Annotated in this window: 63 protein-coding genes, 2 pseudogenes and 1 riboswitch (2 of these 66 running past the window's edge); of the genes and pseudogenes, 16 read left to right on the top strand and 49 right to left on the bottom strand. The window is 46.2% G+C overall.

What is annotated here, in order from left to right; all coding sequences use genetic code 11:
• From NSU16_RS15895 to NSU16_RS15920, 6 genes are all read right to left on the bottom strand, one after another.
• Window positions 1-38, bottom strand: partial view of a YunC family protein gene (locus NSU16_RS15895; RefSeq protein ID WP_010331750.1) — the 5' end (the start) only. It extends 268 nt beyond the left edge of the window; the window shows 38 of its 306 coding nt (coding positions 1-38); the start codon lies at window positions 36-38; the stop codon falls past the left edge of the window.
• Between the two features lie 65 nt (window positions 39-103).
• A complete protein-coding gene (locus NSU16_RS15900; RefSeq protein ID WP_326332084.1) occupies window positions 104-1492 on the bottom strand; it encodes a bifunctional UDP-sugar hydrolase/5'-nucleotidase in 1389 nt (462 codons plus the stop codon).
• A 19-nt stretch (window positions 1493-1511) separates the two neighbouring features.
• On the bottom strand, window positions 1512-2333 hold the full coding sequence (locus tag NSU16_RS15905) for a sulfite exporter TauE/SafE family protein (RefSeq protein ID WP_168748668.1): 822 nt from the start codon (window positions 2331-2333) through the stop codon (window positions 1512-1514).
• Window positions 2334-2350: 17 nt separating this feature from the next.
• The gene (locus tag NSU16_RS15910; protein WP_010331753.1) at window positions 2351-3199 is read right to left on the bottom strand and encodes a DUF72 domain-containing protein; all 849 of its coding nucleotides are present in this window, start codon (window positions 3197-3199) and stop codon (window positions 2351-2353) included.
• A 37-nt stretch (window positions 3200-3236) separates the two neighbouring features.
• Entirely contained in the window at window positions 3237-3584 is a 348-nt protein-coding gene (locus NSU16_RS15915; protein WP_010331754.1) for a hypothetical protein, read from the bottom strand.
• Window positions 3585-3681: 97 nt separating this feature from the next.
• Window positions 3682-5025, bottom strand: coding sequence for an allantoinase (locus NSU16_RS15920; RefSeq protein WP_339191456.1), 1344 nt, complete (start codon window positions 5023-5025; stop codon window positions 3682-3684).
• Between the two features lie 179 nt (window positions 5026-5204).
• Between NSU16_RS15920 and NSU16_RS15925 the strand changes: the two genes are divergently transcribed.
• The 5 genes from NSU16_RS15925 (at window position 5205) to uraH (ending at window position 11438) form a co-directional block, all read left to right on the top strand.
• Window positions 5205-6800, top strand: coding sequence for a PucR family transcriptional regulator (locus tag NSU16_RS15925; protein WP_339191457.1), 1596 nt, complete (start codon window positions 5205-5207; stop codon window positions 6798-6800).
• Window positions 6801-6946: 146 nt separating this feature from the next.
• The gene (locus NSU16_RS15930; RefSeq protein WP_168748671.1) at window positions 6947-8296 is read left to right on the top strand and encodes a nucleobase:cation symporter-2 family protein; all 1350 of its coding nucleotides are present in this window, start codon (window positions 6947-6949) and stop codon (window positions 8294-8296) included.
• A gap of 6 nt (window positions 8297-8302) precedes the next feature.
• Window positions 8303-9595, top strand: coding sequence for a nucleobase:cation symporter-2 family protein (locus NSU16_RS15935; protein ID WP_339191459.1), 1293 nt, complete (start codon window positions 8303-8305; stop codon window positions 9593-9595).
• 14 nt (window positions 9596-9609) lie between these two features.
• On the top strand, window positions 9610-11094 hold the full coding sequence (pucL, locus tag NSU16_RS15940; RefSeq protein ID WP_339191461.1) for a factor-independent urate hydroxylase: 1485 nt from the start codon (window positions 9610-9612) through the stop codon (window positions 11092-11094).
• Complete coding sequence (uraH, locus tag NSU16_RS15945; RefSeq protein WP_339191463.1) at window positions 11094-11438, top strand: hydroxyisourate hydrolase; 345 nt, start codon at window positions 11094-11096, stop codon at window positions 11436-11438. The genes pucL and uraH overlap by 1 nt, the downstream gene beginning before the upstream one ends.
• 40 nt (window positions 11439-11478) lie before the next feature.
• Here the strand turns inward: uraH and NSU16_RS15950 are convergent, their stop codons facing one another.
• Window positions 11479-11604, bottom strand: coding sequence for a phage terminase small subunit-related protein (locus NSU16_RS15950; protein WP_244956470.1), 126 nt, complete (start codon window positions 11602-11604; stop codon window positions 11479-11481).
• A 165-nt stretch (window positions 11605-11769) separates the two neighbouring features.
• Here NSU16_RS15950 and NSU16_RS15955 point away from each other — a divergent pair, with 165 nt between their 5' ends.
• Complete coding sequence (locus NSU16_RS15955; RefSeq protein WP_072175780.1) at window positions 11770-11847, top strand: YjcZ family sporulation protein; 78 nt, start codon at window positions 11770-11772, stop codon at window positions 11845-11847.
• A 650-nt stretch (window positions 11848-12497) separates the two neighbouring features.
• On the opposite strand, the pseudogene NSU16_RS15960 reads toward NSU16_RS15955, so the two are convergent.
• The 8 genes and pseudogenes from NSU16_RS15960 to allC form a co-directional block, all read right to left on the bottom strand.
• A pseudogene (locus NSU16_RS15960) lies at window positions 12498-12647 on the bottom strand (hypothetical protein).
• 293 nt (window positions 12648-12940) lie between these two features.
• Entirely contained in the window at window positions 12941-13501 is a 561-nt protein-coding gene (pucE, locus tag NSU16_RS15965; protein ID WP_339191464.1) for a xanthine dehydrogenase subunit E, read from the bottom strand.
• Window positions 13492-15735: a xanthine dehydrogenase subunit D gene (gene pucD / locus NSU16_RS15970; protein ID WP_339191466.1), complete on the bottom strand. Its 2244-nt coding sequence runs from the start codon at window positions 15733-15735 to the stop codon at window positions 13492-13494. Before pucD ends, pucE begins: the two co-directional genes overlap by 10 nt.
• Entirely contained in the window at window positions 15736-16569 is an 834-nt protein-coding gene (pucC, locus tag NSU16_RS15975) for a xanthine dehydrogenase subunit C (RefSeq protein WP_339191468.1), read from the bottom strand.
• On the bottom strand, window positions 16508-17173 hold the full coding sequence (gene pucB / locus NSU16_RS15980; protein ID WP_339191470.1) for a xanthine dehydrogenase accessory protein PucB: 666 nt from the start codon (window positions 17171-17173) through the stop codon (window positions 16508-16510). The genes pucC and pucB overlap by 62 nt, the downstream gene beginning before the upstream one ends.
• Complete coding sequence (locus NSU16_RS15985) at window positions 17170-18171, bottom strand: XdhC family protein (RefSeq protein ID WP_339191471.1); 1002 nt, start codon at window positions 18169-18171, stop codon at window positions 17170-17172. The genes pucB and NSU16_RS15985 overlap by 4 nt, the downstream gene beginning before the upstream one ends.
• Window positions 18172-18382: 211 nt before the next feature.
• On the bottom strand, window positions 18383-19633 hold the full coding sequence (locus tag NSU16_RS15990) for an alanine--glyoxylate aminotransferase family protein (protein WP_339191473.1): 1251 nt from the start codon (window positions 19631-19633) through the stop codon (window positions 18383-18385).
• Window positions 19634-19649: 16 nt separating this feature from the next.
• Window positions 19650-20888 (bottom strand): allantoate deiminase, encoded by a 1239-nt coding sequence (allC, locus tag NSU16_RS15995; protein ID WP_286058015.1) that lies wholly within the window; start codon window positions 20886-20888, stop codon window positions 19650-19652.
• A 451-nt stretch (window positions 20889-21339) separates the two neighbouring features.
• Between allC and NSU16_RS16000 the strand changes: the two genes are divergently transcribed.
• Window positions 21340-22206, top strand: a complete 867-nt coding sequence (locus NSU16_RS16000) for an endonuclease (RefSeq protein WP_339191474.1) — start codon at window positions 21340-21342, stop codon at window positions 22204-22206.
• 31 nt (window positions 22207-22237) lie between these two features.
• Here NSU16_RS16000 and ugpC read toward each other — a convergent pair whose 3' ends face one another.
• Entirely contained in the window at window positions 22238-23341 is a 1104-nt protein-coding gene (gene ugpC / locus NSU16_RS16005) for a sn-glycerol-3-phosphate ABC transporter ATP-binding protein UgpC (protein ID WP_339191476.1), read from the bottom strand.
• A 182-nt stretch (window positions 23342-23523) separates the two neighbouring features.
• On the opposite strand from ugpC, the gene frlR reads away from it, so the two are divergent.
• Window positions 23524-24252, top strand: coding sequence for a transcriptional regulator FrlR (gene frlR / locus NSU16_RS16010; RefSeq protein WP_168748684.1), 729 nt, complete (start codon window positions 23524-23526; stop codon window positions 24250-24252).
• A gap of 24 nt (window positions 24253-24276) precedes the next feature.
• On the opposite strand, the gene NSU16_RS16015 is transcribed toward frlR, so the two are convergent.
• From NSU16_RS16015 to NSU16_RS16045, 7 genes are all read right to left on the bottom strand, one after another.
• Window positions 24277-25131, bottom strand: coding sequence for a fructoselysine 6-kinase (locus NSU16_RS16015; protein ID WP_339191478.1), 855 nt, complete (start codon window positions 25129-25131; stop codon window positions 24277-24279).
• Between the two features lie 13 nt (window positions 25132-25144).
• A complete protein-coding gene (locus NSU16_RS16020) occupies window positions 25145-26047 on the bottom strand; it encodes a carbohydrate ABC transporter permease (protein ID WP_339191479.1) in 903 nt (300 codons plus the stop codon).
• A gap of 3 nt (window positions 26048-26050) precedes the next feature.
• Window positions 26051-26929, bottom strand: coding sequence for a sugar ABC transporter permease (locus NSU16_RS16025; RefSeq protein WP_168748687.1), 879 nt, complete (start codon window positions 26927-26929; stop codon window positions 26051-26053).
• A gap of 57 nt (window positions 26930-26986) precedes the next feature.
• Window positions 26987-28255: an ABC transporter substrate-binding protein gene (locus NSU16_RS16030; protein WP_339191481.1), complete on the bottom strand. Its 1269-nt coding sequence runs from the start codon at window positions 28253-28255 to the stop codon at window positions 26987-26989.
• A gap of 80 nt (window positions 28256-28335) precedes the next feature.
• Complete coding sequence (frlB, locus tag NSU16_RS16035) at window positions 28336-29322, bottom strand: fructosamine deglycase FrlB (protein WP_339191483.1); 987 nt, start codon at window positions 29320-29322, stop codon at window positions 28336-28338.
• Window positions 29323-29536: 214 nt separating this feature from the next.
• Window positions 29537-29911, bottom strand: a complete 375-nt coding sequence (locus NSU16_RS16040) for a nucleotide excision repair endonuclease (RefSeq protein ID WP_010331777.1) — start codon at window positions 29909-29911, stop codon at window positions 29537-29539.
• 102 nt (window positions 29912-30013) lie between these two features.
• Entirely contained in the window at window positions 30014-31132 is a 1119-nt protein-coding gene (locus NSU16_RS16045; RefSeq protein WP_268504679.1) for an FAD-binding oxidoreductase, read from the bottom strand.
• 158 nt (window positions 31133-31290) lie between these two features.
• Between NSU16_RS16045 and NSU16_RS16050 the strand changes: the two genes are divergently transcribed.
• Entirely contained in the window at window positions 31291-31446 is a 156-nt protein-coding gene (locus NSU16_RS16050) for a spore protein (protein ID WP_339191486.1), read from the top strand.
• On the top strand, window positions 31446-31721 hold the full coding sequence (locus tag NSU16_RS16055) for a hypothetical protein (protein ID WP_339191488.1): 276 nt from the start codon (window positions 31446-31448) through the stop codon (window positions 31719-31721). Before NSU16_RS16050 ends, NSU16_RS16055 begins: the two co-directional genes overlap by 1 nt.
• Before the next feature lie 97 nt (window positions 31722-31818).
• On the opposite strand, the gene sufB is transcribed toward NSU16_RS16055, so the two are convergent.
• The 19 genes from sufB to NSU16_RS16150 all read right to left on the bottom strand — a co-directional run bounded on the left by sufB (window position 31819) and on the right by NSU16_RS16150 (window position 48619).
• Window positions 31819-33216 (bottom strand): Fe-S cluster assembly protein SufB, encoded by a 1398-nt coding sequence (sufB, locus tag NSU16_RS16060; protein ID WP_003228608.1) that lies wholly within the window; start codon window positions 33214-33216, stop codon window positions 31819-31821.
• A 20-nt stretch (window positions 33217-33236) separates the two neighbouring features.
• Window positions 33237-33680, bottom strand: coding sequence for a Fe-S cluster assembly sulfur transfer protein SufU (gene sufU, locus NSU16_RS16065; protein ID WP_003222809.1), 444 nt, complete (start codon window positions 33678-33680; stop codon window positions 33237-33239).
• The gene (gene sufS / locus NSU16_RS16070) at window positions 33670-34890 is read right to left on the bottom strand and encodes a cysteine desulfurase SufS (RefSeq protein ID WP_168748693.1); all 1221 of its coding nucleotides are present in this window, start codon (window positions 34888-34890) and stop codon (window positions 33670-33672) included. Before sufS ends, sufU begins: the two co-directional genes overlap by 11 nt.
• Entirely contained in the window at window positions 34890-36203 is a 1314-nt protein-coding gene (gene sufD, locus NSU16_RS16075) for a Fe-S cluster assembly protein SufD (RefSeq protein ID WP_010331787.1), read from the bottom strand. The genes sufS and sufD overlap by 1 nt, the downstream gene beginning before the upstream one ends.
• 17 nt (window positions 36204-36220) lie before the next feature.
• Window positions 36221-37006 (bottom strand): Fe-S cluster assembly ATPase SufC, encoded by a 786-nt coding sequence (sufC, locus tag NSU16_RS16080; RefSeq protein ID WP_168748694.1) that lies wholly within the window; start codon window positions 37004-37006, stop codon window positions 36221-36223.
• Window positions 37007-37183: 177 nt separating this feature from the next.
• Window positions 37184-37336, bottom strand: a complete 153-nt coding sequence (locus NSU16_RS16085; protein ID WP_010331789.1) for a hypothetical protein — start codon at window positions 37334-37336, stop codon at window positions 37184-37186.
• 192 nt (window positions 37337-37528) lie between these two features.
• Window positions 37529-37906 carry a carboxymuconolactone decarboxylase family protein gene (locus NSU16_RS16090; RefSeq protein ID WP_003222796.1) on the bottom strand — a complete coding sequence of 126 codons (378 nt, stop codon included), beginning with the start codon at window positions 37904-37906 and terminating at the stop codon, window positions 37529-37531.
• 84 nt (window positions 37907-37990) lie between these two features.
• Window positions 37991-38812: a methionine ABC transporter substrate-binding lipoprotein MetQ gene (gene metQ / locus NSU16_RS16095; protein ID WP_268471547.1), complete on the bottom strand. Its 822-nt coding sequence runs from the start codon at window positions 38810-38812 to the stop codon at window positions 37991-37993.
• Between the two features lie 13 nt (window positions 38813-38825).
• The gene (metP, locus tag NSU16_RS16100) at window positions 38826-39494 is read right to left on the bottom strand and encodes a methionine ABC transporter permease MetP (protein ID WP_010331792.1); all 669 of its coding nucleotides are present in this window, start codon (window positions 39492-39494) and stop codon (window positions 38826-38828) included.
• Window positions 39487-40512 carry a methionine ABC transporter ATP-binding protein MetN gene (gene metN, locus NSU16_RS16105; protein WP_168748695.1) on the bottom strand — a complete coding sequence of 342 codons (1026 nt, stop codon included), beginning with the start codon at window positions 40510-40512 and terminating at the stop codon, window positions 39487-39489. Before metN ends, metP begins: the two co-directional genes overlap by 8 nt.
• 105 nt (window positions 40513-40617) lie before the next feature.
• A riboswitch (SAM riboswitch) is annotated at window positions 40618-40724 on the bottom strand.
• Between the two features lie 114 nt (window positions 40725-40838).
• The gene (locus NSU16_RS16110) at window positions 40839-41183 is read right to left on the bottom strand and encodes an SCP2 sterol-binding domain-containing protein (protein WP_010331795.1); all 345 of its coding nucleotides are present in this window, start codon (window positions 41181-41183) and stop codon (window positions 40839-40841) included.
• A 108-nt stretch (window positions 41184-41291) separates the two neighbouring features.
• Complete coding sequence (locus NSU16_RS16115; protein WP_326332072.1) at window positions 41292-41612, bottom strand: thioredoxin family protein; 321 nt, start codon at window positions 41610-41612, stop codon at window positions 41292-41294.
• 11 nt (window positions 41613-41623) lie between these two features.
• A complete protein-coding gene (locus NSU16_RS16120; RefSeq protein WP_010331797.1) occupies window positions 41624-41977 on the bottom strand; it encodes a toprim domain-containing protein in 354 nt (117 codons plus the stop codon).
• A 77-nt stretch (window positions 41978-42054) separates the two neighbouring features.
• Window positions 42055-42291, bottom strand: coding sequence for a YusG family protein (locus NSU16_RS16125; protein WP_010331799.1), 237 nt, complete (start codon window positions 42289-42291; stop codon window positions 42055-42057).
• Window positions 42292-42346: 55 nt separating this feature from the next.
• Window positions 42347-42730 carry a glycine cleavage system protein GcvH gene (gcvH, locus tag NSU16_RS16130; protein WP_010331800.1) on the bottom strand — a complete coding sequence of 128 codons (384 nt, stop codon included), beginning with the start codon at window positions 42728-42730 and terminating at the stop codon, window positions 42347-42349.
• A gap of 66 nt (window positions 42731-42796) precedes the next feature.
• A complete protein-coding gene (locus tag NSU16_RS16135; protein ID WP_101864083.1) occupies window positions 42797-43153 on the bottom strand; it encodes an arsenate reductase family protein in 357 nt (118 codons plus the stop codon).
• 111 nt (window positions 43154-43264) lie between these two features.
• Window positions 43265-45049: an acyl-CoA dehydrogenase FadE gene (fadE, locus tag NSU16_RS16140; protein ID WP_010331802.1), complete on the bottom strand. Its 1785-nt coding sequence runs from the start codon at window positions 45047-45049 to the stop codon at window positions 43265-43267.
• A 14-nt stretch (window positions 45050-45063) separates the two neighbouring features.
• Window positions 45064-46239, bottom strand: coding sequence for an acetyl-CoA C-acetyltransferase (locus NSU16_RS16145; RefSeq protein ID WP_339191492.1), 1176 nt, complete (start codon window positions 46237-46239; stop codon window positions 45064-45066).
• 10 nt (window positions 46240-46249) lie between these two features.
• Window positions 46250-48619: a 3-hydroxyacyl-CoA dehydrogenase NAD-binding domain-containing protein gene (locus NSU16_RS16150; RefSeq protein WP_339191493.1), complete on the bottom strand. Its 2370-nt coding sequence runs from the start codon at window positions 48617-48619 to the stop codon at window positions 46250-46252.
• Between the two features lie 175 nt (window positions 48620-48794).
• Between NSU16_RS16150 and NSU16_RS16155 the strand changes: the two genes are divergently transcribed.
• Entirely contained in the window at window positions 48795-48938 is a 144-nt protein-coding gene (locus NSU16_RS16155) for a YuzL family protein (protein ID WP_010331806.1), read from the top strand.
• Window positions 48939-48966: 28 nt separating this feature from the next.
• Here NSU16_RS16155 and NSU16_RS16160 read toward each other — a convergent pair whose 3' ends face one another.
• A complete protein-coding gene (locus tag NSU16_RS16160) occupies window positions 48967-49875 on the bottom strand; it encodes a proline dehydrogenase (protein WP_339191495.1) in 909 nt (302 codons plus the stop codon).
• Between the two features lie 98 nt (window positions 49876-49973).
• Here NSU16_RS16160 and NSU16_RS16165 point away from each other — a divergent pair, with 98 nt between their 5' ends.
• The 4 genes from NSU16_RS16165 to mdtP all read left to right on the top strand — a co-directional run bounded on the left by NSU16_RS16165 (window position 49974) and on the right by mdtP (window position 52821).
• The gene (locus NSU16_RS16165) at window positions 49974-50219 is read left to right on the top strand and encodes a hypothetical protein (RefSeq protein WP_010331808.1); all 246 of its coding nucleotides are present in this window, start codon (window positions 49974-49976) and stop codon (window positions 50217-50219) included.
• Between the two features lie 12 nt (window positions 50220-50231).
• Window positions 50232-50564 carry a spore coat protein gene (locus NSU16_RS16170; protein ID WP_010331809.1) on the top strand — a complete coding sequence of 111 codons (333 nt, stop codon included), beginning with the start codon at window positions 50232-50234 and terminating at the stop codon, window positions 50562-50564.
• A 171-nt stretch (window positions 50565-50735) separates the two neighbouring features.
• Window positions 50736-51182, top strand: a complete 447-nt coding sequence (locus NSU16_RS16175; RefSeq protein WP_010331810.1) for a MarR family transcriptional regulator — start codon at window positions 50736-50738, stop codon at window positions 51180-51182.
• 16 nt (window positions 51183-51198) lie between these two features.
• Window positions 51199-52821, top strand: a complete 1623-nt coding sequence (gene mdtP / locus NSU16_RS16180; RefSeq protein WP_173400509.1) for a multidrug efflux MFS transporter MdtP — start codon at window positions 51199-51201, stop codon at window positions 52819-52821.
• Window positions 52822-52855: 34 nt separating this feature from the next.
• On the opposite strand, the gene NSU16_RS16185 is transcribed toward mdtP, so the two are convergent.
• Window positions 52856-53239, bottom strand: coding sequence for a tautomerase family protein (locus tag NSU16_RS16185; protein ID WP_268448361.1), 384 nt, complete (start codon window positions 53237-53239; stop codon window positions 52856-52858).
• Window positions 53240-53259: 20 nt separating this feature from the next.
• Window positions 53260-54000, bottom strand: coding sequence for an SDR family NAD(P)-dependent oxidoreductase (locus NSU16_RS16190; RefSeq protein WP_339191497.1), 741 nt, complete (start codon window positions 53998-54000; stop codon window positions 53260-53262).
• Window positions 54001-54142: 142 nt separating this feature from the next.
• Between NSU16_RS16190 and NSU16_RS16195 the strand changes: the two genes are divergently transcribed.
• Window positions 54143-55009, top strand: a complete 867-nt coding sequence (locus NSU16_RS16195; RefSeq protein ID WP_268504672.1) for a LysR family transcriptional regulator — start codon at window positions 54143-54145, stop codon at window positions 55007-55009.
• Between the two features lie 45 nt (window positions 55010-55054).
• On the opposite strand, the pseudogene NSU16_RS16200 reads toward NSU16_RS16195, so the two are convergent.
• The 4 genes and pseudogenes from NSU16_RS16200 to NSU16_RS16215 form a co-directional block, all read right to left on the bottom strand.
• Window positions 55055-55343, bottom strand: a pseudogene (locus NSU16_RS16200) (YusU family protein).
• A gap of 27 nt (window positions 55344-55370) precedes the next feature.
• Window positions 55371-56198 (bottom strand): ABC transporter ATP-binding protein, encoded by an 828-nt coding sequence (locus NSU16_RS16205; protein WP_081638363.1) that lies wholly within the window; start codon window positions 56196-56198, stop codon window positions 55371-55373.
• 215 nt (window positions 56199-56413) lie between these two features.
• A complete protein-coding gene (locus NSU16_RS16210) occupies window positions 56414-56851 on the bottom strand; it encodes a YusW family protein (RefSeq protein WP_268471555.1) in 438 nt (145 codons plus the stop codon).
• A 109-nt stretch (window positions 56852-56960) separates the two neighbouring features.
• Window positions 56961-57145, bottom strand: partial view of a M3 family oligoendopeptidase gene (locus tag NSU16_RS16215; protein WP_339191500.1) — the final stretch only. The gene runs 1600 nt beyond the window's last position; 185 of the gene's 1785 nt are visible here — the last part of the coding sequence; the start codon falls outside the window, past its right edge; it ends in the stop codon at window positions 56961-56963.

The following is a 57145-nucleotide window of genomic DNA, read 5'->3' on the forward strand; positions in this document are numbered from 1 at the left end:
GGCTGTCCTTCTATCATAATCGGTGTCAGATTTACCACGTCAACCAACTCCCTTCATTTATCACTTTATGATGAAGGGCACGGCTTGTTGTGGGCTGACTTCCTTATTGTGCAAGCTTCCAGGCAAGCAGATCCCGCAAAAATTCCGGCATAAAATATTCTTTTTCTGCGGCGTCGCGGATGATCGGAAACATCCTGCCGAGCGTAAACATGTCGAGAACCGCAACGGAGTATTGTTTATGTTTTTCAATCTCTTCCCCGTTCAGCGTGATCCGTGTGACATGCGTGATTCCGTCATCCAAGCGTTTCGTTTCGACATCGACACCCGCGTACACCATTTTCCCCATCACTTCTCCCCGGAAGCCCAATCCTTTAATTCGAAGCTGCTCCACCTGTTCTGAAGCAGCATGGAGAATCGTTTCTTTCAGTTCCTCTCCCGTCAGGCGGACAGTAACCGGGTTGATGGGGTGAGGACAGATGCGGTGCAGGTCAAGCTTCGTCACCGGACCGGCTTTAAGCGGTCCTAGGATGACGCCTGAATTCACCATGCTGATGTCGGCTCCGCACCATTCCTTTAACGCATATGCCAAAAGTAAAGGCAGCTCGGATTCTTCAAACCACTTGACTTCAGCATCTTGCGCAAGCTCCGCAACGGCAACGGACAGCTTTTCCTCGGCTTCACGTTCTTTTTCCTCAAGAAATGCTTTGGTTTCCGCCGATTCCCCTGTCCATTCCGCCACATTTTGAACAGACGCTGTTTTGCTGATGATTTTTCGCTTTTCGCTGTCAAACGTGATGTCTACACAGCCGACATAGTTTCCGTATTTCTCAGCGCTGGCAAGCAATACACCGTTGACCATCTGTCCATTTTCAAGCAGGTGGTGAGTATGAGACTCGAGGATTACGTCAATCTCCGGAACTGCTTCAGCAACCGCTTGATCGTCAAGAATTCCCAAATGCGACAGGAGAACGATGATATCAGCCTGCCCTTTCACTTCCTGTACGGTTTCTTTTATACTCTCGAGCGCATCAGTAACAGTCCATTCCAGCTTGTCATAGACGGGATAATACGGCACCGTTACGCCTAACAAAGCGATGGTCATGCCGTTTCTCAATGTTTTGATATGGTAAGGAACCGCCCAGGACGGGCGGTTTCCTTTTTTGTCATAAAGATTAGAGACGATAACGGGAAACTCGGCATGATCATATAAAGAAGCAAGCTCTTCATGAGGAAGCGTAATTCCCTCGTTATTGCCGATAGCCGCTCCATCAATTTGAAGACGGTTTAAGAGGTCTACATTCGCTTTTCCGAATGTTGCCTCAGTCACAAAATGAAAACGATCAATATGATCACCAATATCAAAAACGAGCGTCTCTTCGCTGTGCAGCTGATGTTCTTTTCTTTTATGCTCAATATAATCTGTTATTTTTGGCCAATTTTCAAAATGGCTGTGCAAATCATTTGTGTGATATAAGCGGAGCTTCTCTTTCATACCATTCTCTCCTAATCGTTCAGCTGAAAATGCCTTCATAAATGAGCTGGCAGCCGATCAAAATTAATACGATCCGCATGATCATGACGATCGTTTTCGTCTGCATTTTTCGGTTGATGGCGGCTCCAAGCTTTCCGCCGAACCAAGCGCCGGGCACAAGCGCGAGGGCATACAGCCAATTCACATGCCCGGACATAATATGTGATACAGATCCTGTCATAGAAGACAGGAAAATAATGAACATGGATGTTGCCACCGCAACCTTTGGCGGGAACAGGAATAACAGCATCATGGCCGGAACCATCAGCGAGCCGCCTCCTATTCCAAAGAGCCCGCCTAAAAAGCCGACAACAAAGGCGATGGCAATCCCGACAGACGCCTGATACGAGTAAGTATAGGGCTCTCCGGCATCATCCTGAAAAGTCCGTATTATTCCTCTGTGCTCTTTGTTTACCGGCCGCGCCTTCGCTTTCAGCATTAAGGATAATGAAATAAGAATCATAAATATGCCAAACCAAATGGAAAACGAGCTGGAATTAAAAAGTTTTGATACATAGGCCCCGATTATGCTGCCGGGACCTGAACCGATAAAGAAAATGAGCCCGCTTTTATAATCAACCGTTTTATATTTAATATAAGCCAAAGTTGAGGAAAGACCCGTAAAAATAATGACCAGAAGCGAAGTACCGATGGCGACCTGCGGCGTCACATCCTGAAAATACGGCGTCACCGCGCTTAAAAACATCATGGCCGGAACGATGACAATCCCGCCGCCGAGTCCAATCAAACTTCCTACCGTACCCGCAATAAATCCCAGTACGACCAAAATCACAAACGACATCAATCAAAACCTCTTTTCTAAAATAAACCGAGCTGTCTCGGAGAAAGTCCGGAGTACTCGATATCAAGCAGTTCAAGCATTTGCTTGCCGTTATCCGCGGCGTCTCCGCCGGAATTGTTGTTGAAGAGGACAAATACATCTTTACATTGCTGCTGCAATGCGTTCAGATGCTTTTTCCAGTCTTCCAGCTCCTGTTTGTTATAGCGGTATAAATATCTGACCTCACGCCAGTTCTTCCCGCCATCGGGCTTCATCCAGCCCTGCTTGTTGCGTCCGTGAAACCTGACGAGCGTTTTGTTTTCATCGGTCGCCCGCAAAACAGTCGGAACGCTTCCCTCGCCGATTTGCGGTTCGTCACAGACACTGTGAATCCAGCCTTCCGCTTTCATAAAGGAAAGCGTCTGCTCATAAAATGGCGGTGAAAACCAGGAGCGGTTTCTGAACTCAAGCGCGCAAGGAATATCACCCATTTGATTTTTGCACCATCTTAAATAAGCGACATTTTCTTTCTTGCAGTCAAACCACGGCGGAAATTGAAACAGCACCATGGCGAGCTTATTGCTATGTAAATATGGCGTTAAGGACAGCTTAAAAGCATCAAACATCTCCTCTTTCGAGTCAAACGGAATGTCGCCGCGCTGATGCCCCGTCATGCCCTGGTACGCTTTAATGATAAATTGGAAGGTTTCCGGTGTTTCCTTCACCCACTTTTCATTGTTGCGCGCCGGCTGAATCGCGTAAAAGCTCGCGTCTACTTCCACGATCGGAAAATGGGAGGAATAGGCCTGCAATTTTTTCTGGCTGGGCGTTTTCGGCGGATAAATGCTGTCATGATCCCCCCATCCCGTCAGTCCGATATAAATCACAATCATTCACCTCTCTTCCAGTTTATCACACGCGTTTTCAGGTTTCCTCGGAAATGCTGTTCATATTGCGGAAAAACGCTGAGCGCAGATGCTGATATTGTTCCTCATTGGTATCCAAAAACGCCTCCTCTCTTGAGGAAGGGATATTTTGGTACACAATAGGCTCCTGAAACTGTTCACTCGTAAAGTCATACACAGCCCCATTTATGCTGTTATAAAAGTGCCAGCTCTCACCGACCTTTGTTTTGAAAATATCGCCCCCGAATTGCTCCTGTACCACCAATGCCGTCACGCCGCATTGGCCGCATGCCGGGCATTCTTTCGTCCATTTAGAACTCGTATGCAGCGACCATGATTGGTTTAGTATGTGTTTGACGTGTTCCATCATCGCAGCCCCCTTTTTAAAAAGATACCACGATGCTTGATTTTTAAAAACCAAAGTCACTGACATAAAAAAACCCGCAGATTTCAATCTGCCGGGTTTACGAAGGAACGACCAGCGCTCCCTCAATTCCGCTGTCTGCTTTCTCCCCATCACTGTACACGCACCGTCCTCTGCTGTAGGTGGATGAGATGCGGCAGGGGAAGGTATGTCCTTCATAAATGCTCTGCTTATGCTTTGCAAACATCGTCTCTGTTGTGACTGTGTATGGCTCCATGCTGACGAGAACGACATCCGCGTCCCGTCCCTCTTCAAGCCTCCCTTTTTGCTGAAGGCCGAATCGCTTCGCGGGTGCCCCCGCTGTCCATTCAGCAATGGTTTCAAATGGAATGTCCCGCTCAAGGGCCAATTCGAGCATGGCCAATAAAGTAAACTGCCCGCCGCTGATTCCGCCCCATGACAAAAACATATTATCCTCCCTCTTCAGAGAAGGACGGCAGGGGGAGTGGTCCGAGGACACCATGTCAATATCCCCCGCGATCAGCGTATCAATTAACGCCTCTTTTGATGGCTGCGATCTGAGCGGAGGGGCGCATTTTGCGACAGAGCCCTTTTCCCGTAAATCGTCATGGCTGAACAAAACATAATGCGGGCATGTTTCGACCGAAACATCAAGCCCTTCCCGTTTCGCCTCTCTGATCAGCCGGACCGCTTTCGCCGTGCTGATATGGACAAAATGAACTGAACAGCCTGTCACCTTCGCATACTGAATCGTGCGATACACTGCTTCAGCTTCGGCTTCTTCCGGGCGGGAGGCCGCGTATGCATCTGCATTCACTTTCCCTTTATTCGCCCATTCCATCTGCAAAAAGCTTGTGATCGCATCGCTTTCTGCGTGAAGAGCAAGGATTTTTCCTGCGGCCGCGATTTCTTTCATGCCTTTAAGCAAGGTCCGTTCATCAACAGAGCGAAACTCCTCTGTGCCTGATTTTGATAAAAATGCTTTAAATCCTATCGCACCCGCTTCAGCCATTGGATGTATGTCATCAATATGACCGGGCACAAGGCCGCCCCATAACGCAAAATCCACCGCCGATTTTCGCCTGCCGATTTCAGCTTTTGCGAGAAGGTTTTCAGCCGTCACCGTGGATGGAATGCAGTTCAGCGGCATATCAAAATAAGTGGTGCAGCCGCCTGCAGCCATCATCCGCGAGCCCGTTTCAAACCCTTCCCAATCCTCTCTTCCGGGTTCGTTGAAATGAACATGACAATCGACCGCACCCGGAAAAACATATTGCCCGCCAGCCTCCACAACCGGTGCCCCCTCTGCTTCTATTGCAGAACCGATCTTGGCAATGATCCCGTTTTTCATTGCAATATCAGCTTCTTTAACACCGTCCGGCGTGACTGCCTTCGCTCCTTTTATCACCAAATCGTAAGCCATACTGATCCCTCCCCTGTATGATGATGAATTTTTATGTCAGTTTATGTAACACATTCAGTCTATTTTCAACATTTTACTGTTACTATGATCGTATTACATCAGCAAAACAGCTAGAATTAATAATGAAATTTATTCATCTTAACCAATGATTATTTTTTGCAAGAAAAGGAGAATGAGCTATGAATATTTTTGATGTGATGAAAATACCGGCTTACGAAAATGCAGTTTTAATTGCGGGAAAAGCGGGGGGAGAAAGAGAGGTTCAGCATGTCAACATGATGGATGCTCCTGATATCGCGGATTTTTTGCATAAAGACGAGCTTCTCGTCACCACCGCATATCACCTGAAGGACAATCCTCACCAGTTATCAGAGCTGATTCGGCAAATGGCGAAACGCGGCTGTGCCGGTCTCGGCATTAAAACAAAACGCTACCTGGAGGATATTCCGAAAGAAATCATCGACCTGGCCGATTCACACGCGTTTCCGATCATCGAGCTCCCTGAGCATATACGCCTCGGAGACATTGTCAATGCCACGTTGAGCCATATTCTTGACATGCGTTCAAACGAGCTTCAGCAAGCCATTTACGCACATAAAAAGTTCACAAACCACATTATGAGCGGCAAGGGGCTGCAATCTCTGCTCAAAAAGGTATCAGACCTCCTTCATCTTCCCGTGCTGCTCCTTGACCAGCATGCCAAAATGCTTTCTGCCTCTCATCAGATGTCAGTTGAAACCGAAAAGCTCAAGAGCACGCTGCACACCGTGTCCGGACCGTTTTTCACTTGTTTCTCTTCGATCTCGAATCAGAAAACATATTCTGTCCTTCCTATCTATAATCACGAAAAAAGCTGCGGCTACCTGCTGATACCGGAAATGATCCAAGCCGCTGATAAAGGATTGATACTCACCATTGAACAGGCTGCGAACGTGATTTCCTTTGAGCTGCTGAAGGAAAACGCGCTGAAGCAATACAGCCGGCGGGCGCGGAATGAATTTTTCAGTAATTTTATCGAGCGGTCGTTCTCTTCAGACGACGAAATCAAAAACCGGGCAAAAGAATTTAAGCTCAGCTGGGATCAAAAATATATGTGTATCGCCGGAAAGCTCGACCGGAATGACAGGTCGATCAGCTTTACTGAAAATCAGCTGGCCTCTGACAGTGTATTTGAATTTCTCGAAGGCGAATTGTCTGCCTTCCCATTTCCGCCTCACCTCTTTATTAAAGGAAATGTCGGCATTCTGCTGATCGAAGCGACAGACAGCTGGAGTGAAATGCACGCCTCGGTGATCAGCTTTTTAGAACAGTTTCAGGCACAGGTTAAAAACCAATTTAAACGGACATTGTCCTTTGGCATCAGCAACATTTGCCAAAAGCTGATCGATGTTCCGGATGCTTTCATAGAAGCGTCTGACGCTCTCCAATCAGGACATTTATCAAGAAGCACGGAGTTTATCCAAGTGTACCACGCGAAAGATGTACCTGAGCTTCTCCGCCTGCTCCCGGTTGAGGATTTGAAGAAATTTTACAATTCCACTCTTCAAAGCCTGGCTGAAAAGCAGCAGGAGGATCAAAGCCTGCTTCACACACTGTCTGTCTATCTAGAGACGCACTGCCAGATTTCCGAGACGGCAAAACGCTTGTACGTGCATCGCAATACGGTCATCTACCGCCTCGAAAAGTGTGAAGAATTACTGGGCAAAAGCTTAAAAGATCCCGAAACGACCATGCGGTTGCGGCTTGCCTTGCGGATGCAGCGGCTGATCAGCTAGCATTTGTCACATTATGTTACAAAAGAAATGGCTTTTCGTTACTTTCAGCAATAACGCTCCTATTTTTCAGCTACTGTACCCAATGACATCTGGCAAACGGCACGCTATCATGTTACTAAAGTTCACATGTAAAAGGAGGAGCTATAGTGAAACAAAAACCGTTTGCGGTGTTCACTCTTGGCCTGCAGCATGTGCTGGCCATGTACGCAGGTGCAATTTTGGTGCCTCTGCTTGTCGGCAGAGCGCTGAATGTAACGTCGGAACAGCTGTCCTACCTATTGGCGATTGACCTGTTAACATGCGGAGCCGCGACGCTTTTGCAGACCTGGCGAGGAGCGTACATCGGCATCGGCCTTCCCGTCATGCTCGGCAGCTCGTTTGTGGCCGTCACCCCGATGATTGCAATTGGTGCAAATTACGGCATTTCAGCGATTTACGGTTCAATCATTGCAGCCGGTGTCTTGATCTTCTTGTGTGCCCGTTTCTTCGGCAAGCTGACCGTGTTATTCCCTCCTGTCGTAACAGGAACTGTTGTGACCTTGATTGGTCTTTCTCTTGTTCCGACAGGTGTAAAAAATATGGCTGGTGGAGAAAAAGTAAACGGCAGCGCCAATCCCGAATACGGTTCGCTCGAAAACCTTCTTCTTTCTGTCGGCGTCCTTATCCTGATCTTAGTCCTCAACCGCTTTCTCAAAGGGTTTGCCCGAACGCTTTCCGTTCTGATCGGGATTGCTGCGGGCACTGCGGCGGCTGCCGTCATGGGCAAGGTCAGCTTTTCATCTGTATCTGAAGCCCCATTCTTCCAAATCCCGAAGCCGTTTTACTTCGGCGCTCCATCTTTTGAAATCGGTCCAATCATCACGATGCTGATCGTCGGAATTGTCATTATTGTTGAATCAACCGGCGTTTTTTACGCCATCGGAAAGATATGCGGCCGGCCTCTAACTGAAAAAGACCTGGTCAAAGGCTACCGGGCAGAGGGAATCGCCATTATGATAGGCGGGCTGTTCAACGCCTTTCCCTATAATACATTTGCACAAAACGCCGGATTATTGCAGCTGACAAAGGTGAAAACGAGAAATGTCGTCGTCACCGCGGGCTGTATCCTTCTATTCCTTGGTCTGATTCCTAAGTTTGCCGCTCTTGCTTCCTCCGTTCCCGCGGCTGTACTCGGCGGCGCGACTGTTGTCATGTTCGGCATGGTTATCGCCTCCGGAGTAAAAATGCTCAGTACAGTGGATCTGAAAAACCAATATCATCTGCTGACCATCGCCTGCTCAATCGCACTCGGTATCGGCGCCAGCACAGTACCGGCGATTTTCACAGAGTTTCCCGCTCCGATCCGCATTCTGGTCAGTGACGGCATGATCACAGGAAGCCTGACTGCAATCTTTTTAAACCTATTCTTCAGTTTGCGCGCCAAACAGGAAAAAATCGTTCAGAAGGAAGAACTGCCCGTATTAGAAAACAAACTTGTTTTAGAAAAAGAGGTGTAAATAGAGATGAAGGAACAGCAAAATTCCTTTCAGCTTTTGATGCTTGGGCTTCAGCATATGCTGGCGATGTATGCGGGAGCCATTCTCGTCCCTCTGATCGTCGGAGCTGCGATCGGGCTGAATGCGGGCCAGCTGACATATTTAATTGCCATTGATTTGTTTATGTGCGGGGCAGCCACTCTTTTACAGCTCTGGAAAAACCGCTATTTCGGCATCGGCCTCCCCGTTGTCCTCGGCTGTACGTTTACTGCAGTCGGCCCGATGATTTCCATTGGCAGCATATACGGTGTTTCAGCGATTTACGGTGCGATTATCGCAGCCGGGCTGATAGTCGTTTTAGCCGCGGGATTCTTTGGAAAGCTTGTCCGTTTTTTCCCGCCGGTCGTAACCGGCTCAGTCGTTATGATTATCGGCATCAGCCTGATTCCGACGGCGATGAATAACCTGGCCGGCGGTGAAGGCAGCAAAGACTTCGGCTCACTAGGCAACGTGCTGCTTGGCTTTGCCGTTACAGCCTTTATTTTAGTGCTGTTTTATTTCTTTAAAGGGTTCATCCGCTCCATTGCGATTTTACTCGGCCTTGCAGCTGGAACGGCAGCCGCTTTCTTTATGGGAAAAGTCGATCTTTCTGAGGTTGCGGAGGCGTCCTGGGTTCATGTTCCTTCTATATTTTATTTCGGCACACCAACCTTTGAGCTGCCTGCCATTCTCACCATGCTATTGGTTGCGATTGTCAGCCTTGTTGAATCAACGGGTGTTTACTTTGCTCTTTCCGATATGACAAACCGGAAACTAACAGAGAAAGATCTTGGGAAAGGCTACCGTGCGGAAGGACTTGCAATTGTGCTGGGCGGCTTGTTTAACGCGTTTCCGTATACGGCTTTCTCGCAAAACGTCGGCATCGTTCAGCTTTCAAAAATTAAAAGCATCCATGTCATTGCCATCACTGGATTTATGCTGATGGCAATCGGGCTGATGCCAAAAGCCGCGGCATTGACGACCGTGATCCCGAATGCAGTTCTCGGCGGCGCGATGATCGTTATGTTTGGCATGGTCATTTCTTACGGTATTAAAATGCTTTCTGGCGTCGATTTTGAAACACAGGGCAATCTGCTGATCATTGCTTCTTCTGTCAGCTTAGGGCTTGGCGCCACCACGGTGCCCGCCTTGTTTTCCTCTCTCCCGGGAGCAGCTTCCGTGTTGACCGGAAGCGGCATTGTCATTGGCAGCTTAACCGCGATTACATTGAACACTTTTTTTCAATGCAAACAGCCCCATGGCGCGGAAATCAATACGTAAAGGGGAGATGGCTTATGTTCACAATTGACGACCTGAATCAAATGGATAGACAAACACTGACTGACACACTCGGATCTATTTTTGAGCACTCTGCTTGGATTGCGGAGGAAGCCGCGGCACTGCGCCCCTTCTCCTCTCTTTCTGATTTGCATCAAAAAATGTCCCGCTTTGTAAAAGCTGCCGACCGCAAGACACAGCTTGAGCTCATCTGCAAACACCCTCGTCTCGGCACCAAGAAAACAATGAGCGCTTCCTCAGTAAAAGAGCAGCAAAACGCAGGGCTCAGTAAGCTTGAACAGCAGGAATACGAGGAGTTTCTCAAACTAAATGAAGACTACTCTCAAAACTTCGGTTTTCCTTTTATTTTAGCGGTAAAGGAAAAAACGAAACAGGAGATCCGCGAAGCTCTGCTGACAAGACTGAAGAACAAACCGGAAACAGAATTCCAGCAGGCTCTTGAGGAAATATACCGCATCGCCCGCTTTCGTTTAGAGGACATCATAACAGAAAAAGGAGAGATTCAAATGAAAAGAACCATGTCTTACGGCAAAGGAAATGTGTTTGCATACCGAACGTTTTTAAAACCGCTCACAGGCATAAAGAAAATCCCTGAGTCTTCTTTTACAGGGAGAACCAATACAGTTGTTGGCATTGATGTGACATGCGAAATTGGCGGAGATGCCTTTTTGCCGTCATTTACAGACGGAGATAATACGCTTATCGTGGCTACGGATTCGATGAAAAACTTTATTCAGCGCCACCTCGCTTCCTATGAGGGAACAACCACCGAGGGCTTCTTGCATTATGTGGCTCACAGATTTTTAGACACCTATTCTCATATGGATACGATCACTCTGACAGGTGAAGACATTCCGTTTGAAGCGATGCCTGCATACGAGGATGAAGAGCTCGGTATAAGCCAGCTTGTCTTCAGAAGATCGCGCAATGAACGCGCCCGGTCGGTGCTCAAAGCAGAACGAACTGGGGATACGATAACGATGAAGGAGCAATACAGCGAAATCACGGATCTCCAGCTTGTCAAAGTGAGCGGAAACTCCTTCGTCGGCTTTATCAGAGACGAATATACGACTCTTCCTGAAGATGGCAATCGTCCGCTCTTTGTCTACTTAAACATCAGCTGGCGTTATGAACATGCGGAAGATGCATACGCCGCCGATCCCGCCCGTTACGTGGCGGCTGAACAAATCCGTGACTTAGCGAGCACTGTATTTCACGAGCTCGAAACTCCTTCCATTCAAAACTTAATCTATCATATCGGATGCCGAATATTAATGAGGTTCCCTCAGCTCACGAATGTCAGCTTCCAATCTCAAAATCACACATGGGATACAGTCGTCGAAGAGATTCCGGGCACAAAAGGAAAAGTCTACACAGAACCGCGCCCGCCATTCGGTTTCCAGCGTTTCACCGTGACGAGAGAAGACGCCGAGAAAGAAAAACAGAATGCCGGGGAAGCATTAGGGAGCCTGAATGCCTGATGGGGAAGCTGACAACACATATCTTGGATTTAACCTGCGGCAAACCCGCGGTAAACGTAAAAATCGAATTGAAGCGGCTGTGCGAAGACAAAAGTCTTATCCTTATCAAAGGGGCTTTTACGAATAAAGACGGCCGAGTCGATGCTCCGCTCCTTTCGGGAGAAGAGCTGAAGTCGGGGGAGTATGTAATGGAGTTCCATGCAGGGGAATACTTTGCGGAAAACACGGCTGAGCCGTTTTTAACGATTGTAACAGTTCGTTTCCATCTTTCTGATCCGGAAGCTGATTATCATATCCCCCTTTTGCTGTCGCCGTTTGGTTATCAGGTGTATAGAGGGAGTTAAGAAGGAGGAAGCCCGCTGGTGAGGCGGGCTCCGCATATGTTTAGGGGTTTACTGGATCACTGCATAAATAAAAGACCTTCTCTATTGTCTTTAACTTCTTGCTTCCGCCGCTCTCTTCCCACAAACGAAAAGCTTCGTCTCTGCGTGGATCCCGTGGTCTTGGCATTACATCTCACCCGCCCCGGACCTCGTATTTGAGTTTGTTATTAATTTTTCGTTCTCTATTTCTACTTAGACTAAAAAATCATTTAAAATCAATTAAACTAGCATCACTATCAAGTTATCTCCATCAGCATATCATGTACTATCCTCTTTTAAGGGAGGTGAAGTTATGAGGTCATTCCCTTTGATCGTGGTGCTATTCATCCTATTAATCATCGTTGGTACTTCTTTCTTCGGTGGCTATTAAGAACTCACCTTACCCCATATCCGTAAGACGCCATAAGAAACCTTTATGGCGTTTGTTTTGCTATAGCGACAAGGTTTTGAGCAGGGAAATATAACACTTGCTACAGATCCTTATCTTGCTGAAGCTCTATGAGCTTTTTTAAATCTTCTACAGTATTCACCTAAATATGGCCACTTTGAAAATCCTTGACCCACTGGGCGATACCTGCTTGAATGATTTTCCGATATTTCTCTTTTGATTGACTGATGTTCTCTGACAACTCGGCACTATGCAGGAGAAGGAGATTTTCTTTTTCATCATAGAAAGGGAACTTATGTCTCTATTTTCTATTACCATACTCTCTGTCCTCCATTACAATATGAGATGAGAGCGTGATGTTTTCCCACAACGCGGCCGTTCCCCAAAAAGAATCATTTGATTTTTTCAATCGATTTAACAGGTACTTCCGGTGGATTAAGTATTAAGTCAATCCGTTGAACAGTGACAAAGACGACAGAAAAAATCAAGGAACAAAGAAAGGCTAGTAAAAGTATTTTCCACCAATTGAAGTTATTCATCATCTCTCCCTCTTTTCTAGATTGATAATATTATCTATTTCCAGTTTTAAACACAACTAGGTAAAAAGCACAAGGAGAAAAGGGAACATTTTGTTAAAATCCTTGAAGCGTATAGGTCAAAAAGATAAACACTACAATTATTGTTACGACAACAACTGCTTCTTTAAAATCATTTTTGTCTTCTTTTTAATTTCTTCATCTATACTTTTGTTGAACTTCTTTCTTCTTATCATTCGTATTCATGATTAACCCCCTCTGAATCCATTTTTAATTAGATTCATTATTCCATCCCCCTTTTAATTCATTGCAATTTTAACGAGCAACAATTAAGTACAACAGTGTAAAAAACCTTGGCTATTATCCGAGCTAAGGCTCACTCACTTTGTAGATCTTTGACGTCTCAGGAAAAAACAGCCCTTAGATTATTCCAAGGACTGTTGCAATGGCATTGATAGCATGCTTCTTTAACATATAAAATTGATCCGATATTATGCCAAGCTCCATATAGATAGCAGTATTCGTTCTATGCTTAGCTTTCAGCTCATTATATCCGGTGCTTTGCTGTAGCTGCGGGAAAAGTCCAATGACTCCCTTTTCCCGCAGCTCAACTCTTTTCTAATCCTGCAAGCCGACCGCATAATCCCTCCATAACCGGTACACCGGCACAAATTGCCCGCCAGCCCTTCTTCAATATCTTCGTCAGTAGGTTGCGGGGTTTCCTGAAACAGAGCTTTAAGTGCAATCGTCATCCCGGGTGTGCAATATCCGCATTGGAAGCCTCCTTCCTCCAGGAAAGCGGTTTGGCAGATATCCAGTTCTTCTTTTTGAAGCCCCTCAATGGTTGTGATCGAATGGCCGGCCGCTTGATAGGCCATGGTCATACACGCATTGGCGAGCGTGCCGTCTAGCAGGACAGAACATGCTCCGCAACGGCCGATTCCGCAGGAAATCTTTGTTCCGGTCAGCTGGAATTCCGTCCGCAGAAGGTCACTCAAGCGAGCTGTAGGAACCGCATCAACCTCCTGGGCTATTCCATTCACAGTCATTCGGAACCGCTGCTTTCTTTCTGAGAAAGATCCTGCTTCTTTTACGTCCATTGTTTTATCCCCTTTCTGTCTATCGCATCAAGCAGCTCTTCACGCGAAATCGGCAGCTTGTTCACCCAGCACCCGACTGCATCATGTACGGCCTTTACAATCGCCGGGGTGATGGCGATCGTCCCTATTTCTCCGACACCGCGCGGGCCATATGGGTCACCATCCATCAGCTCTTCTATCGCGGTCAGTTTCATTGCCGGAACATCTTTGATTCCCGGAATGACATACTGATCCAAATTCTCCGCTACGTAACGGCCGTCCGTCATTTTTGCTTCCTCCATCAGCGTATAGCCGAGCGCCATAGCAGCGCCGCCTTCGATTTGTCCCAAATAACCCTGTGGACTGACAACCGGACCTGCCGCAATGGCGTGCTCACAATCTATCACTCTGACATCGCCTGTTAATAGATCAACCTCCACCTCAACGGCAGCTGCACCGAAAGAATACAAGAAATGACTGCCTAATGCTACGACGGGATCAGGCGTTGTCGGAAAATCGAATGCTGTTTCCTCTATCAAAGGGCCTTTTTCAGCCAGCTCTCTATACGTCACCACAAGTTCCTTTGTGTATAGATCACGTAAGCCCGCGGAGCCGAGCGTAAGGTTTTCCGCTGAACAACCGCTCCATTCTGCGGCCCGTTTTTTCAGCTGAGCTAGAAACGGTTTCTTCAAACGCTGGATCGCGTGCCACACCATGCTCGTGCCGCGGGATGCTGTGGAGGAGCCTGACTTTGGCACTTTTGCGGTATCTCCGATGATAATGGAAATATCCTCAGCCGCGCAGCCCAGCTCTTCGGTGACAATATGTTCAATCGCGGCGAGTATGCCTTGGCCGCACTCTTCAAATCCAAATAAAGCCGTGATGTTGCCATCACTTGAAAGGGAAAGACGCCCTCCTGCGGCATCCATCCGGCCATAGCCAAGCCCGCCGCCATGCATGGTGATCGCAGCTCCAACACCCCTTCGTTTATAACGAGACGTCTGATGTTTTCTTTTGAGAATAGGAGATGCAGAAATGGCGTTCAATACCTGCGCCGCTCCGTCAGTGGGCGCAATCCGGTGCTCAAGCGGCCCCGGGTCATGCGGTTTTCTGATATTTTTTCTTCGCAGCTCCAGCGGGTCGATGCGGAGCATATTGCTGAGGCGATCAAGATGGGTTTCAAGCGCAAATGTGATTTGATTGCCGCCAAAGCCCCGGAATTCTCCCGCCACCCCATTGTTCGTAAACACAGAGATCCCTTCAGTGCGGATATTAGGGATGCGGTACGGACCCGCGGCATGCTCAGCAGAAAAATCCAGGACTGCCGGTCCCAGCGTGGCGTAAGCGCCTGTATCGGCAATGATTTTCACATCATGAGCCAGAAGCTTTCCTGTTTGATCAGCCCCTGTTTTGATCGTGATTTTCATCGGGTGGCGTTTGATTCCTGAGCGTACAGATTCCTGCCTCGTCTGATGAATTTTGACCGGGTGTCCGCTTTTACGGGCCAAAAGCGCGGCATACGGCTGAATATTCAGCTCATCCTTTCCGCCAAATGAGCCGCCCATCGGACTCGACACAACCCGAATCTTCTCTTCAGGAATACCAAAAATGCGGGCAAGCTGAAAACGGTCCTTGTAGCCGTGCTGAGTGCCAGCGTACATTGTAAAACCCCCGTCACGTTCCGGAACAGCTACGCCCCCCTCCGTTTCCATATACGTATGCATCTGCCGCGGCAGTTCGTAGGTTTCTTCAAGAATTGTGTGACACGATTGGAACCCCGCTTCCACATCGCCGTGCGAGAAAAACACACGATGAAGGATGTTCCCGCCCGGGTGCAGCATATGCGCATCTGGTCGGAGCGCTTTTTCCGGAGAATCAATGACCGTCAGCTTCCTGTACATCACGTGAATCAGCTCCAGCGCAGCTTCAGCAATGTCTTCCGTTTTTGCTGCGACGGCCGCCACTGCATCTCCGACATAACGTACTCTATCCTCGCATAGAACCGGCTGGTCAGGAATGACAATCCCAAAACGGTTTAAACCTGGAACGTCCTTATGGGTGACAACCGCTCGCACACCTTCCAGTTCTTCAGCTTTTTTTGTGCAAATCGACACGATTTCCGCATGAGGATAAGCGCTTCTCAGGATTTTGCCATACAGCATCCCCGGAAAGGTGAGATCAGTCATATACTTCAATTCACCCGTGACCTTTCCCCTTCCATCCGGCCTTATTCTTGACGGTTTGCTTATGCCCATTTATTCCCCTCCCTCAATCAAAAGCTCGGACATGATGACGTTGGCAGCCGCCTTTTTTCTGTATGCCGCTGACACGAAAGCATCGGCTGAAAACGGCAGCTCCTTGATAAGTGTTTCGTACAGTTCATGTGCCTCCCATTCAGGCTCCATCCATTTCCCTTCGCTCTCTATTAATCTTTTCGGCCTGATATCGGCATGGCCCGCTGCGAGGCGAATGTCACCGTCTTTCAGTAAACGTCCTGCCGTCACAGCAACCGCTCCGGTAAATGCCTGCCTCCTTCCCAGCTTGCGGAAAAACACACGATCTCCCTCTGGACGCGGGATGATCACACGGGTCACGATTCCATGTGGATACGCTTCACTGGAGATCCATTCAGCAAGCGGCAGCCTGACAAGCTCCTTCTGATAAACGATGAGCTCCGCATCAAGCACGAGCAGGAGCGGAATCAAATCCCCTATTTTACTCGCTATGTTACCGCCAATTGTGGCCCGGCTTCGGATCCCCGGCGCTGCAACAGCAGAAACTGCATCACATAAGCAAGCCAGCTCCTGCTTGATGAGGCTGTTTTTTCTGCATTCATTCAGCGTGGTGAGCGCCCCGATCGACACGTGGGTGTCATCAGCGGTAATGCCTTTCATTTCTTCGATGGCTTCAAGACTAATGAGATGCGTTTTTGGAAGAATTCCTTTGTCCCATTGGAGCTGGAGCAGCGTGCTGCCCGATGCTGCACACACATTTGGCGCAAACTGCTCCAATAGAGAAAATGCCTCATCAAGCGCTGCCGGCCTCCATAATTGAATGTTCATCCGCGCTTGTGTCACTTGTCCGTTCATGAATTCGCCTCCTAACAGTGTCATATTCCTCCGGTGTATCAATATCTTCCAGTTCCTCGCAATCTTTCACTACCACTACCGTTCCAATGCCAAGCTGTCCGTTTTTGAGCAGCCTGCGGGCACCCTCATCTCCCTTTAACTCCTTTACATATGGAAAACAGGCGGATGAGAAATAAATAGGCGGACTGAGCGTACGCAAAGACGCTGACACGGCAAACAATTCGTGAGCCCTTGATATCAGGGCATTTACATGGTCGACGGAAAGCTGCGGCTGGTCACCCAACAAAATGACGACTCCGTCTGCCCCCATGCTTTCCGCTTTTCTCACCCCGCTGCTGACAGAATGCCCTTGGCCCTTTTCCGCTTCTTTACAGACATGCAGGCTCCAGCGATCCAGAAAAGGCGGTAAATAATATTGCTCCCCGATCCACTCAAGTGAAGCATGTTCTGTTCTCTCGACAATTAGCACATGGTCAAGACGGGATAATAGAGCTGCTTTTAATGAAGCCGATCCGATCGTTTCTCCTTTTAGCGGCAATGCCAGCTTGTTTGTGCCCATTCTCTCGCTTTTTCCGGCCGCAAGAAATACACCAATAATGGTCATATAACCGCCAGCCGTTTTCGTGTTTGAAGGATTTCCGCAATGATGCTGACGGCAATTTCCTCTGGGCCTTCCGCGCCGATTTTCAACCCGACCGGACTGTAAAAATGAGCGGGCGGCTGTTTTCCATTCAGCAGCCGTTTCGTGCGGTTTTCAGAACCTAGAAGCCCGATATAATGAAGGTCTCGAGATAATAAGGATTTAACGATGACTTGATCGTGCTGAAAATGGTGAGTCGCCACAACAGCGAAATCCTGAGGCGAAAATTCAAATTCACTCAGCATCTGCTCCGGAAAGACAGTGATCAGCTGATCTGCTTTTGGAAAATGAGAGGCTGTGCAATACGCGGGCCGCCAATCTGTCACAATGACAGAAAATCCGGTCTCAGCCGCCAAATTGGCGAGCGGTCTCATATCTGGGCCCGCCCCAAACAAAATGAGACGCGGCTTCGGCTCAATACGCTGAATAAAAAGGTTTGATGATCGATCAAAATGCGGCAAATGAAACGTTGAAGCAGTGCGTTGAATGTCTTGAAGCGGCGCATCCGGCCAGTGCCCAAAATGCCCGGTCTCTGACAAAAACAGATAACGCCCTGACTGTGAGGATTCAATCTGTGTAACAGCTGTTACGGCTTTTCCTGCATAAAGGCAGTCTCTTACTCTTTCATAGTGCCGCTTTTTTTCCTGAGAGATTCGTTCCGCATAGATATGAATAACGCCATTGCAGCCGACTCCCATGCCCCATGAAAGATCGTCTTCAGCACGCATGTCATAGGATATAAGCGCTGTAGTCAGCTGATCGCCCAGCTCACCGATTCTTTGGGATAAATCCTCTTCCAGACACCCGCCGCTGAGCAAGCCAATTCTTTCTCCGTTTTTCTTAAAGAGCATAGTGGCGCCCGCTTTTCGATATGCAGAGCCTTCAACTTGAACAATGGTCGCCAGCACAGCCTCATCCTGATCTTCCAGAAGCGCATCTAAAATCATGTGAAAATACTCCAATGCCGCATCCTCCTCTCAATAAATGCCGTAAGAAATAAAACGTCATTTAATAGGGCCGTGTATAAAGAATAGATGAAAAAAGATAAAATGACTCATGCCCCGTCAGAAAATGCAACACAGAGAAAACGGATTTGTAAAAAGAGTCAAACAGAGAAAATCAGATTGGAGAAAGAGCGAAAAAAAAGCGTGCGGAATTCCGCACGCTTTTTCTTTAAATCGCCGTCTGGCTTTTAGCATTTTCATATACATCAAGCGCGGCCTGAAGTGCTTTTCCCGCTTCAATCACAGCGCCGTGTCTGAGAAGCACAGCTTCTAATCCGGCAAGCACAAACAGTACGTTTTCCCGTCTGCAGCTGTAGCCCATCGTACCAATTCTCCAAATCTTCCCGGCTAAAGGGCCGAATGAGCTGGCGATTTCGATTCCGAACTGTGCCAAAAGCATATGGCGGACTGACTCTCCATCTACGCCGTCCGGGATTTGCACACAGGTGACAACAGGCATTTTGCAGCTCTCATCCCCAAACAGCTTTAGCCCCATCGCCTTAATCCCGGCTATTAACGCGGCCTCATGGTGCTGATGCCGCTCGAAACGAGCTTTGAGGCCTTCATCTAGCACCAGTCTCACGCCCTCACGCAAGGCATAAAGCATCGTTGTCGCTTCTGTATGATGATTGAGCCGCCGTTCGCTCCAATAATCCTCGAGCTGGCTCAAATCAAAATAATTGCTTATGATCGGGCCATTTCCGGAAAGCTGCGCCTTGTCTGCCTGGGTCGCAATTCCGCGTTCCACCTTTTTGCGCGCCGCAATAATATCTGCCACCCGTTCATTATATGTAATCGGTGCCATCCCAGACGGAACAGACAGACACTTTTGCGTACCGCCGATAGCTGCGTCAATGTTCCATTCATCCACTTTCACCTCGCAGCCCCCAATTGTCGCTACCGCATCGACAATAAACAGTACATCCCGAGCACGGCACGCTTCTCCAATCGCTTTCAGCGGATGGATTCGGCCAGTTGATGTTTCCCCGTGCACCATCGCCACAATTTTCGGCTTCACCTTTTTCATTTCCCGTATAATTTCGTCAGGGTCAAAAACCATTCCCCACTCACACTCAATCGTATGAACATTCGCCCCGTACCGCTCAGCGATTTCAGTCAGCAAAAAGCCGAAGCGGCCGTATATCGGAATTAGCACGTCATCTCCCGGTTCAATGACACTCGCTAACACCGCTTCGATTCCCGCCCGTGATGTGCCATCAATCGGATACGCCCAGCGGTTTTTCGTTTGAAACAATTCTCGGAGCATCTCCATCGTTTCATTCATGATATCGGTAAACGCCGGGTCAAATTGGCCGACAACCGGCGTGCTCATCACTCTTAATACACGCGGATCGACCTCTACAGGCCCCGGTGTCATAATCGTTCTTAACGGTGTACATAATTCTTTTCTGCCTGACACAGCTATTCCTCCTTCATCAGTAAGCCAGTTTATATAATAAATGAGTCAATGTGCGGACGCCGATCTCAAGCTGACGTGCAGAAGTAAATTCCTCCGGGGAATGGCTGATGCCGCCTCTGCTCGGCACAAACAGCATACAAGCGGGACAGCTCCTTCCGATCATTTGCGCATCATGCCCTGCCCCGCTCACCATTTCTTCACAGCTGATACCGTTTTCTGCCGCTGTCTCAAGAGCCTTGGCAGAAAGCGTTTCGTCCATCGGCACAGGCTCTATTCGCATATATTCATCAATCATGGCGTGAATCCCTTTTTCGTCACAAATACCGTTGATAACAGCTGTCATTTCTTCATGAAAATGCTCCAGCACACGCTGATGCTGATGTCGAATATCGATTGAAAACTGCACCCGTCCAGGTATGACATTAGCCACATTGGGCTCCACCGTCATTTTTCCGCATGTCAGGCGAAGCTCATCCGGCTGTTCTTCAGCACGAAGCAGCAGTTCATGAATCATTCGGCTGCTGGCTGCGAGCGGGTCCTTGCGCCATTTCATGGAGGTGGTCCCTGCGTGGTTGCATTCTCCCTCAAGCGTAATCAAATATCTTCTCTGCCCGACTATACTTGTCACCACACCGAGATCTCGTCCTGACATTTCAAGCGTCTGTCCTTGTTCAATGTGAATTTCTATAAAAGCGTTGATATCTGTCCTGTGCGCTGACGGATACACGCCTCTGCCAAAACCGTTGTCATGCATCGCCTCTTGTAATGAAACACCTGATCCGTCCCTCGGTACTTCCGCATGCTTCAATGACAAAGCACCCATCATATTCCCTGATCCCCAGTATGTCATCGGAAAACGGCTGCCCTCTTCCTCACATAAAGACACAGCCTCAAGCGTTTTTTTCGGCGCTCCGTATGTTTCTTTGAGCTGCTTTAAAGCAAGCATTGCCGCAAGCACGCCATATGCGCCGTCATACTTTCCCCCATTGATCACAGTATCGATATGTGAGCCGGCTAAAATCACATCATCCGGAGACTGGGTGCCCTGAAGCCTTCCAAAGACATTGCCGACATCGTCAAATCTGGCGTCAAGCCCAAAAGCCGACATCTCCGCTTTCACGGCGAGCTGCGCGTCCATCCACTCTTTGGTGTACAAAAGTCTCGTTACCCCGCCATCAGCAGACACGCCGAATTGGGCAAGCCAATCAATGTAATCAGCAATGCCGCTTTTTACTGAAAGCCTCTGCTTTTCCATGTGCTTCCTCCTCTGGCCGTTATGGTGACTTCATTATAGAGGGAGGAAGACATGAGTTCATCAGCACATAAACCAAAAAAATGTTTGTTTTTTAGTCATCATAACCAGTCTGCCATTCCATTTTAGAAAAAGCAGCCAGTAAGGAAGAAAGTCAATTAGCAGCAATGAATTAAAAAAACAGCAAGAGGAAAAAAGGGGATGAACTAGCGAGATTCACGGGAAGAAAATATTTCAGTGAAGCAAGCAATGTGCAGACCGCAGTGTTTTTACAAGTGAATGAAGCAGCACTCGATCAAGCAAAAACGCAGACTAAAGATCCTGAAACAATAGAGTTCCGCCTCCTCCAAAGGTACTAATTTACAATTTTAATGAAAAATATACAAAATGACACTTCTAACCTTTCATTCAATTTTAGATAATAGACATGATCTGATCTAAAGGAGGGCAAGTGATGACAACAAAAGCAAGGTTTCTGCCGCTCGTCTGTGTATTACTGATTTCCGGATGGTTTGCGCCCTCTGCTTCAGCAAGCGCGCAAACCGGATTGAACCTGAATGACCGTGCAGCTACTTCTCCCGCAGCCTCTGGGGGCATTCTCTCATTGGTCTCTCCCGTTGCACCATACGCCGACACAGACACCTATTATGAAGGTGCTGAAGGAAAAAGCGGAGAGGCGTTAAAAAGCGCGCTGCACCGCATCATCAGCGGACATACGATGCTGTCTTACAGCGAGGTATGGAACGCGCTGAAAGAAACGGATGTAGATCCGGCAAATCCGAATAACGTCATCCTGCTCTATACGAATGAATCGCGTTCGAAAAACCTAAACGGCGGCAATGTCGGGGACTGGAACCGCGAGCATGTCTGGGCGAAATCCCATGGCGATTTTGGTACAAGCAAGGGGCCCGGCACTGACATTCATCACTTGCGTCCAGCAGACGTCCAAGTAAACAGCGCCAGAGGCAACTTGGACTTTGACAACGGCGGCAACGAGTATGCGAAAGCGCCTGGAAATTACTATGATGGAGATTCATGGGAACCCCGCGATGATGTGAAAGGCGATGTCGCCCGCATGCTGTTTTACATGGCTGTCCGCTATGAAGGAGATGACGGCTACCCTGACCTTGAGCTCAATGATAAAACAGGAAACGGCTCTGCTCCTTATCATGGAAAACAATCCGCCTTGCTTGAATGGAATAGGCAGGATCCTGTTGATGCCCGCGAAAGAAAAAGAAATGAAATCATTTATGAAAAATATCAGCACAACCGAAATCCATTTATCGATCACCCTGAATGGGCAGACGACATTTGGCCGTAAGAAAAGGTGCTCCCCGAAGGGAGCACCTTTTCTAATACACAGCCTGTTCCGTTTCAGCATCGAAAAAGACGGCGTGATCCATTTTCACCGCCAGCTGAATCGAATCGCCCGCGGCGATTCGATTGCTGCCGTCCAGCCTTACCGTAAGTCGCTCGTTCCCGGTTCTGGCATGCACAATCAGCTCAGATCCCAAATTTTCATTCACTTCCACCGTCGCTTTCAACACGGAATCAAACAGCCGGTCATTTCCAGTCATTTGTGCGATGTGCTCCGGCCGTACACCGAGTGTCATCGGTTGTCCGGCATAGCCTTTTGCCTTCAGCCGTTTTGCCTTTTCTTCAGGAATATGAAGCCGGATCGAAGGATTTGTAAAAAACAGCTCGCCATGCTGCTCTTCAATCATGCCTTTGAAAAAGTTCATTCCGGGAGAGCCAATAAACCCGGCCACAAACAGGTTTGCCGGATAATGATAGATATCATGAGGCTTGGCCACTTGCTGAATTTCACCTTCATTCATGACGACAATCCGATCGCCCATCGTCATCGCTTCAGTCTGATCATGGGTGACATAGATAATGGTTGCTTCTAGCCGCTGGTGAAGCTTGCTGATTTCTGTCCGCATCGTCACTCTCAGCTTCGCATCCAGATTAGAAAGCGGCTCGTCCATTAAAAAGACCTTCGGTTCCCGCACGATAGACCTGCCGAGAGCCACCCTTTGCCGCTGGCCGCCGGAAAGTGCCTTCGGTTTTCTCTTCAGCAAATGCTCAATCTCCAAAATGTTTGCAGCTGCATGCACCCGCTCGGCAATTTCTTGTTTCGGCATTTTTCTGAGCTTTAATCCAAACGCCATGTTATCGAAAACTGTCATATGCGGATACAGCGCGTAGTTTTGGAACACCATCGCGATATCACGCTCCTTCGGCGGAAGGTCATTGACCCGTTCCCCATCGATAAAGAGGCTTCCTTCAGAAATGCTTTCCAGCCCAGCCACCATCCGCAGGGTTGTCGATTTGCCGCAGCCTGACGGCCCCACCAGCACCAAAAGCTCTTTATCTTTTACATCTAAATCAAAGTCCTTCACCGTTAATTGTGAATGATATGATTTTTTGACATGTTCAAATGTTAATGAAGCCATCAGAAAACGCCCCCTATCTTTTTTCTCCGTTATTTCGTCACTGGAAACAACTCGGTCTTTCTGTTATTTTTAGAGTAATCAATTCCCATATTTGCTATATTTCTAAAATAAAAAACGCAAATTTGTATTATAACGTCATAATACATTATAATATAAATAATAGCTTAAAAGGAGGCTACCCCTTGTTAAACAACGGAAGTTCAACACCTTTATACATTCAGCTAAAACAAATCATAACAGATGACATTAAAAAGGGCTTGTATTCCCCGGCTGCCAAGCTGCCCACAGAAAACGAGCTTTGCAGCAAGTATAATGTCAGCCGCATTACCGTCAGAAAAGCCATTCTCGATCTCGTCGAAGAAGGCTATCTGATCCGGCAGCAGGGAAAAGGAACGTTCGTTAAAAGCCCTAAATTGAAGAGAGAGCTGATTGCAGTAAACGGCTACTCTGAATTTATGGAATCAACCGGAAAAAAGCCGAAGCACCAGGTTCTGTCCCATGAAATCATTCCAGCATCGAAACCGATTGCCGAAAAGCTTCAAATTAATACCGAGAGCCCTGTCGTTGAATTAAAACGGATTTTATATAATGATGATCAGCCGCTCACCTTTGAAATCACGCATTATCCGCTGGAGCTGTTTCCTGCCATCAATACGTTTATTGCGGACGGCGTATCTATGCATGATATTTTGAAGCAGCAATACCAAGTTGTTCCCACTCACAATACGAAACTATTAAACGTTGTATATGCCCAGCAGGAGGAAAGCAAATACTTGGATTGCGATATTGGAGATGCACTGTTTGAAATCGATAAAACCGCATTTACCTCAAACGATCAGCCGATCTACTGCTCACTGTTTTTAATGCACACAAACCGTGTCACATTTACAATCAACAGTCCCTACACATAACAGGCATAAAAAACGAGACACTGCTTATAGTATTCTCGTTTTTTCACTGCTTCCCCCTTCCTCCAGGCGGTAGGGATAGCCGTAGCCGAATGCCCCGTACACTCCGCATGTTTTCGCAGCTGTTTCCGCTCCTTGGCGCAAAGCGTCCGCCATATCCTGCTTTTCACAGAAGGCAGTCAAAAATCCCGCGATAAATGAATCTCCCGCTCCGAGTGTATCAATTATATCAGCTTCCACAATCGGCTGATGATAGATTCGGTCTCCCGCAGACAGGATCGCCCCTTGCCCGCCCCGGGTCATACAAACGATTTTTACTCCGTACTCATGTGCCTTTTCGGCAAGCTGTCCGCACTCCGTCTCACTCAGATCGCTTCCTGAAAAGAACGCGTACGTCACATAAGGACAGACCTTTTTCAAATACTCATCCTCTCGATTTGTTGAAAAATCAAAAGAGACCGGAATCAGACCGCACAGCTGCGGCAAATCGTTCTCAAGCCTGCTGTACACACTGGTATGCAGCAGATCATGCCCGCTGATAAAAGATAAGTCCTTTTCCTGAAACACAAGACGGAGACGCGACTGGATGCCCCCCTTATTCGATCGGACAAAGATCCGGTCCCCCTGTTCATCAAGGGTAACGATTGCCATTCCGTTTTCCCCATGCGCCTGGCGAATAAAATCCGCGTTAACCTTCTCCAATTTCAGCACATTCAGCAGATGAGCCGCGGCTTCGTCATTGCCGACAATTCCGATATAAGAAGCCTCATGTCCAAGCCGTTTTGCAAGCACTGCGACATTTAAAGCGTTACCTCCCGGGTAGAATGTTTCTTGATCCTGATAGTAATCTACAACATTGTCTCCAACAGCAATTAATTTCATTGTGCTTCCTCCTTTATCCTTTTACGCTTCCGCTTGCAATCCCGCGGACAAAATATTTCTGCATAAATAAAAATAGAATAATAATCGGCGCAGCAGAAATCGTTAATCCCGCCAGCAAGACGCCCCAATCCGTCTGCAGTGCATCTCGGAACTGCATCAGCCCCGCCGGAATGGTCCGCAAATTCTCGTCATCTATGAAAATAATCGCAAACATAAACTCATTCCACGTATGGTAAGCCGTCAAAATGCCCGACGTCACTAAAATAGGCACACTCATTGGTAAGAAAATTCTGAAAAATACTCCAAAACTCGTACACCCATCTAAATAAGCCGCCTCTTCCAATTCTTTAGAAATAGAAAGAAAATAAGAGCGGATCAAAATGATGGTAAACGGAATCCGATAAGCCGCATAAGGCAATATCAAAGCCCAATACGTATTGTAAAGCCCCAGCGATTGAATAATGGAATAAAGCGGCACAAGACTGACCTGAGGTGTCAGCATCAAACCGCCAAGACAAAGCACCAAAAAGAACCCTTTTCCTTTAAACTCGAACCTCGAAAGCCCGTACGCTCCCCATGCGCTGATAAAGACAGTGATTACACATGTCAGCGCCGTCACGATCACACTGTTCATAAAATAAGAAGAAATTCCCTGATTCCAGGCGGACACAAAATTCTCCGGATGCCACGAAGACGGCAGCGACCAGCTGTTCTCAAAAATATCATCCGAGCTTTTAAAGGCGCTCATGACCATCCATAAAAGCGGATAAGCAATCGCGATAAGATAGAGAAACAGAAAAACCCACACAGACGTTTCTCCGATATACCATTTTCGCCTCGGCCTTCTTTTCACCTCGATGTGCCGGTCAGGCACAGGCTCTAATCTGAATGAATCTGTCTTCTTTTGAGGCAGCATCTGTTAGTCCTCCTTTCCGGTTTTAAAGAACTTCATTTGCATGAGCGACAAAGCAAGCGTAATGATTAACACAACAGTGGCAATCGCTGAAGCATAGCCCATCATATCCTTTGTAAAGGCGCTTTTATATAAGAACGTGCTTAATACCTCAGAAGCGTTCCCCGGTCCGCCGCCTGTCAAAATGTATGGTTCATTAAATACCGTAAAGGCGCCGGTCAGCGTCATGACCACCGCAACAAAAGACATCTCTTTCGTCTGGGGAATGGTAATGTGAAAAAACTGCTGAATTTTTCCCGCGCCGTCAAGACGCGCCGCTTCATACAGTTCATCCGGTATTTTTTGAATCGACACAATGTACAGCATTGCGATATAACCGACAGACTGCCACTGAGATACAAAGATGACAGAAAGCATAGCCGTGCTGTCATCCCCGAGCCATGCCCTTGTCAGCTGATCAAGACCAACCGCCTGAAGCAGCTGATTCAAAAGCCCCGTCTCAGGGTTGTAAATAAAATCAAACAAAAGCGCGATAACCGTCATCGAGATGACAACCGGCAAAAAGAAAACGGTACGAAAAAAAGGCGACCATTTTCTGACCAGCTTATCCTCAAGCACCGCCGCCAAAATTAAACCGCCAAACACCTGGCATACAATTGAGATCACTGCGTAGAGCACGTTATTCGTGAGGGCTTGATAAAAGACAGGATCACGAAATAATTCAACATAGTTCTTCAATCCGATAAACGTTTTTTCCGGAGAAAAAGAGCTCCATTGAAACAGACTGAGAAAGACATTCTCAAAAATCGGGATATAAACGAAAAGTAAAAAAACAAGAGCCGGCAGCAAAAACAAATAGGGGATTATTCTATTTTGATTGACCAAGGATAACTCATCTCCTTTATAAAAAGAAAAGGTGCGTCGCTTCACCTTTTCTTTGATTTATTCAGCTGATGCCCGCACTTGCTTGGCTGCTTTTTGGACGGCTTTCATGACCTGCTTCGGTGTCATGTCGCCGCCAAGCATTTGCTGGACGCTTGTTAAGTACACATCTGCGATTTCAACATCAACATCCATGTCGAACCACGGAACCATTGATTTGGCATCTACGATATGCTGAACGGCTTCACGCTGTATGGCTGTAGAATTTTCTTCGGTTGCCGTCCCTTGCACCGCACTGTATTTGCCGACGTCTTTGACGAGCTTTTCACCCATTTTTTTCGACGTCAGAAATTGCAAAAATTCCACTGCTTCCTTTGGATGTTTTGTTTTCGAGGAAATCATAAATCCTTCAGGCGCCCCCGTTAACGCTTCCGAAGATCCTTTTTGCCCGCTGATTTTAGGGAATGAGAACATCCCTAGATTCACTGGCTCAACCAGTTTGATTTCAGCAGTTTCCGCATATATCATCGCCGACTTTCCGCTCTTAAATTGCTGTCTCACATATTCATGGTCGACGGAGTTTACATGTTTATTGAAGTAAGGCATCAGTTCCTGCAGCTTTTCAAGTGCTTTCACATAGCCTTCATCGGTAAATTCACCCGTTTTGGCGTTATAGTCCTTTTCTCTTGTTTTTTCATCGACCAACCGCTGATTCAGCGTGCCGATATAATGTGAGATTGTCCAAGTCGCTTTTGTTCCGAAACTGATCGGTGTATAGCCATTTTCTTTCAGCTTCTTCGAGACATCGATGAGTTCATCCCAAGTCGCCGGGGGCTCTAGATTGAGCTTTTTAAATATGTCTTTATTATAGAAAAATGATTTAGCGTCCATTTGCCACGGCACGCCATATTGTTTGTTTTCATACGTAAATGGTGTAACTTGCGATTGAACGAGCTGTGATGACCAATCTGTATCATCTTTGTAGTAGGACGAGAGATCAAGTGCTTTCTTTCCTCTGATAAATTTAAAAGCAAACTCGTCACTCCATGAGAAGTAAATATCAGGAGGGCTGCTGGTTCCCAGCATAACTTTAATTTTATCTTTATAGGAGTCATTCAAAACCGCTTCAGTTTGAATGTCGATATCCGGATGCTCTTTCTCAAATTCCTTTACAACCTCTTCAAAATACCTTTTTTCCGGCTCCTTCGGCCATCTGTGGAAAAATTTCAATGTCACCTTTCCATCGGCTGAACTGCCCTGGCTCGAACAGCCCGCAATGGTGAGTATACTGACAGCTGCAATGATCAAAAATAAAAACATTTTCTTCAAAGGGTTGGCCTCCTCTGGACATTAGACTATAATGTTATATAACATTATAGTCTAATGCATAATGGTTCCTCTTTTTCAGATCAATACTCAACTTTCCACATGTATCTTCTATGAGATAAAGGATGATTTCTCGCTTCTGCCAAAGCGTCCGCATAGCTTCTCAGCACACGGTTAAGAACGAGCGGAGCAAGATAGCCTTTTACTGAATCGTCAATTGCAGTGAAGTCGTAAGATGCGGCATCGAGCACAGTCAGCTTTTTGCCATATTTTTTCGAGAAGGTAAGCGCCCGCTCTTCAAGAGGCCTTGTTTCATCTAAACCGAGCAGGATGATAAACGGCACGGATTCATCAATAATTTCGAACGGTCCGTGAAAATATTCTCCGGCATGAATGGCGTGGGAATGAATCCATTGCATTTCCATGAGAATGCAGATGCTGTAGGAGTAAGCGACACCGTAGTTTGCACCGCTTGCCATTGTATAAATGATGCTTTCTTTTTCATGTGTTTTTGCAAATTGCTGTGCGTTGTCAGCTTCCTGCTTAAGGGCTTCATCATACACAGCCTGCAATTGATCTAAACCTGCAATTGCTTTTTCAAATGTCGTATTGTTTTCTAATACCTGCAAAGTGCCGAAAACGATTTGATATAGAACACCATAGTTCGTATTGATCGCCTGCGCCTCATCACCCCAGTCATACTGGGCGACATATTGCGCTTCCTGTGCTAAAGGAGACTCCGGCTTATACGTCATTGCAATCGTAAGCGCGCCTTTGCTTCTCGCAAATGCAGCGGCTTTTACCGTTTCCGGGGTATTTCCCGAGTGCGAGCACAAAATGACAAGAGACTTTTCACCAAGCTGCACAGGGTTTCGCTGAATAAATTCATTAGAGCTGTAAAGGTCAGAGCTGATTGATTTTGACTCCCTGTCAAACACATATTTACTCGGATACATAATGGCCGAAGACCCTCCGCATGCGACAAAGAATACATGGTCGATGGTTTTTCCTTTCAAATCCTGCAAGAAAGCTTGAACCTCACGATTAACTTTTGCTGTGACCTGACTCAAATCCTTCACTCCTCGTTTTTATTATATAACGTTATATAACATTATATATTGTTATATTAAAGTCCAGAGATAAGAATGTCAATATTATTTTCTGAAATTTCTCATTAATTCACTCGAATAATAGACAAATATCTATCTGCGGAAAAATGCCCAAATGAAAAGCCAGAACTTAATATAAGCTCTGGCCTCGCTGTTCAATCCGCAGACTGACTTCTTATTTAAAAAATACCTTGTCTATATTATACTTCGAGTGCTGTGTATTGATGATATAGGTTTCATAAATTTCTCTTTCCATTGGATCTTCAACTACACATACTTCAATTTTATAAACTTCGTCCCTGTGATTTTTAATCGGTGAGACAGTGTCTTCAAAATGTTTCTTAATTCTCTGTCTTAACTTTCTGGCTTTACCGACAAATAGCAGTTCGTCATGAATGTTATAAAACATGAAGATGCCGCCTTTATCCCTTGGTATCTGGTGAAAGTCAATGAACCCGTAAATCGCCTTTATTTTCGGCTCGTTATCATTAGCTGACTGCTGTCGTTCAGTGATGGTGACATTCGGTGCGGGTATATCAATTTTTATCAAAATCAGTTCACGTCCTCTTTTTCATTAAAGATAAATGCTAACACAGACAGGAAAGAAAAGCTAGAACAGCTTTACTATATTTGTTTGTCATGCCTTTCATTATTATGCAAGCGCACAGGCAAGATCATAAGGGCTAAGGTCTATTTCTGTCTGCTTTCCGAGAACGAGCTTTGCGAGCTCTGAACCGAGAAACGGTCCCATCGTTAGTCCCGACGCGCCTAAACCGTTAGCGGCGTAAAGTCCTTGAACATTCGGCACGGCACCCACCACTGGCAGAAACCCCGGTGTAAACGGTCTGAAGCCCACTCTTGTTTCAATGACTGTGCTGTCAGCAAGCCCAGGGGCTGCGGCAAGTGCTTTGCTCAAGACTTCATGCTGTCCCCCTGCTGTCACACGCAGGTCTTTAAGATCGGCCTCATTTTCATGGGTGGCGCCTGCTACAATTCTGCCGTCATCAAAGGACAAAATATACTGGTCATTCGGCGGCATCACCACCGGCCATGATCCAGTATCTGCACTAGGAATTTCAAAATGCATAATTTGCGCCTTCTGAAAGGATACTTGAAAATGAATGCCCAGAGGCTTCATCAACTCATTGGCCCATGCCCCTCCAGTCACGATCACACTATCAGCCTCAAACTGCTGTTTGTCTGTTTGGACACCGGTGACTCTTCCGCTTTCAAAACACAAGGACGCATTTCCTTTTTCAATGACCGCACCATGTTTCTCTGCAGCATTCAAAAGCGACCGGCAAAGCGCCCTCCCGTTCACACGGGCGGCACCGCTGATATGAACCGATTCATAGCCATCAGCTAAAATGGGAAACAGCTTTTTCGTTTCACTCGCGGACAAACGGGTGATGTCACCGATCTCCGGCGCATGCTCGCGCCGCTTATACGCCCGCTCCTCCATCTTATCGAGCTTCGCCGCATCAGTGTGAATGCTGATCGCACCGACACGCTTGTATCCGGTGTCTGTTTCACCGTCCTCTTCCAGTTGCTTGATTAAATCATTATAGTATCGCGCTCCGCCTTTAGCGAGCTGATACCAATCCTGATTGCGTCGCTGCGAAAGCCAAGGGCAGACGATCCCTGCCGCCGCGTCTGTCGCTTGTCCCGGCTCATTCCGGTCAATCACCGTAACCCGGGCTCCTGATTTTGCGAGATGATAAGCCGTCGATGCACCTAGTATGCCTGCGCCGACGATGATGTAAGACTTCATATGGAAACACCTTTTCTTTTATAATATCTATTCATTTTACCAAATAGAGTGCTTTCCTTCGACCTTTAGCCCCAATATGGAAAAACCGCGAAGTTCGTCCAATCTCTTCACTCTCCTATCGAATATCCTGTCACTATCAACAGAGAAAGGATGATACCATGAGCGAAAATCGTCATGAAAATGAAGAAAACACAGACCGCAATACAGCAGTTGCAAAAGTCCAAAACAGCGGCAATTCAAATGTTGTGGTCAACGTGAATACTGATCAGGACCAGGCACAGGCACAGGCGCAGTCACAAGACGGGGAAGAGTAATGAACGAAAATATTATTCCTATCAACAGACATGCTGCGGAAATGCCCAAAAATGGCTCTGTTATTGAAAACAGCGGCAATTCGGAAGTCCATATTGATATTCACATTGACACAATGCCGATTGCCTTTGCCGCTTTATGCTCTGCATTAGCCGCAAAGCAGATGACAAAAGATGAATTCGACACAGCCTATGCTCAATTATTAGAGATGAACAGCAATTATACCAACAGAACATCTGTGGTGAAAGTTGTTAACCCCGAGACAACAGAAAACTGAGAAAGAACAATACCGTGCGTGCCCTCTCGGCCCACGGTTTTCTTCTGCATATAAAAAGGACGCGTCTGAAAACCAGTCGCGCCCTTTTTTATTAACATTAACCGATAGAACCTTCCATTTCGAACTTAATCAAACGGTTCATTTCAACTGCGTATTCCATTGGAAGCTCTTTTGTGAATGGCTCGATGAAGCCCATTACGATCATTTCAGTCGCTTCTTCTTCGGAAATGCCGCGGCTCATCAAGTAGAAGAGCTGCTCTTCAGATACTTTAGACACTTTCGCTTCGTGCTCTAATGAAATGTTATCATTTAAGATTTCATTGTAAGGAATTGTGTCTGAAGTAGATTTGTTATCCATAATGAGCGTATCGCACTCGATGTTGGAACGGGCGCCTTCCGCTTTGCGTCCGAAGTGGACGATTCCGCGGTACGTTACTTTTCCGCCTTGTTTTGAAATCGATTTTGATACGATTGTGGATGATGTGTTTGGTGCAAGGTGAATCATTTTCGCACCCGCATCCTGATGCTGGCCTTTACCTGCAAGAGCGATAGAAAGCGTCATACCGCGCGCGCCTTCGCCTTTTAAGATACAAGCAGGATATTTCATTGTCAGTTTAGAACCGATGTTGCCGTCGATCCATTCCATCGTTGCGTTTTCTTCACATACTGTACGCTTCGTTACTAGGTTGTAAACGTTGTTCGCCCAGTTTTGGATCGTTGTATAACGGCAGTAGCCGCCTTTTTTCACGATAATCTCAACAACCGCACTGTGAAGTGAGTTTGTTGTGTAAACAGGCGCAGTACATCCCTCAACGTAATGCACGCTTGCTTCTTCGTCAACGATGATCAGCGTACGTTCGAACTGACCCATGTTTTCAGAGTTGATACGGAAGTAAGCTTGAAGCGGTGTTTCAACCTTTACGCCTTTTGGCACGTAGATGAAAGATCCGCCGGACCAAACAGCTGAGTTCAGCGCCGCAAACTTGTTATCAGTCGGCGGAATCACTTTTGCCCAGTGCTCACGGAAAATGTCTTCATTTTCTTTCAGCGCGCTGTCTGTGTCTTTAAAGACGATGCCTTGCGCTTCAAGATCTTCCTTCATGTTGTGGTATACAACCTCAGATTCGTACTGAGCAGAAACACCCGCAAGGTATTTTTGTTCAGCTTCAGGAATCCCGAGCTTGTCGAATGTTTGCTTAATTTCTTCAGGAACTTCATCCCAAGAACGCTCTGAACGCTCAGACGGTTTTACGTAGTACGTAATTTCGTCAAAGTTCAGTGAGTTTAGATCTCCGCCCCATTGTGGCATTGGCATGTTGTAGAAATGTTCAAGTGATTTCAAGCGGAAATCAAGCATCCATTGAGGCTCTTCTTTCATGCGAGAAATTTCTTCTACGATTTCTTTTGTCAATCCGCGCTCTGAACGGAAAATGGAAACGTCCTTGTCGTGAAAACCATATTTGTATTCACCAATATCAGGCATTTTTTTAGCCATCCATTTTCACTCCAATCCTTTTAATTGCCGCCCTCTTCTTTAGCGACTCCTTTTTCAAGTGCCTTCCATGACAGGGTTGCACATTTAATACGGGCCGGGAATTTTGAAACGCCTTGAAGGGCTTCAATATCACCCAAATCTATAGAATCATCGTATTCTTTCCCTTGCATCATATCTGAGAAAATCTTAGACATGGAAAGGGCTGTTTCAATATCTTTCCCTTTAATCGCCTGAGTCATCATCGAAGCGGATGCCATTGAAATGGAACAGCCTTCCCCTTCAAATTTCGCATCTTCCACGATGTCTCCGTCAAGCTTCATTGTCAGTCTGATACGGTCGCCGCATGTCGGATTGTTCATATCCACGACGATGCTGTCATTCAAAACCCCTTTGTTGCGCGGGTTTTTGTAATGATCCATAATCACTTGTCTGTACAATGTATCTAAGTTTGCATTAAAAGACATTTGTAAAATACTCCTTTGTCTTTTGAAGAGCTTCCACAAGCTTATCAATCTCTTCCTCTGTATTATACAGATAAAAGCTTGCTCTCGCAGTAGCAGTTACATCCAGCCATTTCATCAGCGGCTGGGCGCAATGGTGACCGGCTCTGACAGCGATCCCTTCCGCATCAAGTACGGTTGCCACATCGTGCGGATGAACATCATCAAGATTAAATGTGATCAGCCCGGCACGCTCTTCCGGTCCGTAAACCGTCACGCCGTCAAGCTGACGGAAGCGTTCAAGCGCATAAGCTGCAAGCTTGTGCTCGTGGCGGGAAATCTCATCAAGGCCGATTTCTTCAAGAAAATCAATGGCGGCACCAAGACCGATTGCTCCAGCAATAATCGGAGTACCCGCTTCGAATTTCCACGGAAGCTCTTTCCAAGTTGATTCATAAAGCCCGACAAAGTCGATCATTTCACCGCCGAATTCGGCAGGCTCCATGTTTTCCAGCAGGGCTCTCTTTCCGTACAGCACACCTACTCCAGTAGGACCGCACATTTTGTGGGAAGAAAGCGCAAAGAAGTCGCAATCGAGATCCTGCACGTCAATTTTCATGTGAGGCGCGCTTTGTGCACCGTCCACCACAATGACAGCCCCATTGTCATGAGCGATTTTCGCCATTTCTTTTATCGGGTTGACCGTGCCGAGAACGTTAGACACATGAGAGACCGCAACAATCTTTGTATTGCTTGTGACCGTTGCTCTGACATCATCTAATGAAATCGTGCCGTCTTCCTGCAGCGGAATATATTTTAATGTGGCGCCAGTCGCTTTGACAGCCTGCTGCCACGGAATGATATTCGCATGATGCTCCATATAGGTGATGACCACTTCATCACCCGGTTTGAGGTTGGCGCGTGCATAGCTTATCGCCACCATGTTCAGTGATGTGGTCGTGCCTTTTGTGAAAATAATCTCAGCCATTGACTTCGCGTTAATAAACTTGCGGACTTTTTCACGCGCTCCTTCATAACCGTCTGTCGCTCTGGTTCCAAGCGTATGGACGCCCCGGTGAACATTGGAATTGTATTGGTTATAATACTTATCCAGTGTTTCAATGACAGCACGCGGCTTCTGGGAAGTCGCCGCGCTGTCGAGATAAACGAGATCATGTCCGTTCACTTGCTGATGAAGGATCGGGAACTGTTCACGAATATCTGTGATATTCATTACTTCACTTTCCTTTCGATAACAGAAACCAATTGTTTCTTAACGCCTTCAATCGGAAGTTCGTTAACTACCGGCGCAAGGAATCCGTAGATGACTAAGCGTTCTGCTTCTTCTTTCGAAATACCGCGGCTCATCAGGTAGTAAAGCTGAATAGGGTCCACACGGCCGACAGATGCCGCATGTCCTGCCGTTACATCGTCTTCGTCAATTAAAAGAATAGGGTTTGCGTCTCCGCGCGCTTTTTCGCTGAGCATCAGCACTCGGGATTCCTGTTCCGCATTCGCTTTAGAAGCGCCATGTTCGATTTTGCCGATTCCGTTAAAGATAGAAGAAGCGGAATCCTTCATCACACCGTGCTTCAAGATATATCCTTCAGAAGCTTTACCGAAATGAATGATTTGTGTCGTAAAGTTTTCTGTTTGCTCTCCTCTTCCGACAACAACCGTTTTCGTGTCGCCGTAAGTGCCGTCACCGTAAAGGTTTGTTGTGTTTTCGGAAATGGTGTCGCCATCGTTCATGAGGCCGAGTGCCCACTCGATTTTGCTGTCGCGTCCGCGCGCAGCACCACGGCGGTTGACATAAGTTGTCACGCCGGAAGACAGAGTATCCACCGCACCGTATGTCACACTGGCATTATCACCTGTGATAACCTCACTGATAATATTGAATACAGCATCTTTCGGGTTAACCGTGCTGATGTAGTTTTCTACATACGTTACTGAGCTATGGTCTTCCGCCACAATCAATACGTGGTTGAATAGAGCTGTATCGTTGCTCTCGTGGACATAAACAGCCTGAACCGGCGTCTCCACCTGAACATTTTTCGGAACATATAGGAATGCCCCTCCGTTCACAAGAGCTGCGTGAAGTGCGGTTAATTTATGCTCATCAACCTTCACGCCGTCTTTCATAAAGTATTTCTCCACTAAGTCGCTGTGCTCGCGTGCAGCAGTCAAAATATCAGTAAAGATGACGCCTTTGTCTTTCAATTCCTGAGAAAGAGAAAGGAATGCAGGCGTCTGATCACGCTGAACATATAACGTTTTATCTTCGTTTTCAACATCGATCAGCGCTTTTGCTTCATCAGTCAAATCCTCTAATGAAGAAAGCGGCTCATTATCAACTGTATGCTTCGCGAAGTTCGTGAAGTTCCAGTTTGTAATTTTTGTTTTGTCAGGCTTCGGCATCGGCAGATCCTCAGCTTGTTCAAGAGCCTGTAAGCGCAGGTTTTTCAGCCAGGCAGGTTCTTGATGCTTTTCGGAAAAGCTTTTGAGATACTCCTGATCTACGGATAGTTTTGTATCTAGTGTCATATTAATCCCCCTAACGCTTACGCTTCTTGGCCTACAGTTTCGTCTTCAATGCCAAGTTCTTTTTTGATCCAGTCATAACCTTCTGCTTCAAGACGCTGTGCAAGCTCTGCACCGCCGGATTTCACAACGCGGCCTTGCATCATAACGTGAACAACATCAGGAGTGATGTAGTTTAACAGGCGCTGATAGTGAGTGATCATCAGGCAGCCGAAGCTTTCGTTGCGCATTTTGTTGATCCCTTTTGATACAACTTTCAGAGCGTCAATATCAAGACCTGAGTCGATTTCATCAAGGATGGCGATTTTCGGTTCAATCATCATTAATTGAAGAATTTCGTTGCGTTTTTTCTCCCCGCCTGAGAAGCCTTCGTTGAGGTAGCGCTGAGCCATTTCAGGGTCCATTTCTAAGAATTCCATGTTTTCGTCCATTTTGCGGATGAATTTCATAAGAGAAATTTCATCGCCTTCTTCTCTGCGCGCGTTGATCGCAGAACGAAGGAAGTCGGCATTTGTCACACCGCTGATTTCACTTGGGTACTGCATTGCAAGGAACAAACCTGCCTGCGCACGCTCGTCCACTTCCATCTCCAGTACATCTTTGCCGTCAAGCGTGATGCTGCCTTTTGTTACTTCATATTTAGGATGCCCCATAATGGCAGCTGACAGAGTTGATTTACCAGTACCGTTCGGTCCCATTACCGCGTGGAACTCTCCGCCTTTTATTTCAAGGTTTACACCTTTTAAGATCTCTTTCCCTTCGATTTCAACGTGAAGATCTTTGATCGTTAATGTTGAAGCAGCCATATCTATACCTCCAAAAATATATAATCATTATTCTCATTTTATTCTCATTCTAATTTTATAACAAATGAAAAGTAAATACAACTTTTTATCGTGCCTTGCACATTTCTCAAGTTTAACAAAGTTCAGCACTTTATTAAAGCAATTGAAAAAGAAAAAGAGTGGATTCCCACCCTTTTTTTAAAGACCGATTTTCTCATTAAGCTCAGCAGAATACCGCTTGCATTTTTTATATTCAAGCTCTCTCTGCCGCTCAACTTCCATTCTTGTATCCAGCCGGCGTCCGTATTCCTCGTATCCGATTCCATGAGACAGCTGCATCGCTTTTTCCATTTCTGACGTATAATCGAGGTCCAGTCTGTCCTGGCTGCTGCAAATAATGAATCAATCCCTTCATTTATTTACTGCTATTGTATCAGCTCCAAGACCGATGCTGCAAAATGGATATGGCTTGATATAACATCGGATGAGACGAAAGGACCCTTTGAGTTAAAATGAGAATCGTTTTTCGGAATATTCCTTCTTCTAATGCGTAGTGTTTCCAAATTCCTCTATGCACTGCTGGACAACTGTCACACCTTGGCTTAGAGCAGCTCCGCCTCCGAATGCCGCTGCCACACTGACTGCTTCGAGAATGTTTTCTTCTGTCGCTCCCTCATCAAGACAGCCTTTTGTGTGATAGATCATGCAATATTCATCCTGAGCATTGATGGCGATTCCGAGGGCGATCAGCTGTTTTTCTCTTTCAGTCAGAGAATTGCCGGCAAAGCATTGTTCAGTAAACTCGTTAAACTTTCTTCCCATTAGCGGCATCTTTTGTTCAAATGTGCCTAAACCTAATTTATACTGTTTTAGCGCGTCCTGCATGCTTCCTCTGTCTTGATTCAAAGAAAATCCCTCCATCTGTTTAACATTCCTTTTTATTATGAACAGCTTTTAGGAAAATACCCGAAAAAAACCCCGGATTTCTCATCCGGGGTTTCATTCTTATTCAGAGACTGGGAGAACAGCTCCATCATATTTCTTCTCGATGAAGTCTTTAATCTTTTTAGAGTGAAGAACTTCCATCAGCGCTTTGATTTTTGCAGAATCCTCTTCGCCATCTCTTACTGCAATGATATTGGCGTAAGGGTTATCTTTTGTTGATTCCACTTCAATCGCGTCTTTTTTAGGATTTAATTTATTTTGGATCGCGTAGTTCACATTGATGAAGGCCGCGTCTCCTTCTTTGTTTTCATATGCTTTTGCCGTTAATTCAGGCGCTACTTTTTTGAACTGAAGGTGTTTCGGGTTTTTCTTAATGTCTTTCAGTGTTGCATCGACTGTCTCCACTTTGGAGTCAAGTGTAATTAATCCTGCATTCTCAAGCATTGCAAGCATACGGCCTTGTTCAGCAACGTTATTTGTCAGGATAATTGTCGCACTGTCGGGAAGCTCTTTTAATGATTTATATTTTTTAGAATAAATACCGAATGGCTCTAAGTGAATCGCACCGGCATTCACAAGTTTATAATCTTTGTTTTCTTTCATTTCTTGCTCAAGGTAAGGAATGTGCTGGAAGAAGTTTGCATCCACTTCTTTATCAGCTAAGGCTTTGTTGTACATTTTGTAATCACTAAGCACTTTCACTTTCAGTGTGTAGCCTTTTTCTTTTAACAATGGTTCAGCTTCTTTTAAAATTTCTGCATGCGGTGTTTTTGTAGCTGCAACAACAATTTCTTTCTTGCCGGATTCAGCGTTATTAGAACCGCAGGCAGCCATAACTCCTGCAAATACAAGTAGTAATGCACCCAAAAATAGCTTTTTCAAAGTAAATCCTCCCTTATCGTTTATCTATTATATTTGTTATGACATCACCGATCATTTGAATAATGAAAACGATAATTAAAATAAATACAGTAGCAACGAAGGTAACATCAGTATTATTAGACTGATATCCTTCTACATATGCAAGGTTTCCAAGTCCTCCTGAACCGATGGCGCCCGCAATGGCTGTTGAGCCGATCAAAGCAATGGCCGTAACCGTGATCCCAGAAATAAGGGCCGGCATGGATTCCGGGAGCAGCACTTTGAAAATAATAGTTGATGTCTTGGCTCCCATTGATTTCGCAGCTTCGATGACACCCTTATCTACCTCACGCAGCGCAATTTCAGCGAGCCGCGCGTAAAACGGGGCTGAGCCGATGACTAACGCCGGCAGTGCCGCGTTCGGCCCTAAGATGGTGCCGACTAAAAACTTCGTAAAACCTAGTAATAAAATAATTAAAATGAGGAACGGAATAGACCTAAATACATTGACAATAGCCGCAATTACAGTGTTGACTGCTTTGTTCTGCCAGAGGCTCCCTTTGCTTGTGAGAAAGAGCAGCAGGCCGAGGATCACCCCGATGACAAAGGCAAAAACCAAGGAGATCAGCGTCATATAAAGCGTTTCGTATGTCGCGTTCCATAATTCAGTTACATCAACGTTCGGGAAGTATTTTTCAAACATTCGTGATCACCTCTGCTTTCACCTGTTTGTCATTAATAAACCGGATCACGTTTTGCACTTCTTCCTCGTCACCGTCAATATGGATAAACAATGAACCGTATGCCCCGTCCTTCGTCTGCGAGATTTTCCCCTGCAGAATATTGACGCTGACATTGAAGTTTCTGATCATCTCTGTAATCAGAGGCTGTTCAGCTGAATCACCGACAAATGTGAGCTGAACCGTTGTTCCTGACGCTTTTTCGTCAAGAAGATGCTGAAGTGTTTCTTTTGTTTCTTCAGGCTCAGTCACCTGCTGAACAAACCGTTTTGTCATGTCTTCCTTTGGATTCTTGAAGACATCGAGAACTTCTCCTTCTTCAACAACCTTTCCGTTTTCCATAACAGCGACTCTGTTGCAGATTTTGCGGATGACGTGCATTTCGTGTGTGATCAGCACAATCGTCAAACCGAGTCTTTCATTAATATCGGACAAAAGATCCAAGATTGAATCGGTTGTTTGCGGATCTAAAGCTGATGTCGCTTCATCACAAAGGAGAACCTTCGGATTGTTTGCGAGCGCTCTGGCGATTCCGACCCTCTGCTTTTGTCCGCCGCTCAGCTGAGACGGGTAAGATTTCTCTTTTCCTTCTAAACCTACCAGTTTAATCAGTTCATTGGCACGCTTGATCCGCTCGCTTTTTTTCACCCCGGCAATTTCTAAAGGAAACATGATGTTATCTCTGACAGTTCGCGACCAGAGCAAATTGAAGTGCTGGAAAATCATACTGATGTCATGGCGCGCTTTTCTTAAATTGCGTCCGTTTACTTCATTAATCTTCGTTCCCGCCACTTCCACGATTCCTGAGCTTGGTTTCTCAAGTCCGTTCAGCAGACGGATTAAGGAACTTTTACCAGCTCCGCTATATCCTATAATTCCAAAAATCTCACCTTTTTTAATGGAAAGCGAGACATTTTGGACAGCATTGACATCTCCATGTTTCGACTTATACACTTTTGAAACATCCTGAAGATTGATCAAAGCGATCACCTGCCTTAACACTATTCTAAGAAATCTTCCGGTTTTTTCTGCAAAAGAAAAGCCTTTCTGCACACTTGAGCAGAAAGGCTTATATAAAACGCCTTTCTCTCATCTTTCAAAGCTTAACGCTTCGTGTGAATTGGCACCATTTCAACAATGTTGATGGTTGCCGGGCTTCATAGGGCACTTCCCTCCACCTCTCTTGATAAGAGAAATATATAGTCTTTTTCGTCCGGAAATTCTTAATGTAGAATAGCATGGCGAATCATAAAATGTCAATAAAATAAATGATGTAAACTTTTACTATTATAATAATTTGCTATTTTTTAATTCTTTAGAATCCTCTGAAAAAAACCGTTTGTCAGCCAAAGAATGGCTTCCAGCTTTAACAGCGCTCTGAATGAACCCTTTACCTTTAGGCTTCCGCTCTGGATCAGGTGCTGAAGGGAAATGTCTCCATGCAAAAGATGAATGATTTCTGTTTGGTTTCCATAAAAGGTCAGGTTGGACGTTTGGGGCGGAGAAATTTTTGTCATTTCTCCCTGTTCGTTTATTGAGACGGTTAAGGCTTCTGTTTCTCCTTGGAAGGTAATGAGCAATGTCGAAGCGTTCAAAAGGGGTTTTAAAAACAAATGCTGTAAATCATCTTCTAAAACTTCCGCTTTCTCCATTTGTACAACCTCCTAGTTTGTTGGTCATACATACACATTTCTCTCTTCAGCGCAAGAACCCCTTTATAAAACGAACGACAAATTCATTGGAATGCGCCGAGAAAAATGTCATAAATGAGATGCAGAAGATGATTTTTGTTTGATCAGCTCATATAAATAAGAAACGGAATGAAACGCATACCCTCTTTCAATTACTTTTCCGTCCTTAAACAGCAGAAAACAAGGGACGCTTTCAATTTGATATGCTTTAGCAAACACCGGAGAATAATTGAGATTATTTTTATAGAAGGCGACAGACGGGAGCATGTCTTCGACGACCGTCAGCATTTTGCTTGCCAGCTGGCAGGTACCGCAAAACGGAGTATATAAATATAGGAGATACACATCATCAGTAATGTGTTCAAGCTCTTGTTCTTGGAGTTCTTTCACGCTATAACACCTCAGGTCTTTCTTTCAAGAAAATTCGTATGGACATTCAGATTCGCGCTCAGTAATACAGATGCTATATGGTGTCTGGGCGCCGCCTCCACTTCCTTATAGGCTCTGTCGATATATAAATGGTAGGCTTCATTAAATTCCCTTTTCAGCTGTTTTCTCAATTTCTCGCCTGATTCATCGGCATCAACCAAAATATAGACGTCCTTCTCGTAAAGCTCGTCTGCCAATTCTTCCAGCTTCAGCTGGCTGATTGTTCCGTTTGTACAGATAATGCGCACTGGCTCATTCAGGACGCTTTCGATCTTTTCTTTATCTGATTTCCCTTCAACAATCATGACTTTTTCCAGTTCGTCCATGTTCATATGCTTCACCTGCCGCGTCAAATTTGAAACGTTCAGATTGTAAAAGAAGGCAGTGAAATTCACCGCCAACATCAACACCAGCCGCTTTCGTAGTCACAATCAACATATTTCTGATCGTCTCCTGAAACCACGTCGGCTGTTTTATAAAATTTTTCATTTTCATAGGTAAAGCCGGACTTTAGCTCATATTCATTCATGCCTGTCATTTGGCCGATCATCTCATCTTCATGATATAACGAGAGCCGGCCATTTTGAAAGCGGCCTGTCACATCATTGGTGACATCGAGCTTTTGTTTGCTGAAAGCCATATTGGACACCTCCCATAGCGTTAGCGTATCCAATTGCCTGCTCAGCTATCCAGTTTTAGTCTTGTTGTGTCATCTCTTCGTATTGCTCTGCTGTCATTAGTTTTTCAATTTCAGACGCGTCAGACGGTTCAACGACGATCATCCATGCTTTTTCATACGGAGATTCGTTGACGAATTCCGGGCTGTCATCAAGATCCTCGTTTACTTCCACTACAGTTCCGTTAATCGGTGCGTAAAGCTCAGATACCGTTTTTACGGATTCTACACTTCCGAAAGGCTCGTCCGCTTTGATTTCAGCGCCGACTTCAGGAAGCTCAACAAACACGATGTCACCGAGCTCGGACTGGGCAAAATGGGTAATGCCGATTTTGGCTTTTTCTCCTTCAACTTTTACCCACTCGTGTTCTTCTGAGTAACGCAAATCTTTAGGTATGCTCAATTGAATCCCTCCATTTTTTACAGCACTATAATAAGAAGATACCACACTTTTCAAAAAAAATTTACATTATGACCAGTTTTCTTCAAATTGATCTTCTTTAAAGCCGACTGTCACTTTTTCGCCGTCTGTTGTGAGTGGGCGCTTAATCAGCATTCCGTCTGAAGCCAGCAGTTCAAGCTGTTCGTCCTCTGACATGTGATACAGCTTTTCTTTCAGATTCAGTTCACGGTATTTCATGCCGCTTGTGTTGAAGAATTTCTTTACATCCAGCCCGCTTTTTTCATAAAGCGATTTTAGCTCCTCTTTGCTTGGAGGCTGCTCTGCAATATGTATTTCGTTGATTTCTTTTCCATGCTCTTCAAGCCATTTTTTCGCTTTGCGGCACGTTCCGCATTTAGGGTACCAGTAAAAAGTTAACGACATCTTCTTCCCCCTCAATAAAATAATCGAGGTTATTTTAACACAGTTTGTTTTAAAAACCTAAAACAGTGCTTCATAAAAAAAGAGCTCCGGATGTGCGGAGCTCCTTGGGACTCAGACAATATATTTTTCAGCCTCGAACACACCCGCTGCCGCTTCACGTTTTTTCCGAATGACATTTTTAGGCGTCACGCGTGTCAGCTTGCGGAGGGCCGAGAGCATCATACGGAGAGAATCTCCTTCTTCCATTGCAAGTAAAGATTCTTTCGCATGGGCTTCAATTTCATTGAAGGCTTCTTGAACGAAAATTTCTGTGTACAGCAGCTTTTGCGCTGCTTTATCGCTTCCTTGCGCGGCAATCGCCTTTTCCGTTCTGAGCACCGCTGATTCCATTGCATATACATTGCTGACAATATCAGCAACGTTTACAAGGATTTCTTGTTCGCGATCGATCGCTTTTCCGTATTTTTGCGCAGCTAGACCCGCGGCGAACAGGGCGATTTTTTTGGCTTGCTTGACGATATATTTCTCTTGCTCTAATACGCCGGTGCCGGGCTCCTCAGGCATGAGCATCATGAGTTCTTCTTGAAGCGCCTGTGCTTTTTCAAAAAGAGGCAGCTCGCCTTTCATTGCTTTCTTCAGGAAGGTGCTTGGCACGATTAACCGGTTAATTTCATTGGTTCCTTCGAAAATCCGGTTGATCCTGGAATCCCGATAGGCTCTTTCCACTTCATACTCCTGCATAAATCCGTAGCCGCCGTGAATTTGCACACCTTCATCAACAATATAATCAAGCGTTTCAGAGCCAAACACTTTGTTGAGAGAGCATTCTATGGCGTATTCGGCAATGGACTTTGCTATTTGCCTTCCATCCTTTTGGTCTTCAGCTGTGAACTGGCTCATATTGTCTTCAAACAGCCCGACGGTTCTGTACACGGAGCTTTCCATTGCGTACAGCCTTGATGCCATCGTCGCAATTTTTTCCTGTGTCAGCGAAAAGCCTGCGATCGGCGTTTTAAATTGGCGGCGCTGGTTTGCGTAAGCGGCGGACAGCTCGATCACCCGTTTTGACGCGCCGATCGTTCCTACTGCCAGCTTGTAGCGGCCGATATTTAAAATATTAAAGGCGATAACATGCCCTTTGCCGATTTCTCCAAGAAGGTTTTCCTTCGGCACCTCAGCCTGATCTAAAATGAGAGTTCTCGTCGATGAACCTTTAATTCCCATTTTCTTTTCTTCAGGTCCGGTTGATACGCCAGGAAAATCTTTTTCTACAATAAAAGCAGAGAACTTTTCGCCATCCACTTTTGCGTAAACCACAAAGACATCGGCAAAGGCTGAGTTGGTAATCCACTGTTTTTCCCCGGTTAATACGTAATGTGTTCCTGCTTCATTCAGCACCGCGGTCGTTTTTGCGCCTAACGCATCAGATCCGGAACCTGGCTCAGTCAGTGCGTACGCAGCGATTTTTTCCCCTGAAGCCAAATCAGGGAGATATTTTTTCTTTTGTTCTTCCGTTCCAAAGAAGACGATCGGCAAGGAACCGATACCGACATGCGCACCGTAAGAAAGTGAAAAGCTTCCCGCCCGCGAAAATTTTTCAGTGATCAGCGCCGAGCTGATTTTATCAAGGCCCAGCCCGCCGTATTCCTCGGGAACATCGGCACCTAGAAGGCCGAGTTCTCCCGCTTTCTTTAAAAGCCGGACGGAATGTTCAAATTGATGGTTCTCAATTTCATCTATATGCGGCAGAACGTCTTGTTCAATGTAATCCTCCGTTGTTTTCGCAATCATTTTATGCTCGTCGGTGAAATCCTCCGGTGTATACATCTGATCATATGTGACTTCCTCTATTAAGAAGCCGCCGCCTTTTTGTACTTCAGCCGTTTTTCTCGTCATTTGTTTTTCCCCCTTTAGCATAGTTCAAATACGCCGGCTGCTCCCATCCCGCCGCCGATACACATTGTGACGACTCCAAATTGCTCGTTTCTCCGTTTCATTTCGTGAATCAGTGAGAGTGTAAGCTTTGTGCCCGTACATCCAAGCGGGTGCCCGAGTGCGATAGCGCCTCCATTGACATTCACTTTCTCCTCATCAATCCCCAGCTCCCTGATGACTTGGATGGCTTGTGATGCAAACGCTTCGTTCAATTCGAACAGCCCAATGTCCTGCAGTTGAAGCCCGGCAAGCTTCAGTGCACGCGGAATGGCTTCGACGGGTCCGATGCCCATGACTTCCGGCGGCACCCCGCCAACGGCAAAGGAACGGAATTTGACAAGCGGCGCAAAACCAAGCGCATCCGCTTTTTCGCGATCCATCAGCATGACAGCCGCCGCCCCGTCACTAGTTTGCGAGGAATTTCCGGCAGTGACTGTTCCGTCAACGGAAAAGGCCGGGCGCAATGTGGCTAAAATATCTGCTGTCGTTTGCGGGCGTACACCTTCATCCTGAGAAAAAACAGTATGTTTTTCCTGAGGCTTATGGTTTTCGCCGATTTCTGTCACTCTGACTTCGACTGGGACAATTTCATCTTTAAATTTCCCCTCTGCAAGAGCTTTGGCAGCTTTCTGGTGACTGCGCACTGCAAAAGCATCCTGATCTTCACGGGAAACGCCGTATTTTTTCGCAACCTGTTCTGCTGTGTGTCCCATGCTCATGTAATACTCCGGCGCTTTTTCGGCCAATGTGAGGTTCGGACGGGTCACATGCCCCATCATCGGAACCTGTGACATGGATTCTGCTCCGCCTGCAATGGCTGTATCATAAGCGCCAAGCATTATTTTTTCTGCCGCATATGCGATGGACTGAAGACCTGAGGAACAGTAGCGGTTGACTGTAATCGCCGGCACCGTATATGGCAGACCCGCAAGCGCGCCGATATTTCTGGCCATATTGAGCCCCTGTTCCGCTTCAGGTGTCGCACAGCCTATAATTAAATCGTCAATATTGCCCTCGTAACCGCCTGCTCGTTTCAGCGTTTCTTTCACGCAAATGGCTCCCAAATCATCCGGGCGAACGGTGGCCAATGATCCTTTTTTCGCTTTCCCAACCGGTGTTCTTGCTCCTGCCACAATGACTGCCTCTTTCATAAACTCCCTCCTAGTTCCGTAAAGGTTTGCCTTTCACCAGCATATGCTGCATTCTCGCCTGAGATTTCGCCTCGCCTGCCAGACTTAAAAACGCTTCTCTCTCAATTTCTAATAAATACTCTTCATCCACCTCTGTACCGAACGGCACTTTTCCGCCGGCAATCACAAAAGCGAGTTTTTTTGCAATTTTCATATCATGCTCAGATAGGTAGCCGGACAGCCTCATTTGCTCTGCACCGAGCAGAAGCGCGGCATAGCCTGTTTCCCCCGCCACCTTGACCTTTTCTTTTACAGGCGGCCGCCAGCCGGTATCGTATAAAGAGGCGGCTAGCTGCTTTGCATCGTACAGGAGGTGATCCTGGTTAGTGCTGATACGGTCAGCCTCTTTTAAAATATTCAGTTCCCGTGCCTCTTGGGCGGAAGTTGACACCTTAGCCATTGCAATCGTTTCAAAAGTTTTTATGGCCGCATTCATCGGATCAAGACCGCGGCGAAGATGATTGATGTACAGTTCTTTATTGCCCCCTCCGCCAGGGATAAGGCCGACTCCTGATTCTACAAGTCCCATATAGGCTTCGCTTGCCGCTTGTATCCGTGCAGCAGGGAGACACACTTCCGTCCCTCCGCCGAGCGTCATGCCGAATGGAGCGGCAACAACAGGTTTCGTGCTGTATTTGATGTTCATCATTGTCTCTTGAAAACGCCGTATCACCAAATCAACTTCCATAAAGTTGTCATCCTGCACTTCCATTAAGACCATGGCAAGATTGGCGCCTACGCAGAAATTTTTTCCTTGATTGCCGATGACAAGCCCTTTGTAATTCCGCTCTGTTTCTTCCAATGCTTTGTTGATCATTTGAATGATGTCGAGCCCGATGGCATTGCTTTTCGAGTGAAATTCCAGAAGCGCTACATCGTCACCAAGATCGATCAAGCTCGCTCCGCTGTTTTTCGCAATGACGCCGTTTGTTTCTTTAACTGACTGTAAATGGATGCGTTTCTTGTTTTCTTTTACGGCTCTGTATTCGCCGCTTTCGTAATAAAGCACTGTTCCGTTTTCTCTGATGTAAAAGGTTTCATTCCCTTTGTCCAGCATATCTTTTATCCAGCCAGGAATCTCCGCTCCAAGCTGTTCAAGCTTTTCCGCCGACTGTCTGAGACCGATTGCGTCCCAGATTTCGAATGGCCCCAGTTCCCAGCCGAATCCCCATTTCATAGCTTGGTCAATTGCATGAATATCGTCTGCGATTTCTCCGAGCAGCTGGGCTGAGTAAAGCAGCGTTTGCGACGTAATATTCCACAGCAGCCGGCCAGCCCTATCTTCCGAATAAATAAGCGCTTTCATTTTGGCTTTTGTCCCTTTAGCCTGTTTTGCCGCTTCAAGAGCCGGCGTTTTCATCTTTGTCCGTTCTCCGTAAGTAAGCGTCATCGGGTCAAGCTCATAAATCGTTTTTCCTTCTTTTTTATAAAAGCCTTGACCGGATTTGCTTCCGATCCAGCCGTTTTGCAGCATGTCATTCATGAAGTCAGGCAGGCGAAATGCTTCTTTTTCGTCTCCCTCTGCTTTGTCATACACGTTACGGGCGACGTGGGCAAAAGTATCGAGGCCGACAACATCCAGCGTTCTGAAGGTTGCGCTTTTCGGTCTTCCGATCAGCGGGCCTGTGATGGAATCGACTTCTCCGACCTGATAGCCTCCTTTCAGCATTTCTTGAACTGTAATGAGAAGTCCGTACGTCCCGATTCGGTTTGCGATAAAATTTGGTGTGTCCTTTGCTGTGACCACACCTTTGCCGAGGACATTTTCACCGAAGGATGTCATAAACGCCAGGATGTCAGGATCAGTTTCCTTAATCGGAATGATCTCCAGCAGCTTTAAATATCGCGCCGGGTTAAAAAAATGCGTTCCGAGAAAATGAGCTTTAAAATCATCAGACCTGCCTTCAGCCATCGCCTGCACTGAGATGCCGGACGTGTTGCTCGAGACGATGCTGCCCGGTTTCCGATGCTCATCCACGAGAGAGAAAATCTTCTTTTTGACCTCAAGATTTTCGACAACGACCTCAATAATCCAATCAGCTTCCTTCAGCTTCTCGACATCATCTTCTAGATTGCCGGGAGTAATATAAGCGGTGTTTTGTGCTGACGTAAGAGGGGCGGGTTTTTGTTTCAGCAGCTTTTTCACCGCAGATCTGCTCAGCCTGCTGCGCACCTCTGGACTTTCCTTGGTCAGCCCCTTTTTCTCCTCTTCCTTCGTTAAATCGTTCGGCACAATATCAAGCAGCAGGACCGGAATTCCGATGTTAGCCAAATGCGCAGCAATACCGGAACCCATAACCCCCGATCCTAAAACGGCTGCTTTTTGAATGTGTTTGTGCATGAGACATCCCCCTTGAGCGTTGAATGAATAATCATTCATTTTTTGGTCAAAAAAAATGGAAACCCGTTTCTTCTTTCATCATAAAAGATTTTTGTTTCGACTTCAATAGCTAATTTGTTATTTTTTTGTATGAAGCAGATAGAAGACGGGAAACTTAAACCCGGAGGTGAAGGGAATGGTGAGAGAGAAAAAGAACCCGTCTTCAGCAGCAGTAAGCGCGGCGAGCGTAAAAGGAGATGCCGGTCCGACACAGCATTACGGCGGCGGAAAACGGACAAGCCAAAATCAGCAGTATAAGAAACATAACATGGAACAATAACAATGCAGCCCGCGTCCCGCGGCTGCTTTCACTTTTTGAAAATCCCTTTTAACACAAAAGCCGCATTAGCGGGTCTTTCGGCGATTCTTCTCATAAAGTAACTAAACCAATCGGTTCCATACGGGACATATACACGCATCTTGTACCCTTCCTTCACGAGTTCCTTCTGCCGCTCCGGCCTGATGCCATAAAGCATTTGAAACTCAAATTGGGACAACGGGATATGATGCTCGGCAACGAGTTTCTTCGTAAACGCAATGATGTCATCATCGTGTGTAGCGACGGCAGTATAGTTCCCGCTCAGCAGCTGCAGTTTAATCAAGCTCTGGAAGTGAAGGTCTGTTCCTTTTTTATCAGGGAACGCAACAGCCGCAGATTCCTTGTAAGCGCCTTTGACGAGTCTGAGATTCGGCTTCAGATCGTGCAGCTTACGGATATCTTCTGCCGCCCGGTAAAGATACGCCTGTATCACCGTACCCAGCATGTCAAATTCCTGCTTGCACTGCCTGTAGATGGCAAGTGTCTGTTCATAATGTGAGTAGTCCTCCATATCGATCGTCACAGCCACGCCATTTTCCTTCGCAGCAGATAAAATGTCACGCAAATGTGAAACCGCCAGCTCTTCTGAAATATCGAGCCCCAATGACGTCAGCTTAAGGGAAAGCTCGGAATCTAACCGATGTTCGGCAATCGCTTGAATGGCCTTCTTGCATTCTGCCGCGACTCGACTTGCTTCTTTTTGTGTAGCCGCATACTCGCCTAAATAATCAATGGTTGTGCACAAACCGGATCGATTCAGCTTTTTAATGGTCCGAACTGCCGATTCAATCGTGTCCCCCGCGACAAATCTCCGCGCCCCCAGCCGTGATCCGTATGCTTTGGCAAGTTTGGTGAGCGTTTTATTTTGAGATAAGAATAAAAACATATGTCTCAACATCCAATTCCTCCTGACGATACAGCCTTCTTCAAAACACCTGTATATAACTCCCATACTGAAGGAAACATAAAATGAATAGAACGCAAAGGAGGATTACAATGAACAATCAGCAGCAATCTCAAATGCCGCCCTCTGTCATTTCAACAAAGGATCATTTGTATCTGAATGACATGCTGAACTGGAATCTGCTCGCGATGAAAAAAGCGCATTTTATGGCGCAGCAGTGCCAGGATCAAACATTAAAACAAGAACTAGACCGCGTCGGACATATGCATCACGATCACTATCAAAGAATTTTAAAGCACCTGCAGCCAGGCCAGCAGCAGTCCGGCTACATCCAATAAGGAGGCGCCAAAATGAATCAGCAAAATCAGAAAATCAGCAACCCGCAAACACCTGTGCCGACTACCTCAGAAATGAATGACAGAGATTTCGTCAATGAGCTTTTGACAACAGAAAAATACATGACCACTGCGTATTGCACTGCTCTGCACGAGTTCAGCCATGAATCTCTCTATCAGGATATTCAAACCATTTTTGATGAGTCACAAAAAGCGCAAAGAAAACTGTATGATCTCATGTTCCAATATGGGTGGTATGCTGTTGAAGCAGAGGACGCCCAAAAGCTGCAGCAATCCTATCAAAAGTTCCAGCAGACCATTCAGCAGCAGTCTCCTTATCAGCAATAAAGTTTATCAATCAGATCAGCAAAAGGGTACGATGTGCTTTACTGGCATCTATCCTTTTTTTGTGTGTAAAATCAGTTGACTTTTTATTAACACTTATTTATATTTAATAAGCATTAACTATTTTAATGCATTAAATATAAACAATAGTTATATTAAAGAGGAGAAATGAAGATGAAGAGTGCGGATCAGTTAATGTCTGATATTCAATTATCGCTTCAGACGCTCTTTCAAAAGATACAGCCTGAAATGCTGGATAGCATGGAGAAACAGGGGGTTACCCCCGCGCAGCTGTTTGTGCTCGCGAGCTTAAAAAAGAATGGCAGCCTTAAAATTTCTGAAATTGCCGAACGGATGGAGGTCAAGCCAAGCGCGGTTACGTTAATGGCAGACCGCCTTGAACAAAAAAATCTGATCGTCAGAAAACACAATACACAAGACAGGCGAGTCATTAATATCAGCCTTACCGATGAAGGAGACAGAAAGTTCGAGGACGTTTTGGCGGGCAGAAAAGCCATAATGGCACGATACCTTTCCTACCTGACAGATGAAGAAATGATGCAGGCAGCACATATTACGAAAAAGCTGGCACAAGCTGCTGCCGAAACCAATGAAAAGTAAATTAGGAAAAGAGGAAATGGATGAAATGAGTAATGAAGGAAAACAATCAAAACGGACTTTATTAATAACCGGCTTAATCATTGCCATGTTTTTCTCAGCCCTTGACGGCACCATTGTCGGAACTGCCATGCCGAAAATCGTCGGAGATCTTGGCGGTCTAAGCATGATGACCTGGCTGACTACAGCGTATTTGTTAACATCAACAACGGTCGTGCCGATCGCCGGTAAATTAGCCGACTTATTGGGGCGCCGGATCGTCTATGTATCAGGTTTGCTTATTTTTATGGCTGCTTCAGCTCTGTGCGGAATGGCCAACAATATGACAGAATTAATTATTTTCCGCGGTTTGCAGGGAATTGGCGGAGGTATTATGATGCCAATGGCCATGATTGTCATTGGTGACTTATTTACAGGAAAACAGCGTGCCAAATTCCAAGGGGTCTTTGGTGCCATTTACGGACTTGCTTCTGTTATCGGTCCGCAAATCGGCGGCTGGATCGTTGATTCATTAAACTGGAAATGGGTTTTCTATATTAACCTTCCTGTTGGGATTATCGCCGTTATTTTTATCGCCAGAGGATTGCAGGGCCGTAAGCAGACTGGTCCGATCAACTTTGATATCGCCGGGATTTTCACAATGATTGTCGGGGTTGTCAGCCTTCTTCTTGCCCTAAGCTTCGGCGGAAAAGATTACGCATGGGGCTCATGGCAGATTCTCGGCTTGTTCGCTCTCGCATTGATCGGTATTGTGAGTTTTATTATTGTTGAGTCGAAAGCGAAAGAACCGATCCTTCCTATGTATCTATTTAAAAATAGAACATTTACGTTTTTGAACCTGATCGGCTTTTTTATGAGTATCGGAATGTTTGGCGCAATTACGTTTGTTCCTTTCTTTATGCAGGGAATTGTCGGTGTAAGCGCGTCTGAATCAGGGACGATTATGACACCAATGATGATCTCAATGATTATCACAAGCATTATCGGCGGCCAGCTTGTTTACAAAATAGGTATTAAACCGCAAATCATAACAGGCATGCTGATTATGGCTGGCGGATTCCTTCTGTTAACCACATTGGACCTAGATACGAGCAAACTTATCGCAACATCCTATATGGCCATTATTGGTCTTGGAATGGGGCTTGTTATGCCGATTCTGACGCTGGCTTTACAGGAAAGCTTTTCGAAAGAGGAGCTTGGGGTCGTCACCTCTTCCAGCCAATTCTTCCGTTCTATCGGGGGCACATTCGGTATTACCATGCTGGGCGCTATAATGAACGCCCGATCCGGAAGCTTGCTGACTGATAAACTGGTTCCATATTTAGACTCGCTTCCGGCACAGGCAAACGCCTTTGCTTCTCAATTAAAGGGCATGATTGACACAAATCCGCAAGGGCTGCTGCAATCACTGTTCAGCCCGGACGCAATCAAACAAATTCCTGCGGCTTTCTCATCCCATGTCGTGCCGATTTTAAAAACATCATTAATGGATTCACTCCACAGTGTTTTTTATGCAGGCCTCATCTTTATCGCAGTCGGAGCTGTATTTACCTTATTCTTAAGACCTATTAAGCTTTCGAATAAGAACACGGATGAACAAAAGGAAAAAGCGGCTCAAGCCGTTGAATCCCCTTCTCATTAATAGAGCAACCCGCGGACATAACCGCGGGGCTTTTTTATTCGATCATCTGAGCCCTTCCATCCCCAAAGGACCAATCTTCATCCTGATTTCCAGCCAGTATGATAAACACATCTTCTTTTCTTACACCGAGCTCCGAATGAATCCGGCTTGCCACTGAATGGTAAAACGATTTCTTCTGCTCTGTTGTTCTTGAATCTTTCAATGTAAAATGGATATAAATCAGTTCATCTGTGCGCTCTACTTGTAAATAACACGGATCATAAAAAAATTCGCTTTTTTGGTATTGCCGGATCACTTGAAAGTAATCATCAGCCGGCACATTGATTTCCTCGATCATAGACTGGTGAATGGCTCTGCTTAGTGTTTGAAGCCATTCTTTGCTTCTCCCCGCTCGTAAATGAATCTGTACAAATGGCATCTCTCAAGCCGCTCCTTTCTTTACATCGTCTGGCCGCTGTCAATCGTGATGATTTGTCCTGTCAGGGATTCCTGTTCAAGCACGGAACAAATCAGCTGTGCCACATCACCCGCTTCAGCAATTCGCTGTAACAGCAAAGTACCGCTCATGTTTTTCATTTTTTCTTCACGCCCTGCCCACCATCTTGTCGCAACAGCTCCGGGTGCGACACCGCACACTCTGATTTCTGGCGCCAAAGCGTGTGCCAATGATTTTGTCAGGCCGTGCACCGCTGCTTTTGACACAGCGTATGGCATAGAAGAGCCCGCCCCGGTTGCCCCAGCGATACTGCCAATATTAACGATTGCCCCAGCCTTGCTTTTTTTCATGAAAGGAGCCGCTGCTCTCGCGCAAAAAAACATTCCTTTGACATTGACCGCATATAACTTGTCCCATACGTCCTCTGTCGCGGCATCAAGATCATCCATTGGAATATGCTGTGTAATGCTAGCATTGTTGATTAAAACGTCAATCGTGCCGTATTGCTTTCCTATTGATTGAACCATGTCCTGCACGTCACTGTTTTGGGACACATCGGCTTGGATAGCAACGGCCTGCCCGCCCTCTCTTTTGATGATGTCTGCTGTTTCCTCAGCCTCAGCACGCGAGCGTGAATAATTCACCGCAACAATCGCTCCCCGTTTCGCTAATTCAATGCATGCTGCTCTTCCTATTCCCGTGCCGCCCCCAGTGACGAGAGCTATTTTGTTCTTAAGATCCATTGCCGCCACTCCTTGTTGTTTGTATATATTTTGAAATCTAAACTGCTGATCCTATTGTAATGCAGGTTTGGTGTTCCGTATAATGATTGTTAAAGATACTTGCTATCATTTAGATTGATAGCAAAAGAGCGGGGGATTCAACATGGAAAGCGGAGATCTACGTGTGTTTCAAATGGTAGCCCGTGAAGGCTCAATTACGAAAGCCGCACTGCAGCTTGGCTACGTGCAATCAAATGTGACGGCCAGAATTCAGCAATTGGAAGCTGAGCTCGGCACCACCCTTTTTTTGCGCCATAACCGAGGCATGACTCTCTCTTCCAGCGGAAAGCTTCTGTTGGATTATACGAATAAAATTATCGGGCTGCTGGATGAGGCGTCCAAAGCGCTCTCTTCCTCAAATGAGCCGAGCGGACAGCTGATGATCGGTTCCACTCAGACAGCCGCCGCAGTCAGGCTTCCCAAACTGCTTGCTTCGTATTATGAAGAGTATCCAAACGTACAGCTGTCTTTAATAACAGGGCATACACAATTTTTAATTGATAAAGTTCTTCGGTATGAACTCGATGGCGCGTTTATCGGCTGTGAATGCAATCATCCTGAGCTCCAGTCCTTTCCCGCATTTGAGGAGGAGCCCGTAGTCGTGTCCGCTGCATCTGTGTCCTGTGCAGAAGAAGCGATCACAAAGCCGATTCTCGTTTACAGCACAGGCTGTTCGTACCGAGATACCCTTGAAAAATGGCTGCACTCTGCCGGCGTCACACAGCCGGTTATTATGGAGTTCGGCACACTTGAAGCGATTATTGGCGGGGTGACAGCGGGCCTTGGCATCTCCTTGCTCCCGCGGACTGTTGTACAAAAACACGAGTCTGAAGGTTCGATCCGATTGTACACGCTCCCTGAACCTCTCAGACAGATGAAAACGGAGTTTATTCTCCGTAAGGATTCGTTTATCAGCAGCGCGCTGCGCACCTTTATGGCTTCCTTCGCACCAAATGAAACCGCAACATAACAAAAAGCAGTCTGCCGTTTATAAGCGGCAGACTGCTTTTTTAGCCTATTCTTTGTTTCGGTGCTCTTCATTTAACTGTTTGATATGCTGTATGATGTCTTTAATGCCCTGCTTTGCGTCAGGATATGTCGTATTCCAATGCTTGGCGAGCGGAGGCATGCTTTTGGCGATATGCGTGTACACAATCCACTGCTTCACTTCTTCTTTTAATTCACGATTTGACTCCCCAAGGAGAAGCTCGGTATATTTTTCAAGCAATCCATCCAGCTGTTCTTGCAGTTTTTGTTCCATTCATACATCTTCCTTTCGAGAAAACAGCAAGGAGCTTTCTCATTGATGAAAGCTCCTTTAGCCGTGTTATTTATCCATGTGATGTGAAAGCCGCTTCCCGGACAATGCATCTGCCCCGGCCATGAGGAATGCAAAGAGGCGTTCCGAACAGCGGGTCCTGTGTGACCTGACAGTTCATAGAAAACACATTTTGCACCAGATCACAAGTAATGACCTCTTCTGGACGGCCTTCAGCGTAAATCTGTTTATCTTTAATAGCCACAAGGTGATGTGCGTAGCGGCACGCTAAATTCAGATCATGGAGCACCATGACGATCGTCCGCTGTTCCTTCTCATTCAGCTCAAACAGCAAATCAAGAATTTCAATTTGATGCGTCATATCCAAATACGTTGTCGGTTCATCCAGAAGGATAATATCCGTTTCCTGGGCAAGTGTCATCGCTATCCAAGCCCGCTGGCGCTGCCCGCCTGATAAGGAATCGACGGCGCGGTCAGCCATATCCTCCAGCTTTGTGGCTTTTAGCGCTCTCTCTACAGCTGCCTCATCCTCTTTTGACCACTGTTTCAGCCAGTTTTGATAAGGATACCTTCCCTGCTTTACAAGCTGATGCACCGTCAGTCCCTCCGGAGCAGAAGGCCCCTGCGGCAAGATGGCAAGCTCCTTTGCGACTTCCTTTGTCGGAAGCTTGGCGATCGCTCTTCCTTCCAATAGCACAGAACCGCCTCTCGGCTTCATCAGCCGCGCCAACGAACGTAAAAGTGTCGATTTTCCGCAGCCATTGCTACCGATAAATACAGTAATTTCACCTTTTGGAATCGTTAAATTCAGTTCATCAATAATAACGGCATCCCCGTACCCTAAGCTCAGCGTTTCTGTAGAAATTGCACTCATACCCATAACCGCTCCTTTTTGCTGGCTTTTTAGCAGCACTATGTATTGCACGTTTTATATAGACATGCATGTAAGTAAATTGTCATCAATGCAAGTGATACAATATTCAGTCTCTGATATGGTCATATATCCATCATTGTAGCAGAAAACAGTGACTTTGAAAATCATTTTCAATTAGTTTTCTGGTCAAAAATGGCGGTTATGGGTTTTTCAGCACATGATTATTTTTTAATTTCTCTGACAGTGCCGTTCTTAAGCTTCACTTTTAAGTCGAAATGATCATAGTGGCTGTCAAGGTTAAAAGCCGCCAGCACACTGTGAATCACTTCTTTCTCAGCCATTTGATCTGTCACGGACAGCTCGCTTAGAATCATTTTCATCTCATCCAGCGCTTCTTCTCCCTCTTGATTGATGCCAGAGAGCTTATCTTGTATTTCTGCCGTTTCATGAGTTCCGTTTTTTGCGTATATCCCTTCATAGCGGTTATGCTCACCGTCACCGTAGCTGACGCGAAGCGAGAAATGGCTGTAAGGAACGGATTTCATATGAGTAACTGCCGTATTTTCTCCTTCTGCTAGCTGCTGTTCTTCATTGAGACGGCAGCCCGCAATCAGAACAACTGCGAGACAAACGGCCCCGGCCGCTCTGATCAAATGCATAATGGTTCCCCCCTGTAGAATTCCATTTCTTTTAGGTATGTCCAAGGAATGGAATCCTCATTCAGAGAAGAGAACAGAAAAAGCCGGGCTTCAGCGCCCGGCTTTCCTTTTATGATTCAGTCATTTGCAAAAAGGCTTCGGCGTCCTGCACGGCCAGCTTGATGGCATTTTCCCAAAAGTCTCTCTTCGTGATGTCTGCGCCTAAATGCTTCATCGCTAAATCTTCTACGGTCATGGATGCCGTATCACGCAATAGCGCTATATATTTCTCTTCAAACGTGTTTTTTTCTTCAA

The organism is Bacillus sp. FSL K6-1003 (assembly GCF_037964945.1).
Taxonomy (GTDB): Bacteria; Bacillota; Bacilli; order Bacillales; family Bacillaceae; genus Bacillus; species Bacillus mojavensis.

What these genes read in the sequence shown, in the direction of transcription:
- NSU16_RS15900 (WP_326332084.1), bottom strand. Translation starts at nt 1,492, where the DNA reads ATGAAAGAGAAGCTCCGCTTATATCACACAAATGATTTGCACAGCCAT.
- NSU16_RS15905 (WP_168748668.1), bottom strand. Translation starts at nt 2,333, where the DNA reads ATGTCGTTTGTGATTTTGGTCGTACTGGGATTTATTGCGGGTACGGTA.
- NSU16_RS15915 (WP_010331754.1), bottom strand. Translation starts at nt 3,584, where the DNA reads ATGGAACACGTCAAACACATACTAAACCAATCATGGTCGCTGCATACG.
- NSU16_RS15920 (WP_339191456.1), bottom strand. Translation starts at nt 5,025, where the DNA reads ATGGCTTACGATTTGGTGATAAAAGGAGCGAAGGCAGTCACGCCGGAC.
- NSU16_RS15925 (WP_339191457.1), top strand. Translation starts at nt 5,205, where the DNA reads ATGAATATTTTTGATGTGATGAAAATACCGGCTTACGAAAATGCAGTT.
- NSU16_RS15935 (WP_339191459.1), top strand. Translation starts at nt 8,303, where the DNA reads ATGAAGGAACAGCAAAATTCCTTTCAGCTTTTGATGCTTGGGCTTCAG.
- pucL (WP_339191461.1), top strand. Translation starts at nt 9,610, where the DNA reads ATGTTCACAATTGACGACCTGAATCAAATGGATAGACAAACACTGACT.
- uraH (WP_339191463.1), top strand. Translation starts at nt 11,094, where the DNA reads ATGGGGAAGCTGACAACACATATCTTGGATTTAACCTGCGGCAAACCC.
- NSU16_RS15950 (WP_244956470.1), bottom strand. Translation starts at nt 11,604, where the DNA reads ATGCCAAGACCACGGGATCCACGCAGAGACGAAGCTTTTCGTTTGTGG.
- NSU16_RS15955 (WP_072175780.1), top strand. Translation starts at nt 11,770, where the DNA reads ATGAGGTCATTCCCTTTGATCGTGGTGCTATTCATCCTATTAATCATC.
- pucE (WP_339191464.1), bottom strand. Translation starts at nt 13,501, where the DNA reads ATGGACGTAAAAGAAGCAGGATCTTTCTCAGAAAGAAAGCAGCGGTTC.
- pucD (WP_339191466.1), bottom strand. Translation starts at nt 15,735, where the DNA reads ATGGGCATAAGCAAACCGTCAAGAATAAGGCCGGATGGAAGGGGAAAG.
- pucC (WP_339191468.1), bottom strand. Translation starts at nt 16,569, where the DNA reads ATGAACGGACAAGTGACACAAGCGCGGATGAACATTCAATTATGGAGG.
- pucB (WP_339191470.1), bottom strand. Translation starts at nt 17,173, where the DNA reads ATGACCATTATTGGTGTATTTCTTGCGGCCGGAAAAAGCGAGAGAATG.
- allC (WP_286058015.1), bottom strand. Translation starts at nt 20,888, where the DNA reads ATGGAAAAGCAGAGGCTTTCAGTAAAAAGCGGCATTGCTGATTACATT.
- NSU16_RS16000 (WP_339191474.1), top strand. Translation starts at nt 21,340, where the DNA reads ATGACAACAAAAGCAAGGTTTCTGCCGCTCGTCTGTGTATTACTGATT.
- ugpC (WP_339191476.1), bottom strand. Translation starts at nt 23,341, where the DNA reads ATGGCTTCATTAACATTTGAACATGTCAAAAAATCATATCATTCACAA.
- NSU16_RS16015 (WP_339191478.1), bottom strand. Translation starts at nt 25,131, where the DNA reads ATGAAATTAATTGCTGTTGGAGACAATGTTGTAGATTACTATCAGGAT.
- NSU16_RS16020 (WP_339191479.1), bottom strand. Translation starts at nt 26,047, where the DNA reads ATGCTGCCTCAAAAGAAGACAGATTCATTCAGATTAGAGCCTGTGCCT.
- NSU16_RS16045 (WP_268504679.1), bottom strand. Translation starts at nt 31,132, where the DNA reads ATGAAGTCTTACATCATCGTCGGCGCAGGCATACTAGGTGCATCGACG.
- NSU16_RS16050 (WP_339191486.1), top strand. Translation starts at nt 31,291, where the DNA reads ATGAGCGAAAATCGTCATGAAAATGAAGAAAACACAGACCGCAATACA.
- NSU16_RS16055 (WP_339191488.1), top strand. Translation starts at nt 31,446, where the DNA reads ATGAACGAAAATATTATTCCTATCAACAGACATGCTGCGGAAATGCCC.
- sufB (WP_003228608.1), bottom strand. Translation starts at nt 33,216, where the DNA reads ATGGCTAAAAAAATGCCTGATATTGGTGAATACAAATATGGTTTTCAC.
- sufU (WP_003222809.1), bottom strand. Translation starts at nt 33,680, where the DNA reads ATGTCTTTTAATGCAAACTTAGATACATTGTACAGACAAGTGATTATG.
- sufS (WP_168748693.1), bottom strand. Translation starts at nt 34,890, where the DNA reads ATGAATATCACAGATATTCGTGAACAGTTCCCGATCCTTCATCAGCAA.
- sufD (WP_010331787.1), bottom strand. Translation starts at nt 36,203, where the DNA reads ATGACACTAGATACAAAACTATCCGTAGATCAGGAGTATCTCAAAAGC.
- sufC (WP_168748694.1), bottom strand. Translation starts at nt 37,006, where the DNA reads ATGGCTGCTTCAACATTAACGATCAAAGATCTTCACGTTGAAATCGAA.
- NSU16_RS16085 (WP_010331789.1), bottom strand. Translation starts at nt 37,336, where the DNA reads ATGGAAAAAGCGATGCAGCTGTCTCATGGAATCGGATACGAGGAATAC.
- NSU16_RS16090 (WP_003222796.1), bottom strand. Translation starts at nt 37,906, where the DNA reads ATGGAGGGATTTTCTTTGAATCAAGACAGAGGAAGCATGCAGGACGCG.
- metP (WP_010331792.1), bottom strand. Translation starts at nt 39,494, where the DNA reads ATGTTTGAAAAATACTTCCCGAACGTTGATGTAACTGAATTATGGAAC.
- NSU16_RS16110 (WP_010331795.1), bottom strand. Translation starts at nt 41,183, where the DNA reads ATGGAGAAAGCGGAAGTTTTAGAAGATGATTTACAGCATTTGTTTTTA.
- NSU16_RS16120 (WP_010331797.1), bottom strand. Translation starts at nt 41,977, where the DNA reads ATGGACGAACTGGAAAAAGTCATGATTGTTGAAGGGAAATCAGATAAA.
- NSU16_RS16125 (WP_010331799.1), bottom strand. Translation starts at nt 42,291, where the DNA reads ATGGCTTTCAGCAAACAAAAGCTCGATGTCACCAATGATGTGACAGGC.
- NSU16_RS16135 (WP_101864083.1), bottom strand. Translation starts at nt 43,153, where the DNA reads ATGTCGTTAACTTTTTACTGGTACCCTAAATGCGGAACGTGCCGCAAA.
- fadE (WP_010331802.1), bottom strand. Translation starts at nt 45,049, where the DNA reads ATGACGAGAAAAACGGCTGAAGTACAAAAAGGCGGCGGCTTCTTAATA.
- NSU16_RS16145 (WP_339191492.1), bottom strand. Translation starts at nt 46,239, where the DNA reads ATGAAAGAGGCAGTCATTGTGGCAGGAGCAAGAACACCGGTTGGGAAA.
- NSU16_RS16150 (WP_339191493.1), bottom strand. Translation starts at nt 48,619, where the DNA reads ATGCACAAACACATTCAAAAAGCAGCCGTTTTAGGATCGGGGGTTATG.
- NSU16_RS16155 (WP_010331806.1), top strand. Translation starts at nt 48,795, where the DNA reads ATGGTGAGAGAGAAAAAGAACCCGTCTTCAGCAGCAGTAAGCGCGGCG.
- NSU16_RS16160 (WP_339191495.1), bottom strand. Translation starts at nt 49,875, where the DNA reads ATGTTGAGACATATGTTTTTATTCTTATCTCAAAATAAAACGCTCACC.
- NSU16_RS16165 (WP_010331808.1), top strand. Translation starts at nt 49,974, where the DNA reads ATGAACAATCAGCAGCAATCTCAAATGCCGCCCTCTGTCATTTCAACA.
- NSU16_RS16170 (WP_010331809.1), top strand. Translation starts at nt 50,232, where the DNA reads ATGAATCAGCAAAATCAGAAAATCAGCAACCCGCAAACACCTGTGCCG.
- NSU16_RS16175 (WP_010331810.1), top strand. Translation starts at nt 50,736, where the DNA reads ATGAAGAGTGCGGATCAGTTAATGTCTGATATTCAATTATCGCTTCAG.
- mdtP (WP_173400509.1), top strand. Translation starts at nt 51,199, where the DNA reads ATGGATGAAATGAGTAATGAAGGAAAACAATCAAAACGGACTTTATTA.
- NSU16_RS16185 (WP_268448361.1), bottom strand. Translation starts at nt 53,239, where the DNA reads ATGCCATTTGTACAGATTCATTTACGAGCGGGGAGAAGCAAAGAATGG.
- NSU16_RS16190 (WP_339191497.1), bottom strand. Translation starts at nt 54,000, where the DNA reads ATGGATCTTAAGAACAAAATAGCTCTCGTCACTGGGGGCGGCACGGGA.
- NSU16_RS16195 (WP_268504672.1), top strand. Translation starts at nt 54,143, where the DNA reads ATGGAAAGCGGAGATCTACGTGTGTTTCAAATGGTAGCCCGTGAAGGC.
- NSU16_RS16205 (WP_081638363.1), bottom strand. Translation starts at nt 56,198, where the DNA reads ATGGGTATGAGTGCAATTTCTACAGAAACGCTGAGCTTAGGGTACGGG.
- NSU16_RS16210 (WP_268471555.1), bottom strand. Translation starts at nt 56,851, where the DNA reads ATGCATTTGATCAGAGCGGCCGGGGCCGTTTGTCTCGCAGTTGTTCTG.